The sequence below is a fragment of the Pseudomonas sp. Hz4 genome, from assembly GCF_054898165.1.
On sequence record NZ_CM142719.1, the window covers coordinates 909,548 to 966,455 of the forward strand.

The following is a 56,908-nucleotide window of genomic DNA, read 5'->3' on the forward strand; positions in this document are numbered from 1 at the left end:
CGCCTGGCTGGATCACCGCAGTGATACCGACCTTGGCCGCGTTGTCGATGCCGTCGCGGAACGGGAAGAATGCATCCGATGCCATGACTGCACCTTGCACCTGCAAGCCAGCGTGCTCAGCCTTGATCGCCGCAATACGAGCGGAGTTCACGCGGCTCATCTGGCCAGCGCCGACACCGATGGTCTGGCGATTCTTGGCATAGACAATGGCGTTGGACTTAACGTACTTGGCGACTTTCCAGGCGAAGATCAGGTCGTGGATCTCTTGCTCGGTGGGCGCGCGTTTGGTCACGACTTTCAGGTCGTCGGCGCCGATCATGCCGATGTCGCGGCTCTGCACCAGCAGGCCACCGTTGACGCGTTTGTAGTCCCAGGCAGCCGCGCGATCAGCCGACCACTCGCCGCAGGCCAGCAGGCGTACGTTGGCTTTTGCAGCCACGATGGCGCGGGCTTCTTCGCTGACGCTTGGGGCGATGATCACTTCGACGAACTGACGCTCGACGATGGCTTTGGCCGTTTCAGCATCCAGCTCGCGGTTGAAGGCGATGATGCCGCCGAAGGCAGATTCGGTGTCGGTGGCGTAGGCCAGTTCGTAGGCCTGACGGATACCGCCTTCGGCGTCCGGGCTGACGGCAACGCCGCACGGGTTGGCGTGCTTGACGATCACACAGGCCGGTTTGACGAAGCTTTTCACGCATTCCAGCGCGGCGTCGGTGTCGGCCACGTTGTTGTACGACAGCTCTTTGCCTTGCAGTTGGGTCGCGGTGGCGATACCGACTTCCGCAGGCTTGGTTTCAACGTAGAACGCCGCGCTCTGGTGCGGGTTCTCGCCGTAGCGCATTTCTTGAGCCTTGACGAACTGGCTGTTGAAGGTGCGCGGGAATTCGCTGCGACCTTCGGTGGTGAGGGTGTCTGCCGCCTGGTTCACGGTGCCCATGTAGTTGGCGATCATGCCGTCATAGGCGGCGGTGTGTTCGAAGGCCTTGAGCATCAGGTCGAAACGCTGAGCGTAGGTCAGGCCGCCGGCCTTGAGGCTTTCCAGAACGTTGGCGTAGTCGCTGGCATTGACCACGATGGCCACGTCTTTATGGTTTTTTGCAGCCGAACGGACCATGGTCGGGCCGCCGATATCGATGTTTTCGATCGCGGTCGGCAGGTCGCAGCCCGGCTTGTTGATGGTAGCTTCGAACGGATACAAGTTGACCGCGACCAGATCGATCGGCTTGATGCCGTGCTCGTTCATGATGGCGTCGTCGATACCGCGACGACCGAGGATCCCACCGTGGATTTTCGGGTGCAGGGTTTTCACCCGACCGTCCATCATTTCCGCAAAACCGGTGTAATCCGCGACTTCCACTGCGGCAACGCCGTTGTCGCGCAGCAGCTTGAACGTTCCGCCGGTGGAGAGGATCTCGACGCCCAGGGCTTCAAGCTCTTTGGCGAATTCGAGGATCCCGGTCTTGTCGGAAACGCTGATCAAGGCGCGGCGGATCGGCAGGCGGGTAGTCTGGTCGGTCATTTCAATTTCCATCAAAAGCAAAGGAGTCAGCAAAAAAGGCGACCGTTTTTACGCGGGCGCCTTTCTGGTTTGATTGAATGCTTACAGCAGATCGTACTGCTTGAGTTTCTTGCGCAGCGTGCCTCGGTTCAGTCCGAGCAGCTCGCTGGCCTTGGTCTGGTTGCCCTTGACGTAGTTCATCACGCACTCGAGCAGGGGGGCCTCGACTTCGGAGAGCACCAGGTTGTACACATCCGTGACGGCAGCGCCTTCAAGGTGGGCGAAATAATTGTGCAGCGCTTTCTCGACACTACCGCGAAGGGTCTGACCTTCTTCGCTCGGCGTGTTGAGGTGCTGTTTCAAATTCACGTTGTCGCTCACGGGTGTTGTTCCACTCACTAAAGTCTCGGTCATCATCGTCATGCGGCCACCTCGTCTCCGTCCCCTGCCAGGCTCTTGTTACGTTCGGCGAAGAAGCCCTGAACGTTGGCGCATTGTGCTTCCGTATCTTCCAAACGATTGAAGTGGGCGCGAAACTCCCTGGCGCCCGGCAAGGTTGCGAGATACCAGCCCACATGCTTTCGAGCAATGCGTACGCCCATGACGTCTCCATAGAAGACGTGCAGCGCAGCCAGATGCTCTAGCAGAATGCGTTCCACCTCGATCAGTTCCAGTGCCGGGAGTTTCTCGCCGGTGCGCAGAAAATGATCGATCTCACGAAAAATCCATGGCCGCCCCTGGGCGGCCCGGCCTACCAGCAGGCCATCGGCACCGGTCGCATCGAGCACGTACCGGGCCTTCTCTGGCGAATCGATATCGCCATTGGCAAAGACCGGAATCGACACGGCCTGCTTGATCGCGGCAATGGTGTCGTACTCGGCTTCACCGGTGTACAGATCGGCACGGGTGCGGCCATGAACCGCCAACGCCGTAATGCCTGCCTGCTCGGCGATCTTCGCCACGGTCAGGCCGTTCCTGTTGTCCCGGTCCCAGCCGGTGCGGATCTTCAGGGTGACCGGCACATCAACCGCGGCCACGACGGCCTGCAGGATCTCGGTGACCAATGCTTCATCCTTCAACAGTGCGGAACCGGCGGCCTTGTTGCAGACCTTCTTCGCCGGACAACCCATGTTGATATCAATAATCTGTGCGCCCAGTTCGACGTTGGCCCGGGCCGCATCCGCCAGCATCTGCGCATCGCCACCGGCGATCTGTACCGAGCGGGGCTCGGGATCACCTTCGTGGATCATGCGCATCCGCGATTTGCGGGTGTTCCACAAGCTCATGTCGCTGGTGACCATTTCCGAGACTACAAGCCCTGCACCCAGTCGCTTGCACAGCTGACGAAAGGGCTGATCGGTGACCCCCGCCATCGGGGCGAGAATCAAGCCGTTGTGCAATGTATATGGACCGATGCGTACCGCCGACATAGGACTTCCCTGCTGTGGGGCCGGATCATGAGAGTTCGAAAAAGGGTTGGCATGATACCCGCTCTCGATGACTGGATAAAGGCTGAATTGAACAAAATCTGAACAGTAATTCTGTTATCGCCAGCGGTTTGGTACGAGCGGTCAAAGTCAGAAATATGCCGTCAAAGCCGTAACACTGAACCGTTTCACTCGGGGGAATGAAAACTCAGACTGTAATTCACCGCTTTTGAGCCTGGATCGAGGATATCCAGTGCGATGTGGATCGGCGTTTGCGGTGGCATTTCCACCATTCCTTCGAGATCGCCGTTGAGGTACTCGCCGGGTTTGAAGCGACGGCTGGCGATCAGGTGACCGTTGAGGTCGGCGAAACGCAACTCCAGCAGCGGGAAAGGCTGGGAGAAGGGCGCGCGGTTGTAAATGATCGCGTCGACCACCAGTGCACCGCTGAAGTCCGGGTGACTGCGGACCACCAGGTTGCTGCTTTTGATTTTGGCGATGTCGACTTTGGACGGCACCGTGCAGCCGATCTGCGGGCACAGTTGCTGGAACCACGGACGGTACTGATCCTGGCGCGCCAGTTCGTCGAAATGGTAGGCGATGTACTGGCCGGCGAGCGCCGCTGCGCCGAGCAGGATCAGCAGCAGCCAGAAAAGTCGGCGACCCCAGGGTGAGCGGCGTTTTTGCCAGTCCAGTTGCAGTGGGTCATCGGTCAGGTCGTGCAGGGCTTCAGCGCGGACAGCCGGCTCACGCTTTTTGCGCAGGGGCTCGATCGAGGGCAGATCGTCGTCGATTTCATTGGTCGCTGACAGGCGTTCGTGATGCATCGGCGCGTCGAGTGGGTCGTGCAGGCGCAGCTGGGGCGGCTGATGTTCGTCGTCCAGTTCCACCGGTTCCAGGGACAGCGAAGGTTCGGTGCGCGAGTGTTTGCTCGGCTCGAGTTCCAGCTCCGGCAAATCGGCTTCAGCGGTCTGTGCGCGATCGGCGGCCGACTCGCTGAACAGGCTGTCGGGCCACGACGTCTCGTCGTGCTCGACGGTATCGCGGCTAGCGCTCAGGTTGTCTTCGCGGGGCCGGCCGAATTCCGTGGTCGGCTGGATCTCCCGTTGTTCGAGGCGGGCGAGTTCTCCGTCCAGGTCCAGGCTGTCCAGATCCAGCTCGGCGGCGGTCCATTGCTTTTGGCTGATGGCCCGCGGCTCCGGTGGTTCGACGATGGCCGGGGCAACCGGCGGGATCGCGTCCTTGCCGGCCCGTTGCTCAAGCAGCTGCTGGGCGGCGTTGAACACCTGCAAGCACGAGCCGCAGCGAACCACTCCGCGGGCCACGCTCAACTGAGTATGGCTGACGCGGAAGCTGGTCTGGCAATGCGGGCACTGGGTGACGAAGCTGTCGGTCATGCGGCGATCCGGTTTATATAGGCGCTCATTCTAGCGCCGACGGCCAGTGATGCGCACCCAGCCATCGCGATGGGCGATTGGGTCCAGATCGAAGTCCTGAGCGTAGGCTTTGGCGACGTCTTCACCTTGCTCGGCGAGGATGCCCGACAGCGCCAGGCGGCCACCCGGCTTGACCAGGCTGGACAATTGCGGCGCCAGGGAAACCAGCGGGCCGGCAAGGATGTTGGCCACCAGCACGTCGGCCTGAACCTGCGGCAGATCTTCCGGCAGGTACAGTGGGAAGAGCGCTTCGGCAATGTTGTTGCGCCCAGCGTTATCGCGGGAGGCTTCCAGGGCCTGGACGTCGATGTCGGTGCCGACGGCTTCCTTGGCGCCCAGCAGCAGGGCGGCGATGGCCAGAATCCCCGAGCCGCAGCCGAAGTCCAGCACGTTGCAGTTTTTCAGGTCCTGACCGTCGAGCCATTCCAGGCACAGCGCGGTGGTTGGATGGGTGCCGGTGCCGAACGCCAGGCCCGGATCCAACAGCAGGTTCACGGCGTCAGGCTCGGGTGCGGCGTGCCAGCTTGGGACGATCCACAGGCGCTGACCGAAACGCATCGGCTGGAAACCGTCCATCCAGCTGCGTTCCCAGTCCTGGTCTTCGATGATTTCGCTGTGATGCTCGGGCAGCGGGCTGCCGGTCAGCAATTCAAGGTGGGCGAGTACGCTGGCGGCTTCGGTGCCACCTTCGAACAGGGCCAGCAGGTGCGTGTGGGACCACAGCGGCGTGGTGTTGAGTTCTGGCTCGAAGATCGGTTGATCTTCGGCGTCCATGAAGGTCACCGAGACGGCGCCCACTTCAAGGAAAGCGTCTTCGTAGGTTTCGGCTTGTTCTGGGCTGATGGCGAGACGGACTTGCAGCCAAGGCATGGCGGGCACCTTTGAAAAATGTTGATTGCAGCCTAGCGGGCTGCGAGAAGCGCGCAAGTTTACGCGAGCGGGGAGCTTTTGTGGGGGCGAGCTTGCTCGCGTTCACAGTATGAAACCTTCAGAAACAACAAAGCCGCTCGAAAGCGGCTTTGTTGGTCTGGATCACATCTTAATGCGGGTTCTTTGCATTATTGGCTTTGAGCCATTGCAGGCCTTTGTTCGTTAGGCGATAGCGTTGCAGACGGCTGTTCGGTTGTTTGGGCAGCGTCATTTCCAAGACCTCGGCAGCGATGGCCGGCAGTATGTAAGCCTTACGGAAGTGGTCGGCGTTTTTCAGGCTCATGGCGGTTTGCAATTCTTGTCTGCTCATATCGCCAACAACGACCTTCAAAAGCGCAGCGACTTCCATGGTGACTTCCATGGTGACTTCCATGGTGACTTCCGTAGTCTTGGCGTCAGTGGTTTGCGATTGAGGATGTGCGGGCAACCGCACGACGTACGAGATCCGGTCGTCGTCGGTCTCAAAGAGCGGCGCGGGCGAACCATTGGCAGCCATGACCTTGAGGATTTTCGGGATCCCAGTCGACCGACCTTCGGTCAGGTCCAGTTCTTTCAGGAACTCCCCAATTCGCCGGTTACGGTAGCGGCGGCTCACGGCGCGACCGGCTCGCAGGTCTTTGAGGCGGATTGAGCGATCAGGTCCAGGGAAGCTCAAAATCACAAGTTCTTCCTGGCTGATGCGGACCTCAATCGGTTCGCGCTCTTCGTAGGAACGGTGATACACGGCGTTGACCAATGCCTCTTCAACTGCCGCATAGGGGAAGTTCCAGACCCTTGTAGCTTCGGCGCGATCCGTGTGTTTGATTACTGTTTGATGCAAGTAATTACGCTGGATATAGGCCAGAGCCTCACGGGTTATGGTTGCCAGAGGGCCTTTGAAGATTTTTTCGTCAAAGCGGTCGCCGCCAGCACCTTCAGGAAACCACAGCACATCAATCTGCGTGCCGGGAAAGAAAAGTTCCGGGGTGTTACTGAAGAACATCAGGCCCACGTTCTTGGGCCACGGTGATTCGGTTGGGCCGCCCACGACGTTCATTTGTCGGCCCAGTGCCTCAATAGAAAGGTTGTCAGCGTCTTCCGCGAGGGCGCTGCCAATTTCTTGCAGGAAGTTTTGCATCAACACTTTGGAAAGGTCGCGGACATGGGCTTTCTGGTGGAAGCGATCATCGAAAGGCACTTTGGCAGCAAGACCCAAGAGTTCCTGTTCGACTTCTCCCTTGGCTTCTACTGTGCTGCTGTAGCGGCGGATGTAGTAATGCAGGCTCCGATGTTTGGCTGTCACCGCTGCCGGGGCTTTGTACGGGCGATTCTGCCCGCCTGGTGCCCACAAAACGATCAGCTTGCGGCCTTCAACTTCTTCCATGCTCAGTACTGGAAAATAGGCGGGTTGAATCGATTGGCAAGCTGCCAACAGTTCAAGTTGGATCTTGTCGAGCGACTGATCGGCAAGACCTGACGGAGGAAAAACCGGCTGACCGTTGGCGTCGCAATCTTGCCCAATCACCACATACCCACCGCCCAGGTTTTCAAAGTCATTGGCGAAGGCGCAGAGCGTGCGAATGATCGGATCGGGATTCCAGCCCGTCTTGTATTCGATTCGCTCGCCCTCGACAGTCCGCTGGCGCAGCAGGTCGTTCAGGTTTATTGGCAGTTTTTCAGGCATGGGCGGGCTCTGGTTCGTCGGCGTTGCGCTGATTTGAGGGCGATTATAGCCAGCCCGGACAGGCCAGTGCCTGTCAGTTAAGCCTCGCAGGGGAGTGGATGAAACCTTCAGAAACAACAAAGCCGCTCGAAAGCGGCTTTGTTGGTCTGGATCACCTGCTAGTGCTTGTCGCCAGCCAGCTTGTGTTCCAGGTAGTGGATGTTGACTCCACCTTTGCAGAAGCCTTCATCGCGGACCAGATCGCGGTGCAGCGGGATGTTGGTCTTGATCCCGTCGACAACGATTTCGTCCAGCGCATTGCGCATGCGCGCCATGGCTTCGTCACGGGTTGCGCCGTAGGTGATCAGCTTGCCGATCAACGAATCGTAGTTCGGCGGAACGGCATAGCCACTGTACAGGTGCGAATCGACGCGAACGCCGTTGCCGCCTGGGGCGTGGAAATGCTTGACCGTGCCAGGGCTTGGCATGAAGGTTTTCGGGTCTTCGGCGTTGATCCGGCATTCCAGCGAGTGACCGCGGATAACCACGTCGTCCTGGGTGTACGACAGCTTGTTGCCAGCGGCGATGCTGAGCATCTCCTTGACGATGTCGATGCCGGTAACCATTTCAGAGACCGGGTGCTCAACCTGAACGCGGGTGTTCATTTCGATGAAATAGAACGCGCCGTTCTCGTACAGGAACTCGAAAGTACCCGCGCCACGGTAGTTGATGTCGATGCACGCCTTGACGCAGCGAGCGAGGACTTCAGCGCGTGCTTTCTCGTCGATGCCCGGTGCTGGCGCTTCTTCGAGAACCTTCTGGTGACGACGCTGCAGCGAGCAATCGCGGTCACCCAGATGGATGGCGTGGCCCTGGCCATCGGAAAGTACTTGAACTTCCACGTGACGTGGGTTGGTCAGGAATTTTTCCAGATAGACCATCGAGTTGCCGAACGCCGCGCCGGCTTCGGTGCGGGTCAGTTTTGCGAAGGAGATCAGGTCTTCTTCTTTATGCACGACGCGCATGCCGCGACCACCGCCGCCGCCAGCGGCTTTGATGATCACCGGGTAACCGACTTCGCGACCGATGCGCAGAGCGGTTTCTTCGTCTTCAGGCAACGGGCCGTCGGACCCCGGAACGGTTGGAACGCCGGCTGCGATCATGGCGTGCTTGGCCGATACCTTGTCGCCCATCAGGCGAATGGTGTCGGCTTTCGGGCCAATGAACGCGAAGCCGGAGTTCTCGACCTGTTCAGCGAAATCAGCGTTTTCCGCAAGGAAACCGTAGCCTGGGTGAATGGCGGTAGCGCCGGTCACTTCAGCCGCGGCGATGATCGCCGGAATGTGCAGGTAAGACTTTGCAGCCGATGCCGGACCGATGCAGACGGATTCGTCCGCCAGGCCCAGGTGCATCAGCTCTTTGTCGGCCGTGGAATAAACAGCGACAGTCTTGATGCCCATCTCTTTGCAGGCACGCAGAATCCGCAGGGCGATCTCGCCGCGGTTGGCGATCAGAACTTTTTCCAACTTCGCAGTCATCAAAGTCTCTCCGCGGTTCAAACGATGGTGAACAGCGGTTGGTCGTACTCAACCGGCTGGCCGTCTTCGACGAGGATGGATTCGATCACACCGCTGGTTTCAGCTTCGATGTGGTTCATCATCTTCATGGCTTCGACGATGCACAGGGTGTCGCCTTTCTTCACGGTCTGGCCGACTTCAGCGAAGGACGGCGAGCCTGGCGAAGACTTGCGATAGAAGGTGCCGACCATAGGCGAGCGGGCAACGTTGCCGTTCAGCACTGGCGCGGCCGGAGCAGCAGGAGCAGCAGCGGCAATCGGGGCAGCAGCAACAGGCGCCGGTGCCGGAGCGTGCATTGGCGCTGGAGCGTAGTACTGCTGAGCCGGGGTCTTGCTGTGACGGCTGATACGTACGGACTCTTCGCCTTCCTTGATCTCGAGCTCGTCGATGCCGGACTCTTCCAGCAATTCGATTAGTTTCTTAACTTTACGGATATCCATGAATCATCAACTCCCAAGGGTCGGTCAGGGGCGTTACGCTTGTTGTTCAAGCTGTTGCCTGTCTTTCAAGCTGTTCCAGGGCAGCCTCCAGGGCCAGTCGATAACCGCTGGCGCCAAGGCCGCAGATCACTCCCACCGCTACATCGGAGAAGTAAGAGTGATGGCGGAAAGGTTCGCGTTTGTGCACGTTAGACAAATGCACTTCGATGAATGGGATGCTCACCGCCAGCAGCGCGTCACGTAATGCGACACTTGTGTGCGTAAAAGCTGCTGGGTTGATCAGAATGAAGTCCACACCTTCGCTGCGGGCAGCGTGGATGCGGTCGATCAATTCGTACTCGGCGTTGCTTTGCAGGTGCAGCAAGTGGTGACCGGCTTCACGGGCACGGCGTTCCAGGTCCTGGTTGATCTGCGCCAGTGTCGTAGCGCCGTAGGTGCCCGGTTCACGGGTGCCGAGCATGTTCAGGTTGGGTCCGTGCAGAACCAGTAGCGTCGCCATCTGCTGTTCCTTGTGATGTGTGCAATTGTCAGAACTCGGCGACTATGCCGCAAAGCCTTTGTGACTGTCCAGTTCTATGCAATAGCCAGCACGATGGCCGATGTTTGCGCGAAATATATGACCGGGTTATTAAATCCGGTCATTAGCTTTCGCGACACGTTCGGCGAAGTCCCTGGCGTTGATCTCGCCGATTACCCGCACATCGGTGTGTTCGACCCCGTCCTTGCCGAAAAACATCAGCGCCGGCGGGCCGAACAGTTTGTAGCGGTCGAGCAGGGCGCGTTGCTCGGCGTTGCTGGCGGTGATGTCGAAGCGGATCAGTCGATAGCCTTTGAGGCGTTCGACGACCTTGGCGTCGGTGAGCACTTCACGTTCGATGACTTTGCAACTGATGCACCAGTCGGCGTACCAGTCGAGCAGCAGAGGAGTGCCTGAAGATTTGGCTTCGGCGAGGACGCGGTCCAGTTCCGCCGGGGTGCTGATGGTTTGCCAGGCGCTGGTGTTTTGCGATTGCTCGGTGCCCATGATGATGCGCGGTGGGCCAATCGGATTGAGCGGATCGGTCTGGCCGCTGAGTGCGCCGTACCAACACGCTAGCGCATAAAACAGGAAGAACATTCCCAGTAGTTGGCCCAGGCGTTTTCTTGGCGGTTTGTAGACGAACTCCAGCGCACCCATGAACAACCCGACACCAGCGGCCAGCAAGCCGATCAGCAGCAACGTGATCTGGCCCGGCAGTACTCGACTGAGCAGACCGATCGCCAGCCCCAGCAACAAAACGCCGATCGCGTTTTTCACATAGATCATCCAGGGTCCGCTTTTCGGCAGCCAGGCGGCGCCACCGGTGGCGACCAGCAACAGCGGTGCGCCCATGCCGAGACCGAGCATGAATAATTTCAGACCGCCACCCAATGCATCGCCGCTGGCGCTGATGTACAGCAGCGCGCCGGCCAGCGGCGCCGAGACGCAGGGCGAAACCAGCAGGCTGGATACCACGCCGAGCACGGCGGCGCCCCACAACGACCCGCCTTTGGTGCGACCGGCGATACGGTCCAGGCGACTGCTGATGGCGTGAGGCAGCTTGAGTTCGAAGACGCCAAACATTGCCAGGGCAAACAGCGCAAAAAACATCGCGAACGGCACCAGCACCCACGCCGATTGCAGCCGCGCCTGAAGGTTGAGCTGGGCGCCGAACATCCCCATCAACGCGCCGAGCAGAGCGAAGCAGGCGGCCATCGGCAGCACGTAGGCCAGTGACAGGTTGAAGCCGCGCAAACCACCCACTTGACCGCGCAACACTACGCCGGACAGGATCGGCAGCATCGGCAGCACACACGGTGTGAACGTCAGGCCCAGGCCTGCGAGGAAAAACAACGCCAGTTCGCGCCAGCTCCAGGTGGCTGTCGCGCCTGCGCCGCCATCAATACTCAGTCGCTCGGTTTCGGGTGGGTAACACAACCCTTTGTCGGCGCAACCCTGATAGGTCACGGCCAAGGTAAAGGCGCGTTGATCGGTGCGCGGCAGCTCTACATCGAGAATCCCGTGGTAAACCTCGACATCTCCGAAGTATTCATCGTGTTTCTGTTCGCCCTTGGGCAGTTGCGCGGCGCCCAGGCCAACATCAGCCGGATCAGCGCGAAACTGAAAGCGATGCCGGTAGAGGTAGTAACCCTCTGCAGCGATGAAACGCAGCTTGATTGATTGCGGCGTGCTTTCTACCAGGCTCAGCTGAAAGGCTTCACGCACCGGTAGGAAGTCGGCGCTGTTGTTGATCGAGCCCAGCGTCGAACTGGGCCGACTCTCCAGCAACCCGGCGGTGACCGGCAGGGCGAGCACTAAAAGCAGCAGGCAGAGCAAACGGCGCATGACAATCTCGCGTATAGAAAGTGAGGGCATCATAGCGGACAGCGGTCGGGTGTGCAGGGCGGGGAGTTTTGCGGTGATTGCAATGACGCTTTCGCGAGCAGGCTCGCTCCCACAATGGAATGCGGCCCCCTGTGGGAGCGAGCCTGCTCGCGAAGGCGATCTATCAGACGCGGAAGGCCTGAACGGCGGTATGCAACCGTCCACCCAGCACCAACAAATTCTCCCCTTGCACGCGTCCCTCGCCAATCCTCAGCAAGTTATCGCCACCCAATTGGTGAATCCGTTCGCTGTGATCGCGGATTTCGCTGACGGCACCGCTCTGCTGGGCGGTGACATCGGCGATGCGCACGGCGGTGTCGGAAATGGTCTGGATCGCCCCGACGATTTTATCCAGTGCGCCGTCGGCGGCCTGGGCCTGATTGGCGGTGGCTTCGGCGTGTTCGACTTGGGCGCGCATGCCTTCTACTGATTGTCGTGCGGCGGTTTGCAGTCCCGCGATCAACGTCTGGATCTCTGCGGTGGCGCCGGCGGTGCGTTGCGCCAGTGAGCGAACTTCTTCGGCCACCACCGCAAACCCTCGACCCATTTCCCCGGCGCGGGCCGCTTCGATGGCAGCGTTCAGCGCCAGCAGGTTGGTCTGGTCGGCGATCGAACGGATCACCGTCAGCACGCCGCCAATGGTCGCCGACTCCTTGGCCAAATGCTCGATCATCTGTGCATTGCCTTGCACTTCACCCACCAGCGCATGCAGGCCGGTGAGGCTCAAACCGATGACTTTCTGCCCATGCTCCACCGCCAGTCCGGCATGGCGGCTGGCGTCGGCAGCCTGGCTGGCATCGCCGGCAACCTGCTGAATGGTCGCTTCCAGTTCGCCGAGGGAATCGCGGATCAGCGCCGTGTCGCCGGCCTGATGTTCGGCGCCGCTGTGCAGGTCATTGCTCAACTCGGCCAGTGTTCGGCTGCTACCGGCGACCTGTTCGGCGTTGAGGCGAATGGTTCCCACCAAGTCGACCAGATAGGCGCGCAAGCGATTGAGCGAAGCTTGAATGTCATGCAATTCGCGATTGGTCGCGCCCAATTCAATGTCCTGGCTGAAGTCGCCCTCGGCCCAGGTCGAGAGGGCTGGCGCGAGGTTGGTCAGGGTTCGGGCCAAGCGTCGTTGCAGGGTGTCGATGAGCAATGCAATCAACAGAATCAGCCCGATCATCACCCCTTGCATCAGCCGCACTTCGCCCTGGATCTGTCCGTGCTGGGCGCGAACCACCGGTTCCAGCCCGGCGATGGCCTGCTGCACGGCGGCGATTTTCAGGTGAGTGGCGGCGCCGAGATCAGTGCGTTTCTGGATCTGGTCGCGTGTGCGTGCCAGTTCGGCCGGGTAGCGAGTGAGGAGGCTATTCAGTTCACGCTTGAGGCCGACGCCAGCATCTTCGGCGACGGCTTTTTCGGTGTTCTCCAGGCCCATCATCGCCGCGAAATCATCCGTGTTCGATTCACTTTTGCTCGTCACGCCCAGCAGCGGCAAGGCGTCCAGAAGCTCAGCCTGGGTGCGGATGTTGCTGACTTCGCGCTCGACATCGGCGGCCAGTTCGCTGCGGCCGCTGCTGACCAGTTTGTCCCGGGCCAGAGACAGTTTGCCCAAATGCTGGGAGGCCGCGAGCAGGGGCGCCAAATATGCCGCGTTGCCACTGGCGTATTGGCTGAGCTGATCAAGACCGGCGCCGAGCTCCCGTTCGGCTTGCAGCAACAGCGCTTGCGGGTCACCGGCCAGTTTGCCGGCCGCCAGCAGGTCGGTTTTGCTGAACTCTTCCAGGTTCGACAGGCTCGGACGCAAGGTGTCGGCCAATGCCGGCGGCAACTCGCCGAGTTCCTTTTGCAGGCCGTCGATGGCCTGGCTGGCGCTGCTCAGGCGCAGGGCATCGCCGCTGGCGAGATAGTCCCCGATGTTGCGCGCGACTTCATTTTGAAATTGCTGGGATAAGCCCAAGTAACGCTCCATCAATAAATAGGGGCGCTCCAGGGCCTTTTGCGACCACCAAAGTGTGGCGCCAAGGGCCACGCACACGGCGACTAAAAGGAGGGTATTGAGATTGGTCAGCAGCTTCAGGCGCATTGCGGGTCTACCAGCGGCAGAATGGTAAGCGCCTGAAGTTATTGCGTTTCTGTTACAGGGTTATGACTGAATGGGTCGATTCCGATGAAAAAGTGGCACTTTGCTTTGACGTCCGCGCGGCCTGAATTCGGTTGCGTCCGGCGTCTTTTGCGCGGTACAGCGCTTCGTCTGCCTGGCTGGCCATCATCAGGCTGTCGGAGTTTTCGCACAGTTCCACCACCCCGGCGCTGAACGTGCAACAGAGGTCCTGCGGTTGGGCCGGGTAGTGAATCTCGGCAAAGCGTCGACGGATCTCGTCGAGCACCTTGTGTGCCGATTCGAGATCGGTGTCCGGCATGACGATGGCAAATTCTTCACCGCCATAACGGCCGATGAAATCGGTCTTGCGCAAGCGTTGCTTGAGAAACAGCGCCAGGCTTTTGATCACCCGATCGCCCATGGGGTGGCCGTGGCTGTCGTTGACCCGTTTAAAGTGATCGATGTCGAGCATCGCAAAGCTCAACGGCTTGCACTCGCGGCGGGCGCGGAAGCTGCAGTCTTCGAGCAATTGCAGGATGTGCGTGTGGTTGTACAACCCGGTAAGGCTGTCGCGAACCATCCGCGATTTCAGATTGCGTGCCCGTGCCGCGCGGTTGCGCACCGTAGTGATCAGGTGTCGCGGCTTGATCGGTTTGGTCAGGAAATCGTCGCCGCCCTCGCTCATGGCGTCGAGCTGCTTGTCCAGATCATCTTCGGCGGACAGGTAAATGATCGGCACGCTGACGTAACGGTCGTTATGACGGATCACCTTGGCCAATTCAGTGCCCGTGCAGGCCGGCATGTACATGTCGAGGATGATCAGGTCCGGCTGAAAGTCCGCGAGCTCGGCCATGGCCTGGATCGGCTCGATCAAGGTCCGCGTGACGATCCCGGCGCTGTTGAGCAGACGCTCGGTGTGCAAGGCCTGGGCACGGGAGTCGTCGATGATCAACACTTTATAAGGTTCGTACTGGGCGACGCAGGTCAGGACTTCAATCTTCTCCAGCAGGTTCGACGCTTCGAGGGTGCCGGTCAGGAATTCCTGGCCACCGGCGCGCACGGCGGCGAGGCGGGTTGGGGTATCTGTTTCGAGCAAGCTGAAGAACAGCAGCGGCAACGGTTCATCCAGACCGACTTGGGCTTCGGCCGCCAGTTTCAGGCCGATGCCGGGACCGCTGAAATCCACGTCCATGACGATCGCTGCAGGCAAGCGCTCGACCATTGAGGAGCGAAACGCCGAAACGCTGCCGAGGGCTTGAGCGCTGAGTCCAAAAAATTCAAGCTGCTTGGCCAGACGCTCGGCACGATCGTGATCCTGTAGCATCACGTAAATCGGCTTGCGCAGGGGCGGCAGAGAGGTTTGGTCCAGCTGATCGCCATGGCGCAAGCCGGTGCGTGACAGGCGTTGCATCAAGCGATTGAGGTCAGTGATCAGTCCGCTGTTCAGGCGTCCGCGATTGGCGTCGACCGCCTCCAGCGACTGACCGATGTGGCGCGCCAGGTGGGTGTGTTCAGGTTGTTCGAAGCGCTCGGCGAAACGCAGCAGGCGCAGATTGGCCTCGCTCAGTTCCGATAAGTCGGTGGTGGACCACTCACTGCATTGCAGGCGCTGCCATATCTCAAGAATTTGACGTGCCTGATGAATTACCCGCTGGGCAAAGTGGTGCTTGAGGCGCTCACGGCTGGGGTCTTCTGGCTCGGTCATATCCTGACTACTAGTTAGGGTGCATGCTGAGATCGACTGGTGGCTCTATGCTAGCACCTCTTTTTCGATCGCATGAGTGTCGCACGTCAATAAACTGCAAAGCGACGTTATTCAGTTTATGACCGACTGGTCGAATAGGCTCAGCGCCGTGCTTCATTTATAGTGGCCCTCGATCCCGGTCATTGTGCGGTAGCCGTTTTATGCAGGATTAATGCGCGGCAAACGAGGCACGATGCGATAGGGTTGTGGTCGAACCGATGAACTCAAGTGATTGAAAGGATATCGCCATGCTGGACTGGAAGAATCGCGCGGGCAGTGCGCCTGAACGTGCCGCTGAACCGAACTCGGCCACCCGCAGTTACTTGGGCGGCCTGTTGTTCAGCCGGGCGCTGGCCACTCTGATTGCCATTTACTTGCTGGTGGCTATTGCGCTGGGCTGGTACTGGAGCCAGGAACCTGCACTGTTCCCGGTTCAGCAGAATGCCCAGATGGCCGCCGAGAAAGAAGGCAAGCAAATGGTCATCGGCTACACCACGGTCGAAACCCTCAAGACCGTCGCCGGTACTTTGCTGACCAAGCCGGGTGGCTATATTTCCAACGACCGTTTCCCGCCGGGCCTGTGGATGGACAACACGCCGAGCTGGGAATATGGCGTGTTGGTCCAGGTCCGTGACTTGACGCGTGCCTTGCGTAAAGACTTCGCCCGCTCGCAATCGCAATCTGCCGAAGACTCCGACCTGGCCAAGGCCGAGCCGCGTTTCAACTTCGACAACAGGAGCTGGGTGCTGCCGTCCAGTGAGTCCGAGTACCTGGAAGGCCTCAATTCCCTGAGCCGTTATCAGGCGCGCCTGTCCGATCCGTCGCAGAAAAACGCGCTGTTCTATGCCCGCGCCGACAACCTGAATAATTGGCTGGGCGATGTCGGCACCCGTCTGGGTTCGCTGTCGCAACGGCTGTCGGCCAGTGTTGGCCGGGTCAAGCTCAACACCGCGCTGAAAACTGAAGTCGTCGCTCCAGGTCAGGTGCCACAGGTTGACGAAGAGATCGTCGAAACCCCGTGGATGCAGATCGACAATGTGTTCTACGAAGCCCGCGGTCAGGCCTGGGCCTTGTCCCACCTGCTGCGCGCCATCGAGGTCGACTTCGCCGACGTGCTGGCCAAGAAGAACGCCACGGTCAGCGTGCGCCAGATCATTCGTGAGCTGGAAGCCTCGCAAGAACCGGTCTGGAGCCCGATGATCCTTAACGGCAGCGGCTTCGGGGTGCTGGCCAACCACTCGCTGGTCATGGCCAATTACATCTCCCGGGCCAATGCCGCAGTGATCGATTTGCGCCAACTGCTCAATCAGGGCTGAGTCATGGTTGATAGCTCCGTCGATAGCATGCGGGAGGCCGCCCATCGCGCGGCCTCGGATGCCGAACAGATCGCCTGGGTTGACGAGCAGGACAACCTGCTCGGCGCCCTGGTCCGCTCCGACCTGCGCGAGCGCGGGCTGATCGGGCGCGGCACTTACATCATGCTGTTCAATTGCGCCGGTGAACTTTGCGTGCATCGACGCACGCTGAGCAAAGCCATTTATCCAGGTTTCTGGGACGTGGCGGCGGGGGGCATGGTGCTCGCTACCGAAACCTACGCCGAATCGGCCGCCCGCGAGCTGGAAGAAGAGCTGGGCGTGAGCGGCGTGGAACTGACTGCTCATGATCACTTTTTCTTCGAAGACACCGGCAATCGGCTCTGGTGTTCGGCGTTTTCGGCGGTGTGGGACGGCCCGTTGATCCTGCAACCCGAAGAAGTCCTGGAAGCGCGCTTTATCCCCGTCGATCAGGTCCTGCTGGAAATCCAGCAAAAGCCTTATTGCCCGGACTCTCTGGCCGCGTTGAAGCGGTATCTTCGTGCCCGTGGGCCGGACGTCGCGTAAGAGGCATAAATTGGCGTCGATTGGCTCTTAGCAAGTCGGCTTTTTGCCGTTACACTGCGCGACCTTTTCAAACTGAACCGGCACTCCTTTTTGTAGGGTCGTCCGGTCAGTAGCGCTGCCCCTGCCTGAGTGGGGCTTCGCGGTCGATGGCACTTGCCTAAGTTGCCGCGACCAGTCTTTGTCCTCCAAGAGGATTGCCGGTGGCCAAAAAAGCCGCATCCTTCGCCGCCCTTGGTGGCCTGGTATTTTCCACCGACGCAGGTCGTCATTGCCCGGATTGCAGTAAACCGGCGGATGCCTGCATCTGCAAACAGACCGTTATCCCGGCCGGCGACGGCATCGCTCGTGTGCGTCGCGAAAGCAAGGGGCGTGGCGGCAAGACGGTGACCACCATCACCGGCGTGCCGTTGCCCGAAGACGCGCTCAAGGACCTGGCCACCACGTTGAAGAAACGTTGCGGGACCGGCGGGGCGTTGAAAGACGGAATCATTGAAATCCAGGGCGATCATGTCGAGCTACTCTTGGCCGAACTGATCAAACTCGGTTTCAAAGCGAAGAAGTCCGGCGGCTAGCAGCCTCTGTGAAAACCACCCTCGGCTTGATCCAGTCCTGACAGCAGGTCTGACGTCGTCTACATGGTTTTCACAGAGCCTGTTCTGACCGGTTTCTAAACTCACTGCGGTCAGCGAGGTCTATCCCCTCGTTGACGAACCGTCATTTTCATTCTTTAGACTGCGCCGGCCTGAACCCAGGCGACGCTCTATGACTTCTTTATAGGGGACTTCAATGTCCGTACGACGCACACGCAAAGACGATGGCAGCCAATGGACAGTTGCGGACAGCCGCAGTGTTTACGGGATTCGCCATTGGGGGGCCGGGTATTTCGCGATCAATGACGCCGGTCGCGTCGAAGTTCGTCCGAACGGTCCGACCAGTTCGCCTATCGACCTGTTCGAGCAAGTTGACCAGCTGCGCCAAAGCGGCCTGTCCTTGCCGTTGCTGGTGCGTTTCCCTGACATTCTGCAAGACCGCGTGCGTCAGCTGACCGGCGCGTTCGACGCCAACATCGAGCGTCTGGAATACCAGAGCAAGTACACCGCGCTGTACCCGATCAAGGTGAACCAGCAGGAAGCGGTGATTGAGAACATCATTGCGACTCAAGACGTGTCCATCGGCCTGGAAGCCGGCTCCAAGCCTGAGCTGCTGGCCGTGTTGGCCCTGGCGCCGAAGGGCGGCACCATCGTCTGCAACGGTTACAAGGACCGCGAGTTCATTCGTCTGGCGCTGATCGGCCAGAAGCTTGGCCACAACGTGTTCATCGTGATCGAGAAAGAATCCGAAGTCGCGCTGGTCATCGAGGAAGCCGCCTCGCTCAAGGTCAAGCCTCAGGTTGGCCTGCGCGTGCGTCTGTCGTCCCTGGCGTCGAGCAAGTGGGCCGACACCGGTGGCGAGAAATCCAAGTTCGGTCTGTCGGCGGCGCAACTGCTGTCGGTGGTCGAGCGTTTCCGCGCGGCGGGCCTGGATCAGGGCATTCGCCTGCTGCACTTCCACATGGGCTCGCAGATCGCCAACCTGGCGGACTACCAACACGGCTTCAAGGAAGCGATTCGCTACTACGGCGAACTGCGCAACCTCGGCTTGCCGGTTGACCACATCGACGTCGGCGGCGGTCTGGGCGTGGACTACGACGGTACGCACTCGCGCAACGCCAGCTCGATCAACTACGACATGGACGATTACGCCGGTGTCGTGGTCGGGATGCTCAAGGAGTTCTGCGACGCGCAAAGCCTGCCGCACCCGAACATCTTCTCCGAGAGCGGCCGCTCCCTGACTGCCCACCACGCCATGCTGGTGGTGCAGGTGACCGACGTCGAGAAACACAACGACGACGTGCCGCAGATCGAGAACAAGGAAGAACTGCCGGAAACCGTACAGTGGCTGGTTGACCTGCTGGGTCCGACTGACATCGAGATGGTCACCGAAACCTACTGGCGCGCCACGCACTACATGAGCGACATCGCAACCCAGTACGCCGACGGCAAGCTGACCCTGGCGGAAAAAGCCCTGGCCGAGCAATGCTACTTCGCCGTATGCCGTCGCCTGCACAACTCGTTGAAGGCCCGTCAGCGTTCCCACCGTCAGGTGCTCGACGAACTCAACGACAAGCTGGCCGACAAGTACATCTGCAACTTCTCGGTATTCCAGAGCCTGCCGGACACCTGGGCCATCGGTCAGGTGCTGCCGATCCTGCCGCTGCACCGTCTCGACGAAGAACCGCTGCGCCGTGCCGTGCTGCAAGATTTGACCTGCGACTCCGACGGTAAAATCAAGCAATACGTCGACGAGCAGAGCATCGAAACCAGCCTGCCCGTTCACGGTTTGAACGAAGGCGAAGACTACCTGCTGGGCATCTTCCTGGTCGGCGCCTACCAGGAAATCCTCGGCGACATGCACAACCTGTTCGGTGACACCGATTCGGTGAACATCTACCAGAACGCCGACGGCAGCGTGTACCACGCGGGCATCGAAACCCACGACACCATTGAAGACATGCTGCGTTACGTGCACTTGTCGCCGGAAGAGTTGATGACCCACTACCGCGACAAGTGCGCCAGTGCGCGCATCACTGCTGCCGAGCGCACCCAGTTCCTCGATGCTTTGCGTCTGGGCCTGACCCGTTCGTCTTACCTGTCTTCTTGAGGTAAGGCACCGCTCTCCTCCGGTTGTCTGAAAATGTACCGTTAATGGCGGAATTTTCAGATGACCTGGTGGGAAGCCTCTCTGATTTCAAGCGAATTGGCCCACATTCCTAGCCATCCAAGCGATGTGGTCTTCTTTTCGCGTAGGTCATTTCCTAAGTTGTACTTCGGCACTCTACTCGGCCAACTCTCTCGGAGAGAATCCCCGGCCGCCCCTCCTGTAGAGAATCGCCGATGTTCGATCCAGTCAACGAGCCGTCATTTCGTCTGGATGTAGCAGGTCTGCCCGACTCCTTTGAGGTCTTGGCGTTTACCGGTCGAGAAGCGATCAGCGAGCCTTTTGTGTTCGACGTGGATCTGCTCATCGATGACCTGACACTCGACCTTGCAAGCCTGCTGTACCGTCCGGCCTTTTTGCACGTCGGGCCTGCGGGAAACGGCTTCCACGGACAATTGCATGAACTCGTCCAGCATGACCATGACCCGGCTGTCAGGCTCTGTCGCCTACGTCTGAGGCCGAAGCTGGCTTGCCTTTCCCTGCGCTTCAGTCAGCGAATCTTCAGCGCGCGCTCCGTACCGCAAATCCTTGATCAGGTGCTCAAGGAACACGGCATTGTCGGCAAGGATCGCCGTTTCGAGCTGAGTGGCGATTACCCGGCCCGTGATTTTTGTACGCAGTACCGGGAATCGGACCTGCAGTTTCTCCAGCGCTTATGTGCCCAGGAACAGCTTCATTACCACTTCGAACACCGTGCGGACGCGAGCTGCGTGGTTTTTGGTGAAGGTCAGGTGCATTTTCGCCTCGGTGAAAATGCACGTTTCCAGGTCGAGAGCGAGCAACCGGCAGTGCGCCAGTTTGAGCTTCAGGGAGGACGACGAACCCCGCAAAGTGCCGAAGGTCGTTCGGATCTGACGTCGCTGCGCAGTGGTCAGCTGATGCCGCTGTCCGACCATCCGATCGCCGACTGGAATCATCTCTGGCTGCTGACCCATGTCGAGCATCAGGGGAGCCAGGATCCAACGGCCCCCTACAGCAACCAGATCCGCGCGGTTCACTGGGAGGTGCCTTTTGTGTCGCCTCACTCTGCAGTGAAACCAACGATGCACAGCCTGCAACGGGCTTGGGTGGTCGACATCGATGAATCGCGGCCCGATCCGTCCAGACCGGTTGCCGTGCAATTTGACTGGCTCTATCAGGGCGAGGGTGCGACGCCCAGTCACTGTTGGCTGCCGTTGGCCGCTGAACTGGGGGGCGCGGCAGTCACGCAGTTGAGTGAGGGGGTTGAGGTCGTGGTGAGCTTTATCGAGGGTGATCCGGATCAGCCGTTGATCACCGGGTTTATTCACATGCCTACGCCTGTTCAAGAGGCTGAAACCCCCGTCACGACCAATGATTGCCCGCCCATTGAAGGCCTGCAGGGATGGCTGCAGTCGGGCGAGCCCTTGATGTTGCTGTGCCTGCTGCCCGGTGGCGGCAGTTTCAGCCATTGCACGCAAACCCTTTGCACTTGCCGGGCAGCGATGCGGTTTGGCCAGAGCGGTGCGGCATGATCGCCGCGGCCCCGCAATGGTTATTGCTGGATGTACCGGGTGCGCCACAGACTCGGGCGGCGCTGCAACAGAAGTTTGCGCATGCCCGGTGGTTCTGGTTGTTCGAAGGCACTGAGTGGCATGCATTGCGTGAAGTCGGACCGGCCCTGATCGACCTTCGGACATGCCCTGCGCTGGCCGGGTTGTGCCAAAGCGAAGCGTTACTCTGGCGAGGCTTGCTGGTGGTCGCCAGTGAGGCGTCGTCGTCGCAGTTGCTGGCGCATTTGCGCCGGATGCTCACGGTCACTTTCGACTCGCATCACCGGGCCTTGTTGAGTTACTACAACCCACATACCGCCAGTTACTTTTTTGATGCCTGCGATGCACTGGAGCTGAGCCGCTGGCTGGGTCCTATCAGCCAGTTGCGCTGGTTCGGCGGGACCTGGGCCGACCGCGCAGTCGGCAGTCAGGGTTGGCAACAGTTGGTCAACCCGGGCCTTGCCGTCAGCCCTTTGGCGGTTGAAGAAAACCTCAGCCCTCGTCATCGGGAAAAACTGCAAACCTGCGTGTTGGAACAGCACACTTGGCACTGGAGCAAATCTACCGGGACCCAATACCACACGCTGTGGTCCCACGTGCAGGAAGGGCTGGCGCTGGGTTTCAGCGAACGTCGGGTGCTCGATGGCTGGTTATGGCTACGCTTGCAGTACCCCGGCGCGTTCCCTGCGCTACCGTTGCCGGGCTTCACCCAACAGGAGCGTCTCGATCACCTGCGCAATCTGTGGCAGAACGATCAGCCCTGAACACGAGGTTTGACATATGGCGAGCACACTCCGGCGGCTGTTCAGCCTGGCAATCGGCGGCGTTTTACTTGCCGCGATGACGGCATGTTCGCCACTGAAGTTGCTCAATGTGCTGACCCTCAACGCAACCTTCGACAAGACCGAGGGCATTGCCTATGGCAGTGATCCGCGGCAAAAACTCGATGTGTATGTGCCGCGCCATCCCATGGAAAACACCCCGGTAGTGGTGTTTTTCTACGGCGGCAGCTGGAACAGCGGTTCGCGCAGCGATTACGGGTTTGTCGGCGAGGCGCTGGCGTCTCGAGGGATAGTCGCGGTGCTGGCGGACTATCGGTTGTATCCGCAGGTGCGTTATCCGCTGTTCCTTGAAGATGGCGCCCGGGCTGTGGCCTGGACCCATGAACACATTCGGCAGTTTTCTGGTAATCCGCAGCGGTTGTACCTGATGGGCCATAGTTCCGGGGCCTACAACGTCGCGATGCTGGCACTGGACCCCGGATTACTGGGGGCGGTGGGCTTATCGCCACACAACCTCAGCGGCTGGATCGGCCTCGCCGGACCTTATGATTTTCTGCCAATCAAAAATCCGCAGGTGCGTCCGGTGTTTTTCTGGCCGGACTCACCGCCGCAGTCGCAGCCGATCAATCACGTCAGTCGCGGCGCGCCGCCGGCCTTGTTGATCGCCGCGAGCGACGATGAGTTGGTCAACCCGGCCCGCAACACCGGTGGTCTGGCTCTCAAATTGCGCGAGGCGGGCGTGCCGGTGCAGGATCTGTATTACTCGCGCACCAGCCACGCCACGCTGGTGGCGACGCTGTCCCGGCCCCTGCGCGGTTTGGCTCCGGTGCTGGATGAGGTCACGGCCTTCATCAAAGCCACGCCGACTCAGTGAGCGTTGCCTGCGAACCAGCCGTCGCTCTTGTGCAGATACCAGGCAAACGCGCCGAGGGTCAGGCTGCGCAGCAACATGAACAATAGAAACGTTATCCACAGCCCATGGTTGCCCAAACCTTGCAGCGCCCAGGCGAACGGCAGTAACAGAATCACCGTCAGCAGCATGCCGTTGCGCATTTCCCGGGCACGGGTGGCGCCGATAAACAGCCCGTCGAGCAGGTAACTCCCGACCGCGATCAACGGCAGCGTGGCGAGGTAAGGCAGGTAGATGAACGCTGTGTCGCGCACGCTCTGAATGTCGGTCTGCATCTCGATAAACAGATGCCCGGCGAACAGGAACAGTACGGCAAACCCCAGGCTCGCCAGCAACGACCAACCGCAGGCCACCACCAATGAGCGGCGCAGAGCCCCTCGATCGCGAGCACCGATGGCATGCCCGCAAAGGGCTTCCACGGCGTGGGCCAAGCCGTCCAGCGCGTGTGCAGTCAGCAGCAAACCATTGAGCAGCAACGCGTTGGCGGCGACGGTGGCATCACCCAGCCGCGCGCCTTGTACGGTGATCAGGAAAAACACCGATTGCAGCGCCAGGCTGCGGATGAAAATGTCGCGATTGACCGCCAATAGCGGCCGCCAGCTCTGCCACAGCGCCAGCGCGGCCCAGGCGATGTGGCCGGGATAGGCGCGCAGGGCGTTGCGGGTCATCAGAAGGCCGATCAGCGCGCCGGTCCATTCGGCGATCACCGACGCTCGGGCCGCACCGACCACGCCCCAATCCAGCCCGAGGACGAACCACAGGTTCAGCGCGATATTCACCAGGTTGGTGCTCAGCAGAATGGCCAGCGGCGCCCGGGCGTTCTGAGTGCCGAGGAACCAGCCGACCAGCGCATAACTGGCCAGCGCTGCCGGCAGACCGAACAGGCGGGTGTGGAAAAACTCGCGGGTTAGCTGATCCAGCTCCGCCGACGGCTGCATGAAGTGCAGCGCGATGCCGCTCAACGGGACACCCAGTGCTCCCAGGACAATGGCCATGCCCATGGCCAACAATAGACCCTGCAGCAAAATCTGCCGCAACGCCGCGCCGTCCCCCCGCCCGGCGGCCTGTGCGGCGAACCCGGTGGAGCCCATGCGCAGAAAACCCATTGCCCAGGCGAGAAAGGTATACAGGCTGGCCCCGACCGCGACGGCGCCCAACTGATGAGCGTGGGGCAAGTGGCCGATGACGGTACTGTCGACCAGCGCCACAAGCGGTACGGAAATGTTCGAGAGAATCATGGGGGCCGCGAGCGCCCAGACTCGACGATGGGTAGGGCGGTCGCGCCAGTCGGCGATCAGGTTGGACATGCAGGCTCCTTCGGGGAGCGGGCATTGTATCGACATGATCGCTCCCACGCTCTGCGTGGGAATGCAGCCCGGGACGCTCCGCGTACCCGTCGGAGCACTAGTGAATAATCCAGCTCAACAACCAAAGCCCCAGCAGCAACCAAATGATCCCCATGATGATCGACGCATTCATGAACGCCCGAATCGCCGACCACAACAACATCAACCCAAGAATCAACGCGATGATGCTGATGATCGACGTGTCCATGCCCAGCGCACGGGACAGCCCTTCGACAAAGTTGCTGCCAGCGTGGCTCAACAGATTGAACAAGCCACTGAGGCCGTCAACGATGAAACGGATAACCGAACCGAGTGCCTGGCCGAGCCATTCGAAAAAACTTTCTACCTGCATGTCGTGAGCGTCCTTGATGAAAGTGGTGGTGTGGTTGCCGGGTCTGAGCCTTGGGCTATCGAGCAGGGTGCCGAGTTCCCTGCAAGCATAATGGTTTTGCAGCGCTTGCTGCTTGCCTTCACTCCTCATCCCCCCGAAGCTATACGCCTTCAGGAGAGCCCGATGAACCTTGTTGAACTGACCGAACGCCTGCACGCCATCCGTGACCGCAATGATTGGCAGCCATTTCACAGCCCGAAAAACCTGGCCATGGCTGCGAGCGTGGAAATGTCCGAGCTGGTGGAGATTTTCCAGTGGCTGACCGAAGACCAGTCGCGCCAGTTACCGGCAGACAAACTGGCCCATGTCGGGCAGGAAATCGGCGACATCGTGCTCTATCTACTGCTGCTGTGCAGCGAGTTGGGGTTGGACATGAATGAAGTGGTGCGCAGCAAACTCGCGGACAGTGAACGGAGGTTCAGCTGATGAGCGACCGTCATTTCGATCAGCTGGCGACCCGCTTCGCGGAAAAAATCTATGGCGGTGCCAAAGGTGCGATCCGTCTGGCGGTGCTTCAGGCCGACCTGGCCGAAACCTTGCCGGACCGGCCCTTGCGCGTACTGGACATCGGTGCCGGTCTTGGCCACATGTCGTTGTGGCTGGCCCAGCGAGGTCATGAGGTCACGCTGGCCGAACCCGCCGAACCGATGCTCGAAGGCGCCCGCCAGCGCTTTGCCGATGCCGGGCAAACAGCGACGTTCATACAAGCGCCGTGGCAGGATCTGCTCGGCCAACTCACCGAACCCTACGACCTGGTGCTGTGCCACGCCGTGCTGGAATGGCTGGCCGAACCGTATGCGATCCTACCGGTGCTGCATCAATTGACCAAGCCAGAGGGCTGGTTGTCCCTGGCCTTCTACAATCGCGATGCGCTGATCTATCGCAATCTGCTCAAAGGCCATTTCCGCAAAATGCGCAAAAACGACATGGCCGGTGAAAAGCAAAGCCTGACGCCGCAGCAGCCCCTTGATCCACGTGAACTGGCAGCGCAACTTGAGGGCCTTTGGCAGGTCGAAACCCAGAGCGGGGTACGGGTTTTTCACGATTACATGCCGGTGGAATTCCAGGCCCGCGCCGAACGGGTGGATTTGCTGGAAATGGAACTGGCCCACCGTCGTCACCCAAGTTTTGCCGGGCTTGGGCGCTATTTGCACTGGATCTGTCGGCCGGTCTGATCGGAGCGCGAAATGAACACTCGTTCGGGTTTATTGGTGATCTGTCTCGGGTTAGCGGCCTGTCAGGGCAGCAATCCATATGTGGCGTCATCCAACCCCTTGCCACCCGCGCCGCCTCAGGCGGCCAACACCTTTGATCGTAGCGCCTACCCGGCGCCGCCGCGCGACTACGGGCGTTACCGCAGCTGGGCCTGGCTCAACGGACGCCTGCCGCCGGGCACTACCTGGGCGGATTCGGCGCAGGTCGCCGAAGCCGTCAGCAACGCCCTCGATCAACGAGGCTTGCGCCCGCTGCACGACAATCGCCCGGCGGATCTGTTTGTCAGCGCCGACCTGCGCCTGGAAACCCGCCTGCGTCAGGTTCGGGACGACTATGGTTATTACGGCGGCGGTTATGGCGGTTACAACCGCTACGGCAGCGGTTACGGCATGTACAACACCGTGCCGATCATTCGGACTTATCAGGAACAGGTCGTGGTGGTGCGGGTTGATCTGTTTGATGCCGGCACCGGTCAACCGGTGTGGAGTGCCAGCGCCGAAACCAGTCACCGAGGTAGCCAGAGCGAGCGTGTCGATGCGATACGGGAGGCTGTAGAAAAGGCGATGTCGGCGTATCCTCCTAGTTAGCTTCTGTCGTTAAGAAGCTTTGCGCAGGTTCATGTCTTCTACCGGAGAAATACCATGTTCCGCCGTCTCGCTTTACTGGCTGTGGCCGTGCTGCTCAGTGCCTGCGCCAGCCAGGTCAATCATGACTTCGATGCCAGCCGCGACTTCGCCGCCTATCGCAGCTGGAGCTGGATAGAACCCGCCCTGCAATATCGCCCCGATGACCCACGGATCAAGAGCGACCTGACTGAACAACGCATCCGCCAATCGGTGACCGATCAGCTGGATCAGCGTGGCCTGCGTCCGGCCGCCGCTGGAAAAAAGGGCGATTTGGGCGTGCAAACCTATCTGATCGTCGAACAGCGCCAGCAACAAGTGACCACCAATTACGGCGGCGGTTGGGGTGGCCCATGGAATGGCTACTGGGGTGGGCCGATGTACAACGAAACCCGTAACGTCAGCTACAAAGTGGCGATCATTCAGATCGACCTGCTGGATGGCAAGGACGGCAAGCTGGTGTGGCGCGGCAGCGATGAACAAATGTTCAGCCACACAACGAACCCGTCTGATCGCGCCAATGCGATACGCGAAACAGTCGGGCGAATCCTCGCCAACTATCCACCGAAATAAACACCACCCAACCCCAGGAGCGAGCTTGCTCGCTCCCACAGTGTTTTTTGTTGTTCGCAATAGCATGTTGCCAGCAGTCCCGCCAAGTCTTGTCTACACTGCTGTTCACCCATGGAGTAGCTCTCGGCTGTGCACCGGCAAAGGAGTGCGCGATGTCTCCCCGTTTGCAGTTTCGCAGTCCGTCCCGGCAACGGGGGGCGATCGGTTTGATGGCGGCCCTGACATTGGGCATGGCCCTGATGTTCTTGCTGCTCGTGGTCGACAGCGGTCGTTTGTACCTGGAAAAACGCGACCTGCAGCGCGTAGCGGACATGGCCGCCCTTGAGGCGTCCACCCGAGGGGGGGATTGCGTCGCTGGCAACACCGCCACCGTCTATGCCACGGCCAGCGCAAACCGCAACGACTTTACCCTTCCTGACCCCAATCGCAATCTGCTGGTCGCTTGCGGCGCCTTGACCCTGGATGCCAATAATCTTCGGGTATTTGGCGCCGACCCAAGCAAGAGCGAAGCCATTCGGGTGATCGCCAGCCATTGGGTCCAACAGAGTTTCGCCGGCGGTGTCGGCGCCCTGTTCGGTGGCGCCCCACGTGGAGCGACCATTAACCTGACGGCCACCGCTGTGGCCGCATTACCGCCACCCCTGGCTTCGCTGACCCTCCGCGGTACGGTGCTGAGCGTCGATACCAGCAAGTCCGCCACGCTCAACGCGCTGTTCGGTGGTTTGCTGGGCGGCAATGTCAACATCACTGTGGCGGGCTGGAACGGGTTGGTGAACACCAACATCAGCCTGCTCGGTTACCTTGATCGATTGAAGGTCGACCTTAACCTCAGCGCTGCCGGGTATGACCAGGTATTGGGCAATACGATTGCCGTCAGCCAACTGATCCAGACTGTCGTCAATGTGTTGGACTCTGGCGGCACGCTCGGCGCGACGGCGACAATTGGGAGTTTGCAGGCGCTCAAGGTCGCGGCTGGCACGACGACGGTGGTACTCGGTGACCTGCTGCACGTCGAGACTGGCAGCAACGTTTCGGCGCTGGCGACCCATCTGAAGGTGTTCGACCTGATCGAAGCAGTTGTGCAACTGGCCAACAAGAAAAACGGCCTGGTGGCGACGTTGCCGATCAATCTGGCGGGTCTGGCGCAAATCACCGCCCGGGTGCAGGTGCTGGAGCCTGCGCAGCTCTCCGCCATCGGCAATCCGAAAAGCGCCGCGCTGGCTCCATTGGGGCCCAACCGCATCTATGTGCGAACTGCCCAGATCAGGACATTGCTGTCGATCGACTTGCCGGTGCTCAATTCCATCGTGGCGCTGATCAATGCGGCGGCTGATCTGGCAGGCCCGCTGACCAACACACTCAACGCCTTGCTCAATCTCAACCTGGTGGGAGTGCTCAATTCACTGACTTGTGCCTTGCTCGTGCCCTGTCAGACTCCCGACATCATCGTGCTGCCGCCACCGATACGTATCGACGTGGCGCTGGACGTTGCCAGCGCCACCAGCTATGTCACTGCCTACAGTTGCGTCAGTACCACCAACAAAACCCTGACCACCAACACCAGCACTTCGCTGGTAAATCTGAAGATCGGCAAGATCGATCCAGCCACCGCTTTCGGCAGCAACACCACGCCACCGGCGGTAGTGGTGCAGCCGTTAAAGGTGATCGATATCGGGGTGAAAACCTGTCTGAGGATTCTGTTCCTGCCCATCTCCTGCGACCCACGGATTCCGGGCGTCGGCGGCGGCATCAGTATCATGGCCGACACGACCGTGGCGCAGAACGCCAACATGCTCAACGTTTATTCCGCACCGGCGGCCAGTAACCTGCCGGAAATCAACCAGCCACCGTTCTACTATTCCTATTCCACCAGCAATATCGTCAGCAGCCTTACGGACACGCTGAACAATATCAAGGTCGACATGTACGGCCCGACGGGCAGTCTGGTCGGTGGTCTGGGGGTGATCCTCAGCAGCGTCACAACGTTGTTGGTTAACGCAATCAACAGCGTGCTCAGCCCGTTACTCGACGCCTTGATCAACACGCTGCTGCTCAGTCTGGGAATCGATCTGAACAAGGTCGATGTCGGCGCCAACCTCAGTTGTCACTCGGGACGAGCGACGCTGGTGATCTGATCGTCGGCGGCAATCGGCAGTTCGATACAAAACCGTGCGCCCTCGACCGAGTTTCTGACGCTCAGTTTTCCGCCCATGTTCTCGACGATGCCGTAACTCACCGATAACCCGAGCCCAGTGCCGACACCCACGGGTTTGGTGGTGAAGAACGGCTCGAAAATCCGCTCCAGCAGTCGTGGATCGATACCGCCGCCGTTGTCCTCGACCCACAGTCGCACAGAATGTTTGTCGCGTTCGACGTACACCGAGATCCACGGTTTGAACTCGCGGTCGGCCTCGCGTTTACCGAGCAACGCATCCCGCGCGTTCACCATCAGATTGATCAACACCTGTTCGAGTTGATCAACATAACCGCGCACCTGCACGTCGAATCCGGTGTCGCTGACCCGCAGATCGACCCCTTTGCCGCGCATCCCTTCGGCCAGCAGCGACAGCGTGCCTTCGATGGCTTGCGCCGGATTAAACGGATGCTGCTCGATCTCCGAGCGGCGGCCAAATACCCGCATGTGATCCACCACCCGGGCGGCGCGCTGCACCTGGGCATCGATGCGGTTGAGCTTGTCGGTCAGGTAATCGATTTGTGCATCGCCGTTGTTCAGGCGCTTGAGCACATTGACAATGGCCATGCGCATCACGTTCAGCGGCTGGTTGATTTCATGGGCCAGCCCCGTGGCCATTTCGCCAAGGGTGGCCATTTTGGCGCTCTGGGTGAGCTGCTGCTGAGAGCGGCGCACCTCGGTGTTGTCGCGGCCCACGGCCTGAATCTCCAGCAAGCGGCCGTCCTCATCAAACACCCCGCGATCCGACCAGACCCACCAGGCATGTTCCCGTCCCGGCAGTTGCAGGTTGATTTCCGCGGTGCTGACCGGGAACTCCGGGGTCAGTTGGCCGAGCCGCTGGAGAAACGTTTCGCGCTGTTCCTGCGACATCCAGGTGCCCAGATTCACCCCTGGCAATTGCTCGGGCTGGCACTCCAGATACGTCGCCAGCGGACGGTTGCCGAAGGTCAGGGTCAGGTCGGGGTGGTAGCGGCAGATCATCGCCGGCGAGTCTTCCACCAGGATCCGGTAACGTTCTTCACTCTGTTTCACCTGCTCGGCGGCCAGGGTCGCTTCGGTGACGTCGAGCCACAGGCCGACGGCTTCCACCGGCAGGCCAAGGTCATCGCGCAGCAGTCTGGCTTCATCGAGCATCCAGTGGTAATCGCCGCGACTGTCGCGCAACCGGTAGCGGGTACGTACCGAGCCTTCTCGCAATAGGCGTCGGGTGCGCTCGAAATACTGATCGCGGTCCTCGGGGTGAACCCTTTCAACCAACGTCCCTGCCGCGCAATCAGCCAGTGTCCAGCCGAGCAGCGGCAGCAGGCTGTCACTGAAAAACGTCGGCTGCAGCGCACCTTCGACATAGCGCTGCACGTAGATTACCGCCGGTGAACTGGCGATCAGATTGTCCAGCCGTGCATGGGCCGCTGCAGCGTTTTTCTCCTGGTTTTTGATGTCGCTGATGTCGAGCATGAAGCCCACCAGTCGCCGGTTTTTGCCGACACCCAGGGCCTGTCCCTGCAGGCGATGCCAGTTCGGGGTTTGTGCCAGGCGCACGCACAGCAGCAACGGGGTGCCCTCGTCCTGTAAGGCTTGCAGGCGACTGCTCAGCTCCTCACGGTCGGCGGGATGCACCTGATCAAGCCAGTCGTGTAGCGGCAATCGAGCGCTCGCAAGGTTGAGAGTACTGGCCAGCGACGGCGCCAATTGCACCTCGCGAGTGTCGCTGAACACTTCCCACCAGCCGGTGCCGAGCAAGGCTTGCAACGACTCCAGTCTTTCCAGTTGCAGATGGTGCCGGTGCTCGCGCAAGCGCTCAAGCAGTGGGCCCGCGAGCGCGGCGGCGAGCTGCAACCAGTCGCGATCATTCATGTCGGGTGCATGTTGCTGCACCGGATAAAAGCCACACAGCAACCAGGCGACCACACCCTGAGCATCGTGATAGGGCACCGCGAACCCTTCGGCATTACCGAAGGTGCTTTGCAAACGGGGATGTTCACCGGGGAGCAGGCGTTGCGGCGCAGAGCCGTTCAGACTGTCGAGGCCGGTGCCAAGGCGCTGAGCGTCTTGCCACAATCGGGGCGCATCGAACGCTGCGTAATGCTGATGGATCTGCCAGCCTTCCTCCTGCTCATCGAGCAAGACCACCGCAACGCATGGAATACGAAAGCGCTGAGTCAGGCCTTGCAATTGTTCCACAAACACCTCGGGCAGGCGCGTCAGGCTGCACAGGCGTAACTGCTCGCCGATCTGCGCCGCGAGCAACTGGCATTGCTCGCGGCTGCGTGATTGTCGACGTTCGAGCAGCAAGTCGCCGATGTCCAGCAATTGCAACAGCCAGGCATCGGCTAACGGCTGGACCCAGCCACGCAGGTGCAGGGGTTGTCCGCTGAGGCTGTGGAAATCCAGATCCAGCATCTGTCCCAGCCAATCCGCAGGTGAGCCTTCAACAGCGAGGCTGCTGTGGGGCATGAGGAAATCGAGTAGGTGCGGTGCTTGCGCAGCGGGCGTCTGCTGGGCCAGCACATGTCGCAGCGGGCCGGTCAGGTGAATCACTCGACCTTCGGCATCCAGATGCGCCTGCAAGCCGACACTTTGCACGCTCAGGGTGTCTGGCGTGCCCAGCGGCTGAGGCGGATGGCGGTTCAGCAGGCGGCCGAAGAGTTTGTCTGCGGAACTCAAAATTGCAGGCTCGAACTGGCGGTGAGAGTCGCCGGCAGATTGGGCACTTGGCCAATCCCCGGCAGGTTCAGAAACGGGATGACCTGCTGCAGTTTGTTGGTGGGGTAGTTGATGCTGACCTTCAACACCCCGCCCACGTAGGTGGCGCTGGTGTCGGTGGCGATATTGAAATTCAGTGCGGCGGGAATCCAGGCCAGTTGCAGACTCAACTCCGTGGTGGCGACGGTTTTTACCGCGGTGTCGTACCCGGGGGTGTTCGGGTCCAGCGCCACGCTTCGGCGCACGGCTTCGGCGGTCGACTGGGTGAACGATTGCATCAGCAACAGCGGCAGACTGTACGTGACAATCCCATAAAATACGGCGAAAAAAATGAGGAACACCAAAGCGAACTCAATCGCTACAGCGCCTTTTTGCTTGCGGGGGAGGCCTGTTTTCATGACTGCGTCTACCCTGACATTCACTACGTGATATCAGCATAGAATCATTCAGCCAAAACGGACGTTTTTTACGGATGCAGAGCTTTGTCCTACTGATCTGGCTGACGCTATGCGCAGCACAGGATGCTCGAGAACGGCACATCGCCAATGGCCTGACCCTTGGCGCAGGCGTGTTGGCGCTGGCTTATCTGCTGTGGACAGGCACCACCTGGCTGGGGGCCGAGGCGGGGCAGGGCGGTTGGGCGTGTTTGCTTGCGCTGGCCTTTACCTTGCCCGGATATGCGCTCAGACGCCTGGGCGCAGGCGATGTGAAGCTCATGACCGCCCTGGGTCTGGCGACGGACGGTCTGCATCTGCTCGGCGTGTTCATCGGCGCCGGATTGGCCAGTGTGCTCTGGCTGCTGCTGGCGCCAAGAGTCTGGCTTCATCTGGGTCAGGGGCTTAGGCATCGTCTTCGATATCTGGGGCCTGGAATGTCAAAGAAACAGCCTTTTGCGCCCTTCGTGCTGGTGGGCCTGTTGCTCACACTCGCCTGGTTTCACTAGTCGCCCGTTCTATGTACAGAGTCGGAAAGTACGTCTACTTTCAAACCAGTAGTTGTACCGCCTGTGGCTGTCGGTACAGGAGCGGTCAGCAGGGAGTTGCACGTGAACAAGCCTACCTCGGCAATGAAAATCCTCGTGGTTGACGATCAGCGGCTGATCGTTGAGCAGCTTTGTGAATTTCTTGAGCGCAATGGTTATCGCTGTGTGCCTTGCGAGTCCAGCCGGCAGGCGGTCGAGCGTTTCAGTGAGGACGAGGCAATCGGCCTGGTGCTCTGTGATTTGCACATGCCCGGCCTGGACGGGATTCAATTGGTTCAGGCGTTGCAGCGGCTATCCGGCAAACATCGGGCGTTCGAGGCGATCATGCTCACCGGGCGTGCGGACAAGCAAGATGTGATCAAGGCGTTGCGGGCCGGGTTTGCCGATTATTATCAGAAGCCGATTGATCTGGATGAGTTGCTCGACGGGATTGCGCGTCAGCAAGTGGCATTGCAGGAGCGGCAGAAGAGTGTGCAACTGGGGCATTTGAATCAGAAGTTGCAGTATCTTGCCGAGTCGATCGATGATCTGTATCAGGATCTGGATAAGGTTCGGCGTGGGCCGCGATTGTCGGTTTCCCCTGATGACGATGTCAGTGCTGTGGATCGGGTTGAGGTTCCGGCGATTTTCAGTCAGCTGTCGCCAAGGCAATTGGATGTAGCGCGGTTGGTGGGGAAGGGGCAGACGAATTATCAGATTGCCTGTGAGTTGGGGATTACCGAGAACACGGTGAAGCTTTATGTGTCGCAGGTGTTGCGGTTGACGCATATGCATAATCGGACGCAGTTGGCGCTTGCTTTGATGCCCAGTCATTCCGGGTGGCGGCAGCGGGTCATCGCTCGATAAAAATGTGGGGGACCTGTATTTGGTTTTGAGTACATATCCGTTGCTGCGGTAACGGCCGCTTAGGGTTTCGCCCTTACGGCAACTCACTTTTTTTACAAACGCCTAAAAAAAGTAAGCAAAAAAACGCTCGCCCCGAGCGTCCGGCCCCTCGCTTAGGCTCGGCGTTCCTTCGTTCCGGCATTCATCTGGGGGCATCGCCTCCGGTCGGCTGCGCTTCGACCTCCTCTCGATGTGTTCGACTGCGTCGAACGGCGCTGCGCGCCTCCCCCCAGATGAACACCTCCACTCAGCCTTCCGAGGGGGCGGGTGGATCAAGGTCAAGATCAAGAGCTGCAGGCGAGCTAACGCTCGGCCTATTGAGTGGTGAGAAGCGAATGTAGTGGTCTAATTCCCCCAGACACCCCGATAGGTGGAAAATACATCTACCGAGGAGTTTTTTAATGACTGACAAACGTAGAATTTTCGACGATAGCTTTAAGCTTGAAGTCGTGAGGATGATCAAGGACAAAGGCCTGACCGTTCCGCAGGTCTGCCTGGATCTCAATCTTGGTGAGACGGCTGTGCGCCGATGGGCGCGTCAGTACGATGCGGAGATACTGGGAGAGACCGGCATCGGTAAGCCATTGACCGCCGAGCAACAACGTATTCGGCAGCTGGAGCAGGAAAACCGCCAGCTCAAGATGGACAATGACATCTTAAAAAAGGCTACAGCCTTCTTTGCCCGCGAGCTGAAGTGACTTATCGGCTGGTCAGACAGTTGCAACAGAAGGCTTACTCGGTAGCGCATGTCTGTCGTGTACTCAACGTCAGTCGATCCGGTTTCTATGAGGCCGGCAAGCGTGCTGCTGCGCCGGCATCTATTTGTCCGGTTACGGTTCAGCTCAGGGCTTCGTTTGAGGAAAGTGGAGGCTGCTTCGGCAGCCGCCCGTTACGCAATGCGTTGCGTGGCAAGGGCATGGCGGTGGGTCTTTATAAAATCCGCCGATTGATGCGTGCCAACGGTCTTCGCTCGGCCTGGAAGCGCAAGTTTGTCCATACCACCGACAGCAACCATGACCTGCCCATTGCCGAAAATGTGCTGAATCGTCAGTTTGACCCCGTGGCGCCGAACAAGGCTTGGGTGGCTGACATTACCTACATCCGGACCCGCAGCGGCTGGTTATACCTGGCGGTGGTGTTGGACTTGTACTCCCGTAAAATCGTCGGTTGGTCCATGGCGCCGAACATGCCGGCGGAGCTGGTGTGCAGCGCGATGCAACTGGCCATCGCTCAGCGTCAACCGCCACCGGGCCTGATCGCTCACTCAGACCGTGGCAGCCAATACGCCAGCGCGAGCTATCGAGCGTTGCTGGCGCGACATAACATGCAGCAAAGCATGAGCCGCAAAGGTAACTGTTGGGATAATGCGGTAATGGAACGCTTCTTCCTCAGCTTGAAAATGGAGCGAGTGTGGCGACGTGACTACGCAAACCACGGCGAAGCAATCCGCGACATTACTGAGTACATCGTTGGGTTTTACAACAACAAACGGCTGCACTCGAAACTAGGCTATTTGCCACCGACCGTTTACGAACGGGTGATGGCATCAAAACCACCTATCGAGGTGTCCGGAATTAGTTGACCACTGCACAGATCCCGGATCAAGACTACCCCCCCGTCCCTCCGTCCACCTGCCCGCTCTCATACTGATCAAAGTACTCCGGGATCTCATGCTGATAGCTTTTCAGCCAGCGCTGCATGCTCAGTTCGCGCTCGGTCGCGGTTGAGGTTTGCGGTTTCTGGGAAGCGGCCTTGTTACTGCTTTGCAGTTGCAGCCAGCCTTCGGTTTCCTGCTGTTGGGGCGAGGCGGGGCCGGCGTCGATGGCTTGGGTGGTAAGGGGTAGGGCCAGCAGGCCGAGGCAGTAGAGGGTGGTCGGTTTCATCAGGGCTTCTCCCTATTGAAGGGGCGATGTGGCGACGGCGGCAACGTGGTTCGTGGCCGTCGGGCCGGGTTTGCTTGGGGTCTTGAGTCTTTGTGCGCGGGCCTGGGCTTCGGTGACCTGAGCGGGGCTCAGGCCGAGGCGGCTGACCAGTTCGGCGGCGCGGCTCCAGTCGTCCTGGTAGATCAGCAGCGTCACCAGATTCAACGCCGCCAGCTGATCACTTTGCTTGAGCTCCATGGCCGTCAGAAATTCGAAGCGCGCATCCTCGACGCGTAATTGGTTGAGGTACACCACGCCCAGGTCGTTGCGGATTTTCTCGTCGGTAGGCGCTAGCCGTGCGGCCCGTTGCAAGTGGGCCTGGGCCAGGCCGTTGTCGCCCCTGGCGGCGGCGAGTTGGCCCAGGCCGTGTTCGGCTTCGGCGGCCAGGCAACTGCCGAGCAGGCTGCGGTATAACGGTTCGGCTTCGCTGCGGCCCAGCAGTCGATAAACCTTGGCCTTGCGCAGGCGCACATCCGCCAGGTTGTCGGGCAGGCTTTGCAGGTTAGCGAGGCTGGCGTGCAGTTTGCCGTCATTGGCCATGTCATCGGCGAGGTTCAGCGACAGCTGTTCATCGGAGGTTAGCTTGGCGCAACTGGCGGTGTTGGTCAGGGCGTTCCAGGGTGTCGCGCCGTTACTCGCGCAACCGCCTAATAACAACAGACTCAACCCGGCAATGATGGCTTTCATAACGTTCCCTCTAAGAAGCAAAGGCCCGGGACAGGGCGGTGAAGCCCGGGCCGGCCAGTACGATCAATAACGCCGGGAAGAGAAACAGCATCATCACGACGGACATTTTGGCGGACATCTTGGAGATGTATTCCTGCAGGCGTGTCAGGCGCCGGTCATCGAGCAGTTGCTTGAGGGCCAGCAGGGATTTCATCGCGCCGCCACCCTGATGGATCAACTGCTGAAGGATGACGCAGGTGTCGGTGAACTCATCGACGGCCAGCAAGCGAGTGGCCTTGTTCAGTTCTTCGCCCAGTTCCAGGCCGGAATCGACCCGGGCCAATACCAGACGCAACTCATGGGTCAGGGCCGGCAATAATTGTTTGCCTTCATTGCTCAACACTCGCAGCGACTGCTCCACCGCCATGCCCGACTCGAACAAAATGCGCAGCAGCGCAATGAAGGTGGAAATCTCGCTCGCCAACTGTTTTTGCCGGCTCTGGGCGGCTGCGGCCACAAGGCGTTTTGGGAGCAGGTAGCCGATGCCGGTGGCAAAGGCGGGGACGAGCCACTGGTTGTCCACGTGCGGGAAAAAGACCCCTTGAGCCAGCAAGCTCAGGGCCAGTGCCAACACCGGTGCGCCCACTTGGAAGGCCGCGAACAGCGAGCGTCGCCGAGCGCTGCGCCAGCCCAGGCGATTGAGCAGGGTCTGGGTTTCATTATCCAGATTGACCGAGCGTTGGCCGATCCGGCTGCTACCCAGCACCTGCAGCCAGTGACCCACACGGTCGTCATTCAGCGGTTTGCCGTCCAGCCGTCGGGCCACCTGACGAGCCCGTCGCTGCTGTTCCAGCAAACTGCCGAGCAGTAATAACGTAGCGCCCAGAAACAGCAGCGCGCTGATCAGCAGAGGCATTTTCATACGCTGCGCAACATGCGCCAGAGCGCCAGGCTGCCCACCACCTGCAGACCGAACGCAGACGCGAGCATGATTTTCCCCGAGCTGTCGTGCCACATGGAGAGCAAATAGAGGGGGTTGGTCGCCAGGAAATAGCCGGCCAGGCCAATCGGCAAACAGCCCAGGACCCACGCGGTCACCCGGGTTTCACCGGTCATGGCCCTGAGTTGGCGCGCAGCCTGCTCGCGCTCGCGGATCATCTTGATCAGGTTCTCCAACAGCTCACTGGCATTGCCGCCATAGCGGTGATTGACCCGCAACCCGAGCGCGAGCAGGCGCAGTTCATCTTTCTCATACAGTTCGGCGAGGTCCGAGGCGGCGTCCGGCAGGCTGACCCCCAGCTGCACGTTGCGCTGAACCCGGCCCATGGCATTTTTCAGCGGATCTTCGGCGGCGTCGATGGCGCCCAGCACCGCATCGGCCAGGGTCCGCCCGGACTTCAGACTGCGCACTGTGTGATCGAGCATTTGTGGCAGTTGTTCGATCATGCGTTGGAGTCGGCGCTGATAACGCCAATTGACATACAGACGCAGAATCAGCGGCGGCAGCAGCAACAGAACCAGCAAGCCGATCCAGCCACTGGTAGCAAATCCGAGCAAGATGCCAAAGGCCCAGAGCAGCAGCCACGTCCCAAGTCGTTCAGTGGGGCGCCCGAGGCCGGCGCGCAAAAAGGCCCGCTCCATACCCGACCAGGACGATTTCGCCACCACCGGCTCTGGTTGCCCCTGAGTCAGACGGCCTAGCACACGCTCGGTGCCGGTCTGGCGCAAACCGTTGTAGAACAGGCGGATCGACAGCCCGAGCAAGATCAGACAAACGAGAATGAGCAGCAGCGGTATGAGCATGCTGTGGCCTCAGTACGTAGAGGGAGAGAGTGCCGACTCACGGCGCAGTTTTTCGCTCGCGGGGTTGACTGCCTCACGCATAAAACCGAAACCGCTACGCCGGTCGAGCCGGAACAAGGTATTGGTGACGTAGACGTCATCGCGGATGCCGACTACCTCCACCACCTCGCTGACGCAGCGGCGGCCATCGGGCATGCGCGTCAGCTGGATCACTACATCCAGTGCGGCGCAGATCATTTGCCGCAGGGTGCGTTCGGCGATGGTGCGGCCCGTCAGGCCCACCAATGTCTCTAGGCGCAACAGCGCATCCTGGGCGTTGTTAGCGTGCACGGTGCTCATGGAGCCGTCGTGGCCGGTGTTCATCGCGGTGAGTACGTCCAGCACTTCGACGCCACGAATCTCGCCGAGGATGATCCGGTCCGGGCGCATCCGCAGGGCGTTGCGAATCAGGTCGCTGGCCTTCACTTCGCCGTGGCCTTCGGCATTCGGCGGTCGGGTTTCCAGGCGCACCACGTGAGGGTGGCCCAGTTGCAGTTCGGCGACATCTTCGATGGTGACGATTCGCTCGTGAGGGTTGATCAACTGGCTGAGAATGTTCAGCAGCGTGGTCTTGCCGGTGCCGGTGCCGCCGCTGATCAGGATATTGCAGCGCTTGCCCACCGCCTCCTGAATGAAGTCGAAGATGGCCTGATCGATGGTTTGCATCGCCATCAGGTCAGAGCTTTTGAGCATGTCCTTGCGAAACTTTCGAATCGACAGGCAAGGGCCGTCGAGGGCAATCGGTGGAATGATCGCGTTGACCCGGCTACCGTCGGGCAGTCGGGCATCGACCATCGGCGACGACTCATCAAGCCGTCGGCCGAGGGGCGCGAGGATCCGTTGCATAACCCGTTCGACGTGATGCGCATCGATGAAACGCAGGTCGCTTTGATGCAGTACGCCGTCGCGTTCAATGAACACCCGGTGCGGGCCGTTGACCAGAATCTCCGTCACCGCCGGGTCACGCAACAGCACTTCCAGGGGGCCGAAACCGGTGAGTTCGTCGACGATTTCTTCGGCCAGACGCTCCATTTCATACCGGGAAATCGCCAGGTGCAGCCGGGCGATGTACTCGGCAGTCTTGTCGACGACGAACTGCGAGAGCACCTGCCGCGAGCCCTCCAGCAGGTTTTTGCCGGACTCCTCGATGGCGTCGATGATGTAGCGGTGCAGCACCAGTTTCAGGCCTTCGTGGTCGGTGTTGCCGCTGGTTGTGCAGACAGGGGAGCCGAAAAGTTTTTCACCGCTCATTGCGCACCCCTCAAGCGGTTGAACCAGCCAGACTTGGGCTTGGCCAGGCCCTCGGAGCGCTTGGCCAACCGTTCGCCGAGGGCGCGCAAGCTTTGAGTCAGGCTTTCGCGGGGGGCCAGTTCAAACAGAGTCACACCTTGGTTCTTGGCGTTAAGCCGCACTTCCGGGCTGTAGATGAGGGTCGCGATGATCTCCATGCCGAAGCTTTTGCCCAGGGTCTCGGAGTCCGGTGAAACGTTGCGCAGGTAGCGGTCCACCAGCAGTTTGGCGTGATCGAGCTTCATGCCTTTTTCACGCCACAGGTTGAGTACCGCCAGGTTGCGGCGGCAGTCGAGTACGTTCTGATCGGTGTACCACAGCAACTTGTCGCAATGGCTGACGAAGGTGCGCAAGGCTTCGCTGTCCGGCTGGCCGGTGAGGTTCACCACGATGTGCTGGAAGTGTTGACGCAGGGCGCTGAGCAGCATGTACAACTCGGCGGCACTGGTGTGCTCCAGCGGCTCATCGTGACCGGCGTAGGCGAGGATCCGCAGCCCCGCGTCGCAACGGGTGAAGGCGCTGTCGATCAGCGTCGCATCGAGGCGCCGCAAATGCCTGAGCGCATCGCCGAAGTGAAACGAACTCTCCAGCCCGAGCAAGGCCAGGCTGTCGCCGCGTGGCAGGCCCAGGTCCAGCAACAATGTTTGCTGACCGCTCTTCTGCACCACTTGCGCCATGTGGGAGGCGAGCAGCGCGCCGTCGGCGTTGCTCTGCACACCGTAGAGCACGGTCAGGCCACCCAGTTGGGTGTTCGAGGCCACCGGCGGCAGCCGTTTGCTCAGCCGTCGCACCAACCCCGCAACTTCGCTGGAACGCGAACCATAGGCCACGAAATCCCGTGCACCGGCGCGCATGGCATTGAGCACGAGTTGGTTGTCCATGCCGTCACCCAACGCGACGATCGCCAGCATCGGCTTGGCTTCCAGGGCTCCTTCGATCAGTGCGCTTTGGGCTACTACGTGTTCGCGGTCCAGGCCGATGAACACCAGGCTGGCGAAGGTCACGTCCACCAGCGCCAGCAATTCGTCGAGGCTGCCGCCGCCGGCGCTGACCACCTGGCCCAACGGGGCGAGGGCGCCTTGCAGCCACTCAAGGTCGGTGCTGTTGCGCGTGATTGCGAGGAAGGTCTGGCTCAGGTTCTGGCTCATTGCGATAACCCGCTGCGTTTATCGAAGTTGCCGTTTTCGAGGAAGTACAGGCGATACCAGTTGGGGTCGTAGTTGCGCAGCTTTTCACCCGGCAACGACGGAAGTTGTGCGTTGGCAGCCAACGGTTGGACCAGGTGCGGCGTGACGATCATCAGCAGCTCACGCTCTTCGCGGTTGACCGATGAGTTGCGAAAAAACGCACCGAGAATCGGGATATCGCCCAGGCCTGGAAACTTGCTGACTTGCGAACTGTTGTGAGTGCTGATCAAACCGCTGATGACGAAACTCTCGCCATCGGCCAGGGAAATACTGGTGTCGGTGCGGCGTATGGTGAACGCCGGAACGGTGGTGCCGCCGATGGTCACGCCGTTGTTGTAATCCAGTTCGCTGACCTCCGGCGCCACTTTGAGGACAATGCGGTCGTGACTGACCACGGTCGGCGTCAGCGTCAAGCGGATGCCGAATTCCTTGTATTCGATGGAGTAACTGTTGCTGTTGGCGCTGGGCACCGGAATCGGGATTTCACCACCGGCCAGGAAACTGGCGCTTTGCCCACTGAGGGCCACCAGGCTCGGCCGCGCCAGGGTGTAGGCAAAGCCGCTGCCCTCCAGCGCATTGACGATGCCGAGAAATTTACTGCTGCCACCGCCCCAGACAATGTTGAAACTGTCGTTGAGCAACGGGATGCTGGGCACCGCGATCCGCGGATCAATGTTGAACAGTGGCACCACGCCCGGCGTCACGCCGGTATTGGGTACCGTGCCGGGCGCCCCGAAGAGGAAATTGTTGGAGCCCTTGCCGAAAATCGACGTGCCGGCCTCTTTCAGTTTGGTCCGGCTGACTTCGACAAAACGAATGTCGGTCTGTACTTGGGACGGTAGCAGTGGGTCATCAGAGGGCAACCGTGTCGCGGTGGTCATCGCCGCGGTGGCCTTGCCCTGAACGAACACCATGCTCTGGCGCGGAGCACTGGCGCAGGCGGTCCAGACCATCAGGCTGGTGGCGCCTGGGGCCACTCCGGTGAGTAAAAACGCCTGATTACCGTTGACTCGCACGTCGGCGATTTTCGGGTCACCCACCGCCACTCGAGTGATCGCCACTGGCGATTGCACCTCCTGTTGCAACCCTTCACTGACTTCCAGCACCGCAGGCAACGAACCCAGCGCGGCGCAGTTGCCGACGGCTGCGAACGTCACGCTGAGCGGCACACCGCTCAGCAAAGAGACCCAGAGCAGGCCTTGGAATATGGGCATGGAACGACTGCGCATAAAGATGCGTCCTTGCTCGACTCAGGGATTGTGTTGGGTGATTTCATTGCCGCGGATGACTTCCACGCTCGACTTGCGTGGTGCTGTGCCGCCGTTGGTGGCGACTGGTTTGGGTGGGGGCGTCATGGCCAATTGACTGAACTGGATCAACTCGCGGTTGGCACTGGCGAGGTGGGACGATGAATCGCTTTCGCCGGCCCAGTAACGGGACAGGCGTTTTTCATCGGCGCTGCGTACGGCCAGGCGCAACACGCCAGCCTGGGCCGCCAACATCAGGCGACTCAATAGGTGTTCGGGGACGGCAAGCAAGACGGTGCGGGCGCTGGCGCGCAATTGTTCCTGCCTGAGTTTTTCTTCGGTGCTGCGCGCCGGGCTTGCGGGTTGACCGTCGTTGGTCAACCCCATCTGTTCGCCCACCCCGAGCACCCGCAAGGCCGGCACCACCAGTTGAGCCGACGGCTGAAGGTTGTTGTTGTCCATGCGCAAAAACAGCAGCACATCGACATAGTCCCCCGGTGTCAGTTGCCCACCGGCATTGATCACTTCATCCACCGCGACGGCGAGGGCGCGTTCATCGGGACGAATCATCCGTGCCAGTCTGCCGCCGGCTTCGAAGCTTTCGTCATTGAGCCAGCTGCCGGCAGTGAGGGCGCGCCAGGGCGTACGGCCAATCGCTTGATCGAGACGGGTCAAGCTGCCGGCGGGGGCGGTGCGGAGTTTTTCCAGGGCAACGTCGGCGGCAGTAATCGGCGCGAATGGCGGCAGGTCATGAAGGAGTACCACCACCGTTTGGCGGGTGGTGTCTTCCATCGGCGCAGGTGTCGGGGCCGCGGGCGCGGGCGCGACAACGCTGGATTGCACGACAGGCTCGGGAGGCGGTTGACGGCTGAGTGTGAGGCCCCAGTAACCGGCAATAATGGCGCCCACCAGAAACACACCGGCCAGGCCCAGAGTGATACGGCTGTTCATGACGGCTCTCCCTTTCCTGCTGCTTAAGACTTCGTCGCATCCAACGAGACATCGCAATCAGGCAGCTATGAACATGGAACTATTTCGCTATTGGAAGGTAGCTCAGCTAGAGCAAAACGCCATTACTGGTCTGAAAATAACTAACGAAAGTAAGTATCTAGGGCGAAAACGTGACTTTTTTGGCGTCAATGAAACACCTAATACTTTAGTGATAATTCGTTCTTACAGTTGTGGGTATGGGGAATGCCGACAATGCTGGTGCTGGCGAAGGGGAATCATGTTGCGGCCGTGCAACACCCGTCGTCGTCCAGGAGAAACGCCATGTCCTTTTCCAAGCTTGCGCAGAAGATCAGATCCGGAGCTGCTTTTTACAAAGGTCTGGCCAAAGATACCGAGGGTGCTTCGGGTATTGAGTACGCCATTGTTGCGGGCATGGTGGCAGTCGCTTTAACGACGTTTGTGGGGCCGATCTCCACGGCTATTAAAACCATGTTTACCACTATCCAAGGCGCGCTTTGACCTGCCTGCTGTCAATGGTCAGCTACTTGCCAATCCCGCAAAGGGCTTCTAACGTCAGCGCTTAGTCCATTGCAGGTGTTGCCCATGAACTCTCCCACACTCCCACGCCAACAGCTTCTGCTGGTCGATGATGAGGAGGACGCGTTGTTGGAGCTGGCGGAGTTGCTGGAGGGCGAGGGCTTCAATTGCTTTACCGCCACCTCGGTCAAACTCGCGTTGCAACATCTGACGCGCCATCCCGATATTGCATTGGTGATTACGGATCTGCGGATGCCGGAGGAGAGTGGCATGTCGTTGATCAAGCGGTTGCGTGAACATACCTCCCGGCAGCATTTGCCGGTGATTGTGACGTCGGGGCATGCGGATATGGAGGATGTCAGTGACATGTTGCGGTTGCAGGTGCTGGACCTGTTTCGCAAGCCGATTTATCACGTGCGGTTGTTGGAGACGCTTAATACTCTGTTTCCGCAGCCTCAAGTGAGATTCGTTGGGACCTGACTTTTTGAGGGTGTACATCCACTGCCGAGCGATCAGGCAACAGGCCGCCAATGCCCCACCATATGCTCCAGATCCCCCGCACCCACCAACCGTAAATCCCCACTGGACCCCGCCGCACTGGCCAGCAATGTCACTTCACTGGGCAACCGCACCGGTTTGCGAAACTGCACCGCAATCTCGACATTCGCCGCCGGCAGGTGATCGGCGAGCGCCGCAAGGGTTCGGGCCTTGTTCCACAATCCATGGGCGATGGCCGTAGGAAAACCGAAGAGTTTGGCGCTGGCGGCACTCAGGTGAATCGGGTTGTAGTCGCCGGACACTTTGGCGTACTGCCGTCCAATGTCCGAAGGTGCTTTCCAGTGGGCCACTTGCGATATCTCCAGTGTCGATGCCAACACTTCCTCGACGGGCTCGCCTTCGAGTTTGACCCCGCGGCACAACATCTGGCTTTGCGCTTCCCACAGCGGCCCCAATTGATCGTCAAGCGTTGTCACCAGATCGAACGTCGCGCCCTTTTCATGTGGCTGAAGGTTTTGCACCTGCACGCTGACCCGCACGCGGTTCACGCCGCCCATTGGACGCAAGAGGCGAATGCAGTTGCTCAGGTGAATCAACCCCAGCAGCGGGAACGGGAATTCCTTGGCCGTCAGCAGTTGCATCTGCAACGCGAACGCCAGGAGGTGTGGATACGTCGGCGGCAGCAGGCCGTTGTCGGCAAAACCGCAGACGTTGCGATAGGCCGCCAGACGCTTCGCATCGACATCGATCCAACAGCGTAAGCCCGAATCGGGCAGGGTGGTGCCGGTGATGTTGCGTCGCGTCGCTGCCCGTACGTACAACGCCGGCAGGCTTGGTTCGCGGTTGAGTGTGTGCCAATCGATGATCATGCCTAAGCCCCCAAAACACTTTGTCCGCACACGCGCAGCGCTTGCCCGGTAAACGCGCCGGTGCCCGGTTGTGCCAGCCACGCCACCGCCTCGGCGACGTCTTGCGGCAGGCCGCCCTGGCCCAGCGAACTCATGCGCCGCCCGGCTTCACGCAGGCCGAACGGAAGGTGCGCGGTCATCTGGGTTTCGATGAAACCGGGTGCGACTGCGTTGATGCTGATGCCACGCTCATTGAGCAATGGCGCCCAAGCCTGGGCCAGGCCGATCAGCCCGGCCTTGCTCGCTGCGTAATTGGTTTGCCCGCGATTGCCGGCGATGCCGCTGATGGACGCCAGCAGGATCACCCGGCCGTTGTCGTGCAGGGTGCCGCTGTCGAGCAGCGCCTTGGTCAGCACTTGCGGTGCATTGAGGTTGACCGCCAGCACCGCGTCCCAGAATTCCGGGGTCATGTTGGCCAGGGTTTTATCCCGCGTGATGCCGGCGTTGTGCACGACGATGTCGAGGCCGTCGGGCAGTTGTTCGATCAACCGCGCGGCGGCGTCTTCGGCGCAAATGTCCAGGGTGATGCTGCGCCCGCCGAGGCGTGCGGCGAGGGCTTCGAGGTCGGTTTTAACCGGTGGTACGTCGAGCAGGATCACGTCGGCACCGTCGCGGGCCAGGGTTTCGGCGATGGAGGCGCCGATGCCGCGTGCCGCGCCGGTGACCAGCGCCTTGCGGCCGGACAGTGGGCGAGTCCAGTCCGTCACCGGCGTGTCGCAGGCGTTCAAGCGAATCACTTGCCCGGAAACGAACGCACTTTTGGGCGAGAGGAAAAACCTTAGCGGGCCTTCCAGTTGATCCTCCGCACCGTCGCCGACATAAATCAGCTGCAAGGTGCCGCCGTTGCGCAGTTCCTTGGCCAGCGACCGGCTGAAGCCTTCCATTGCACGCTGGGCGCTGGCGGCGAATGGATCGCTCAAGGTCTGCGGCGCGCGCCCCAGAATCACCAGGTGCGCGTTGTGATCGAGGTTTTTAATCAACGGCTGGAAGAACTCGCGCAGCTGTTTGAGCTGATCGGTCTGCACCAGGTCACTGGCGTCGAACACCACGGCTTTGAGTTTGGGGCCGTGGCCGGGAATCCACTCAGTGGCCAGTGAAGGCTCGGTGCCGTAGCTGTAAATCGCGTCGGTCAGGCGGTTGGCGAAGGCACTGACTTTTTCCGCCAGCGGGCCACCGCCTATCAACAGCGCCCCTTCAACAGGACGCAGCCGGCCAGCTTGCCAGCGCTCCAGCCGAACCGGCGACGGCAGACCCAGGGCCCCGACCAAACGATGGCCGATGGACGAATTGGCGAAGTCGATATAGCGGTCAGACATGGAACGCGCTCCAGCAGCTGAGGTTCAAAGTGTGGACCACGAATGGCGTTCAGTCGTTCGATCCACGAGATAAGGCCTACGCTTGTGGGTTATTGCCCTCACAGAATAGGAAGCTTTTCATGACTCAGCTGCGCCGCGTTGCGATTATGGGTGGTAACCGTATTCCCTTTGCCCGTTCCAACGGGCCGTACGCCACCGCCAGTAACCAGGCGATGCTCACCGCAGCGCTCGAAGGCTTGATCGAACGCTACAACCTGCACGGTTTGCGCATGGGCGAAGTGGTCGCCGGTGCCGTCCTCAAGTTGCCGCGGGACATGAACCTGACACGCGAGTGCGTGCTCGGTTCGCGGTTGTCTCCCGTTACGCCGGCCTATGACATCCAACAGGCCTGCGGCACGGGTCTTGAAGCGGCTTTGCTGGTCGCGAACAAGATTGCCCTGGGTCAGATCGATTGCGGTATCGCCGGCGGCGTCGATACCACCTCGGACGCGCCGATCAGCGTCAGTGAAGGCTTGCGCAAGGTGTTGCTGCAAGCCAATAGCGCCAAGACCACCGGCGACAAACTGAAAACCTTTCTGCAGTTGCGTCTCCGGGATTTGATTCCGGAGTTCCCCCGTAACGGCGAATCGCGCACGGGTTTGTCCATGGGCGAGCACTGCGAGTTGATGGCCCAGACCTGGAATGTTCCGCGCGCCGAACAGGACCAGCTGACGCTGGAGAGCCACCAGAAAATGGCCGCGTCCTACACCGAAGGCTGGCACAACGATTTGATGACGCCGTTCCTCGGCCTGACCCGCGACAACAACCTGCGCCCAGACCTGACCCTGGAAAAACTCGCGTCGCTGAAACCGGCGTTCGAAAAAAGCGCCAAAGGCACGTTGACGGCGGGAAACTCGACGCCGCTCACCGATGGCGCGTCGCTGGTGCTGCTGGGCAGTGAAGAATGGGCCAAGGAACGTGGCTTGCCGATCCTCGCGTATTTGCGCGATGGCGAGGCGGCGGCGGTGGATTTCGTCAACGGTGCCGAAGGGCTGTTGATGGCGCCCGTGTATGCGGTGCCGCGTTTGCTGGCGCGCAATGGCCTGACGTTACAGGACTTCGATTACTACGAAATCCACGAGGCCTTCGCCGCGCAGGTGCTCTGCACGCTGAAGGCCTGGGAAGATCCGGAATATTGCAAAACCCGTCTCGGCCTCGATGCGCCGCTGGGTTCCATCGACCGCAGCCGCCTCAACGTCAAAGGCAGTTCACTGGCGGCCGGGCATCCGTTTGCCGCTACCGGCGGGCGCATCGTCGCGAGCCTGGCGAAGTTGCTGGAGGCAGCGGGGCAGGGCCGAGGGTTGATCTCGATCTGCGCCGCCGGTGGCCAGGGTGTAACGGCGATTATTGAGCGATGAGGATCACGCTGTTGCCCTGTTGCTGCCACATCCCCGAGACCGTCGAATCAAATTTCCCTCGAACGGACGATTCCGACGCTGACGGCGCTGCCGCGTCCGCTGTATGCCCGTGGGTGGGGTTGTTTGGATTGACGCCTGGAGAATTGTTTCGGCAGTAATACCGCCGAATGGCCGCGAAGCGGCCACCGGGATCTTGGATCAGGTTCTAAACCGCCGAACCAACCCATCCAACTCATTCGACAACCCCGCCAAACTCTGCGAATCCAGCCGCGCCGAGTTCGCCAGTTCCGCCACCAACTGCGCATCACCATGAATCTGGCTGATGTGCCGATTGATGTCTTCAGCCACCTGATGCTGTTCTTCCGCCGCAGTAGCGATCTGCGTGTTCATGTCGCGGATCACGTCGACCGATTCGCGAATCAGCCCGAAGCTGCTGCGTGCTTCACCGATTCGCGTCACCGATTGCTGGGACACTTCCAGGCTGGCGTGCATTTGCTGAGTCACCTGACTGGTGCGCTTGGCGAGGTTGCCCAGCAAACCGTCGATTTCAGCCGTGGAATCGGCGGTGCGTTTGGCCAGTGCCCGAACTTCATCGGCGACCACCGCAAAACCACGACCCTGTTCACCGGCCCGTGCCGCTTCGATGGCCGCGTTCAGCGCCAGCAGGTTGGTCTGTTCGGCAATCGAGCGAATGGTCCCGAGGATTGACTGAATGTCGTTGCTGTCGCGTTCAAGCTGCTGCATCGACTGGGCCGACTGTTCAATTTCCTGGCTCAAGCGATCGACGCTGGTCACTGCTGCATCAATCTGCTGCTGACCCTCGCGCGCCTGGCGCTGGCCGCTGTCGGCGGATTGCGCAGCCTGGCTGCAAGAGCGCGCGACTTCGTTGGCGGTGGCGACCATTTCGTGGAACGCCGTGGAGACCATGTCCACCGCTTCACGCTGACGCCCGGCCGCTTCGGCCATGTCGCTGGAGACCTGGGTCGAACTCTTGGAGGTGGCGAGGATCTTGTTCGCGGCGCCGCCAATGCTCTGAATCAGGTTGCGAATCGCCGCCAAAAACTGGTTGAACCAGTTGGCCAGTTGCGCGGTTTCGTCACTGCCACGGATTTGCAGGTTCTTGGTCAGGTCGCCTTCACCTTGGGCGATGCCTTCCAGACCACTGGCCACGCTGCGGATCGGCCGCACGATGAGGCTGGCGAAACTGGCGCCGACGATGGCGAAGAACACGGCCAGTACGGCGGCGATGATCGCGATCAGCCAGGTCAGTTGAGTGGCCGAACTCATCACGTCGGTTTGCTTGATCAGGCCGATAAAGGTCCAGCCCAGCTGCTCCGACGGCCAGACGTTGGCCATGTAGCGTTCGCCGTTCAGCTCGACTTCCACCAGCCCTTTACCGGCCTTGGCGAGTTGCGCGTAGCCGTCGCCGAGGCTGCTCAGCGCTTTAAAGTTGTGTTCCGGTTGCTTCGGATCGACCAGCACGGTGCCGGTGTTTTCCAAAAGCATCAGGTAGCCGGTTTCACCGAGCTTGATCTGTTTGACGATTTCGGTGAGCTGCTTGAGCGTCACGTCGATGCTGACCACGCCGCCATGGGTGCCCAACTTGTTGTCGATGGTGCGCACGGTGCTGACGTAGGTCACGTCGTCCTGGGCCCAGTAATAGGCCTCAGTACGGAACGGCTTGCCCGGTTTGGCCTGGGCAGCCTTGTACCACGGGCGCTGGCGCGGATCGTAATTGCTCAGCTTCGCATCGTCCGGCCAGGACACATATCCGCCCGCCGCGGTGCCGAGGATGGCATAGGCGTAGGACGGGTGACTGTTACCCAGGTCCTAAAGCAGGGCGAAGACTTTTTTATCCATCTCGCCTTGCGGAATGCTCTCGGCGTTGGCACTCATATAGGTCTTGAGGCTGTCGTCGGAATTCTTGATCAGCGGTTGGGTCGCCAGGTAATCCACGTTCTGGCTGATGCCGTCAAAGAACAGTTGCATGGCGTTGCTGACCTGACGAATTTCACGACCACTGCCGTCGACGAAATTGTCCTTGGCATCACTGCGCAAGTTCATCACAACGAGGGTAGCGACCAGCACCACCGGCAAGCAGGCGATGATTGCAAACGCCCAGGTCAACTTCTGTTTGATGTTCATCCGCGCTCCAGATTTTTCTTGTAGGCCCACGCAGTGCAGATGACTCGCGGATTATTGGCAGAACGATTGTCGGACAAATCACTTTGTCACTGATGAATTCGGCTGATGGAGGCGGAAATTGAGGCCTATTAAGAAAAATCCTACGAAGGGTATGAATCGAGGTGTCAACTTCTGTCGCAAATACCCCCCAGCCCTACAGCAACACGTGACGCTGGTTCAGCTATGATCTGGGGCGGCCGATGACGAGGGTCGGGTTTGCCTGATTAATCCGGCACAGTGTGGGCTTCTTGATGTCGATGGGAACGTTCATAGGTCGGCAACCCCTCCCCCGAATGAGCGGATTGCCGTATAACGAATGACTTTCGCGTGTTTGGTAATAAAGGACCCCCAATAAAAGCTGATGAAGACTCCAAAACGCATTGAACCCCTGATCGAGGACGGTCTGGTCGACGAGGTGCTGCGCCCACTCATGAGTGGTAAAGAAGCAGCTGTTTATGTGGTGCGCTGCGGCAACGAGTTACGTTGCGCGAAGGTCTACAAGGAGGCGAATAAACGCAGTTTCCGTCAGGCGGCCGAGTATCAGGAAGGCCGCAAGGTGCGCAACAGCCGTCAGGCTCGAGCGATGGCCAAGGGCTCCAAGTTCGGCAAGAAAGAAACCGAAGACGCCTGGCAGAATGCCGAAGTGGCGGCGTTGTTCCGTCTGGCCGGTGCTGGCGTTCGGGTCCCTCAGCCTTACGACTTCCTTGAAGGCGTGCTGCTGATGGAACTGGTGGCTGACGAGTATGGCGATGCCGCGCCGCGTCTGAACGACGTGGTGCTGGAGCCGGATCAGGCGCGCGAGTATCACGCGTTCCTGATTTCACAGATCGTGCTGATGTTGTGCACCGGTCTGGTGCACGGCGACCTGTCGGAGTTCAACGTACTGCTGACCCCGACTGGCCCGGTAATCATCGACCTGCCGCAAGCGGTGGACGCGGCGGGCAATAACCACGCGTTCAGCATGCTGGAGCGGGATGTTGGCAACATGGCGTCGTACTTCGGGCGGTTTGCGCCGGAGTTGAAAAAGACCAAGTACGCCAAGGAAATGTGGGCTTTGTTTGAAGCCGGCACTTTGCACCCGGCCAGTGTCTTGACCGGCGAGTTCGACGAGCCGGAAGAGCTGGCCGACGTTGGCGGGATCATGCGTGAGATCGAGGCGGCACGCCTGGATGAAGAGCGTAAGCAAGCGGTGCGTGCGGCAGATGATGCACCACCGGGCAAAACCGAGGAGCCGCCTCCGCCCTGGATGCAGTGATCGGTTAACGAAAAACCCGGCTTCGGCCGGGTTTTTTGTCGAACGCGTAACCCTTGCAGGCCCCCCCACACTCAAGGATTGATTGTGAACTCCACACGCAACGCCCAACTGATCATCACCGCCCGTCTGATCTCTGATTTCGGTGCCTTCCTCAACATGGTCGCCCTGGCCACCTACGTCTACCTGCTCAGCAACAGCGCCATGAGCGTCGGTATCTTCCTCGCCTGCCGGGTGGGTGGAGGGATTTTCGCCAGCCTGATCGGCACGGCTTTCTATCGCTGCTGGGTCGGGCGCACGCCGCTGATTGCCTTCGACCTGTTGCGCGCCGGGCTGCTGGGCCTGCTGCTGGTACTGCCGGTCGACCAACACGTACTGCTTTTACCGTTAATTGCGTGCGGTCTGGGATTCGGCAACTCGATGTTCGCCATCGGCCTCAACAGCCAGTTGCCACATTTGATCGAAAACGAGCACCTGCTCAAGACCAACGCCTGGATCACCTCGGCATCGTCGGCAGCAATGGTCGGTGGAAGTCTGGTGTCGGGGCTTTTAGTGGCGGCATTCGGCTTTGAAACGGTGTTTGTATTGAACGTCGTCACTTATCTGCTGGCCGCGTTGTTCATCTTGCCGCTGCGCTTTTCACAACCTGCGCCCAACGCCGAACCCACCCACGAACGGGGCGAATGGTCGACCCTGCTCCAGGGCCTGCGCAGTACACCGGTGGTGGCGGCGATGCTCGCGGTGGCCATGGCCGACACCCTTGGCAGTGCTGCGCACAACGTGGGTTTTCCGATCATTTCCAAATTGCTGACACCCGAGTCGGCCAGCACCACGCTGGGCCTGATGCTGGCCGTCTGGGCCTGCGGAAAACTCATCGGCGCGCGCATCGCCAGCCGGCTGAAAGGCTCGGAAAACGTAAACCTCGAGCGACGATTTTTCTTGGGTGTGTTGCTGATGTCCTGCGGCTTCATCCTGATGTTTCAGCAGCAGACCCTCTACGGTTTGCTGCTGTTCTCGTTACCGGCGGGGCTCGGCGACGGGTTCTCGGAAGTCGGCCTGATGTCGCGTCTGCAGCGTGAACCGGACAGCCTGCGCCTGCCGATTTTCAGCTTTCTGACCCTGCTGCAAATGACCGGGTTCGGCGTTGGCATGCTGATTGCTGCGCCGTTTTATTCGTGGTGGACGCCGGGCGCCGTGGTGCTGGTGTTCCACGGGATTCCCCTCACCACTTTGTGGGTGGTGAAGGGGCTGGCGATCAGGGGCGAGCGGGTTGGGCGCAACAGCCCGACTCCAGGTTCTTGAGGATCGGGCAGTCGGGACGGTGATCACCGTGGCAGTGTTCGACCAGGTCCTGCAGGGTGTCGCGCAGTTGGCCGAGTTCGCGGATTTTCTGGTTCAGCGTTTCGATGTGCTGGCGGGCCAGGGCCTTCACGTCGGCGCTGGCTCTTTGGCGGTCCTGCCAGAGGGTCAGCAGTTTGCCGACTTCTTCCAGTGAGAACCCCAGGTCCCGGGAACGCTTGATGAACGCCAGGGTATGCAGGTCGTCGTCGCCGTATACCCGGTAACCGCTGTCGGTACGATGGGCGGCTTTGAGCAAGCCGATGGACTCGTAATAACGAATCATCTTCGCGCTCAGGCCGCTCTGGCGGGCCGCTTGGCCGATGTTCATTGAGTGTCCTCCAGATCCTTGGGTTTCCAGGTTTTCAACAGTAACGCATTGCTCACCACGCTGACGCTCGACAACGCCATGGCCGCGCCGGCCAGCACCGGGTTGAGAAAGCCGAACGCTGCCAGCGGAATACCGATCAGGTTGTAGACGAAGGCCCAGAACAGGTTCTGACGAATCTTCGCGTAGGTCTTGCGACTGATCTCCAGCGCCGCCGGCACCAGCCGTGGGTCGCCGCGCATCAGGGTGATCCCGGCCGCGTGCATCGCAACGTCGGTGCCACCGCCCATGGCGATGCCGATGTCTGCGGCGGCCAAGGCCGGTGCGTCGTTGATGCCGTCGCCGACCATCGCGACCACGCCGGTTTTCTTAAGTGTGGCGACGGTGGCCGCTTTGTCGGCGGGCAGCACTTCGGCGTGGACATCCTTGATGCCCAGCGCCTCGGCAACTACGTTGGCACTGCCGCGATTGTCGCCGGTCAGCAAGTGGCTGCTGATGTTCCGTGCGCTGAGTTGTTGCACGGCTTGCAGCGCGCCGGGTTTGAGCGTGTCACCGAAGGCAAACAGGCCCAATACCCTTGGTTCGGTACTTTGCTCGATCAACCAGGACAGGGTCCGGCCTTCGGTTTCCCACGCGGTGGCGGAGTCAGTCCATTCACCTGCGCTCAAGCCGCTCTCTTCCAACAGACGACGATTGCCCAGCGCCAATCGACGACCGGCCAGAGTGCCCGCGATGCCACGGCCGGTCAGGGACTGGCTGTCGCTGACATCGGCGACGATCAAACCGCGTTCGGCGCAAGCGTCCAGAACCGCCTTGGCCAGCGGGTGTTCACTGCCGCGTTGCAGGGCGCCGGCCATTTGTAGCAGGGCCGCTTCGTCACTGTTGATTGCGCTCATATGAGCGATGCGTGGGGCACCCGATGTCAGCGTGCCAGTTTTGTCGAAGACCACTGCACTGACTTCATGGGCACGCTCCAGTGCTTCGGCGTCCTTGATCAGAATTCCGTAACGCGCCGCCACACCGGTGCCGGCCATGATGGCCGTTGGCGTGGCCAACCCCAGGGCGCATGGGCAAGCGATTACCAAGACCGCCACGGCATTGATCAGCGCCGTTTCCATCGGTGCGCCGTACAACCACCAACCGATTAAGGTGGCCAACGCAATCAGCAGAACCGTAGGGACAAACACCTGACTGACTTTATCCACCAGTTTCTGGATCGGCGCTTTCGCAGCCTGAGCGTCTTCGACCAGACGAATGATGCGCGCCAGCACGGTTTCCGCGCCCAAGGCCAGGGTGCGAACGAGCAACCGGCCTTCGCCATTGATCGCACCGCCGGTGACCTTGTCGCCGGGATGTTTGGGCACCGGCAGACTTTCGCCGCTGATCAGCGCTTCGTCGGCGTGGCTCTGGCCTTCGACCACTTCGCCGTCCACCGGGAAGCGTTCACCGGGTTTGACCATCACCAGATCATTGAGGCGCAAGGCGCTGATGGCGACGTCCTGCTCGCGACCATCGACCACCTGAATCGCCCGTTCCGGGCGCAAGGCTTCGAGGGCGCGAATCGCACTGGCGGTCTGGCGTTTAGCGCGGCTTTCCAGGTACTTGCCCAGCAGCACCAAGGCAATCACCACCGCCGAAGCTTCGAAATACAGGTGCGGCATGCGCCCGGCGGCGGTGGCCCATTCATAGAGACTCAAACCATAACCGGCGCTGGTGCCCAACGCGACCAGCAAATCCATGTTGCCGGCACCGGCGCGTACAGCTTTCCAGGCGGCCACATAAAACCGCGCACCGAAGATGAATTGCACCGGCGTGGCCAATGCGAATTGCACCCAGGCAGGAAGCATCCAATGCACACCGAACGGTTGCAGCAGCATGGGCAGCACCAGCGGCGAGGCGAGGGCGATCGCCATGATCAAGGCCCAGCGCTCGCGGTGCAGGCGCTGTTGCTGATGGTCGGTTTGTGGCTGTTCAACCTCCCAGACACTGGCGCTGTAGCCAGCCTTGGTCACGGCAGCGATCAAGGTTTGCGCATCGATCTGACCGAGCAGTTCGAGGTGGGCGCGTTCGTTGGCCAAGTTGACACTGACGCTCTTGACCCCCGGCACTTTGGCCAGCGCTCGTTCGACCCGGCCGACGCAGGAGGCGCAGGTCATGCCGTCGATGCTCAGTTCAAGGCTCTGCTGCGGCACGCTGTAACCGGCCTGCCGAACCGCATCCATCAACGCCGGCAAGCTGTCACTGGGCGCTTGAATCCGAGCCTGTTCGGTGGCCAAGTTGACGCTGACGGCAGAGGCGCCGATGACTTTGCTCAAGGCACGCTCGACACGCCCGGCGCAACTGGCGCAGGTCATGCCGGCAATCGGTAGATCGAAAGTGGTGGATTCGGACATCGGTCACGCTCCCTATAGAAGATGTCTACAGGATCAACCTTGCCATGCAGGCAAGGTCAAGCAACTATTTGATCGTTCCCACGCTCCGCGTGGGAATGCCTCAATGGACGCTCTGCGTCCGCTCTTGGGACGCGGAGCGTCCCGGGCTGCATTCCCACGCAGAGCGTGGGAACGATCAGCGGAAAAGAATCAGTAATCGAGGGCTGTGGGTTTCAGGTACATCCCTTCCTGCGTCATCGCAATCCGGAACTTCAGCACGTCACCGGCCTTGAGCGTGATGGTCTGCGAACCCGGAGCGAGCATGCCCGGTTTGCAACCCGGCGCCTGGCCCGGCAGCAGTTTCAGGCGCAGAGATACATCGCCCGGCGGCAGGTTGAACGAGGTGCTTTGTTCCTGGAATAACCGCGCCGACAATTGATCCTGGATATACACGCCGATTTCGCAGTTGGTCGACACTTCCAGGCGCTCGCGGGAAATGATCAGCACGCCGTAATCCTCCCCGGCCGCATTGACCGAGGGTGCAACGGCGAAAAGGCTGAGGAAGCCAAACAGGCTGAGAGCTGACCAGCGCATGGCTGAATCTCCTGATGTCGAGTCATTGATGGACGCAGCTTGGCCGAGCGCGACGCCGATTGCCAGCCCGGCAGCTCACTTCAGAACTTGACCTTGCCATGGTGACAAGCTCGAGACTGCACGCAACCTCACTCAAGGAGTCATCCCATGCAAGTGTTCAACGTTCAAGGCATGTCCTGCGGTCACTGCGTCAAAACCATCACTCAGGCGCTGCAAGCCAAGGACCCGGCCGCGAGTGTGCGGGTCGATTTGGCCGCTAAAGAAGTCGGTGTTGAAAGCGCATTGACGACGGAGCAAGTAATCGCCGCCATCACCGAAGAAGGCTACGAGGTAAATGTTGCTTGAGACCAAGCGCAATCCCTGTGGGAGCGAGCCTGCTCGCGAAAGCGATGTGTCATTCAGCAGTGATGTCGACTGACACTCCGTCTTCGCGAGCAGGCTCGCTCCCACACAGGTTTTGTATTCATCCAGGGTTTTTAATAGTTAGCTGCCTAACGGAATGTTCAAGGCGTCCATGCGCGGCTAGACTGTGGGGCTGCCGACCCCTGTCCAACTGGATGCCTGATGAATTTGCGTTCCATTTTGATTCTTGGCGCCTTGAGCGCCTTTGGTCCGCTGGCGATCGACTTCTATCTGCCGGCCTTCCCGGCGATGGCGCTCGCCTTCGGCACCGATGAAAAACACGTTCAGTTGACCCTGGCGGCGTATTTCCTGGGCTTGTCCATCGGTCAGCTGGCTTACGGCCCGGTGGCGGATCGCTTCGGGCGACGCATTCCCTTGCTGACCGGCGTCGGCCTGTTCACCGCAGCCTCCCTGGCGTGTGCCTATGCGCCGAATCTCGAATGGCTGATTGGCGCACGTTTCATTCAGGCGCTGGGTGGGTGCGCGGGGATGGTGATCGCCCGCGCGGTGGTCAGCGATAAATGCGATGCGGTGGGTTCGGCGAAGGTCTTTTCGCAGCTGATGCTGGTAATGGGCCTGGCGCCGATTCTTGCGCCAATGCTGGGTGGGCTGTTGGTCAACACCACGGGCTGGCAGTCGATCTTTCTGGTGTTGAGCGGTTTCAGTGCGCTGGCAGGGGTGGCCGTGGCGCTCGGGCTGCCGGAAAGTCTGCCGGCCCATGTGCCGCGTCAACCGTTG

General features: G+C 60.3%; 52 protein-coding genes and 1 pseudogene (2 of these 53 cut by a window edge). 22 read left to right on the top strand and 31 right to left on the bottom strand.

Translation table 11 applies throughout. The features are described 5' to 3' along the window. The 12 genes and pseudogenes from purH to gcbA form a co-directional block, all read right to left on the bottom strand. A protein-coding gene (gene purH / locus ACYZTR_RS04025) for a bifunctional phosphoribosylaminoimidazolecarboxamide formyltransferase/IMP cyclohydrolase (RefSeq protein WP_461976644.1) crosses the window boundary here: on the bottom strand, nt 1-1,519 show its 5' portion. 89 nt of this gene lie to the left of the window's left edge; the window shows 1,519 of its 1,608 coding nt (coding positions 1-1,519); the start codon lies at nt 1,517-1,519; the stop codon falls past the left edge of the window. Nucleotides 1,520-1,600: 81 nt separating this feature from the next. Next, nucleotides 1,601-1,921 carry a DNA-binding transcriptional regulator Fis gene (gene fis / locus ACYZTR_RS04030; protein WP_007907419.1) on the bottom strand — a complete coding sequence of 107 codons (321 nt, stop codon included), beginning with the start codon at nt 1,919-1,921 and terminating at the stop codon, nt 1,601-1,603. After that, nucleotides 1,918-2,928 carry a tRNA dihydrouridine synthase DusB gene (gene dusB, locus ACYZTR_RS04035; RefSeq protein WP_461976646.1) on the bottom strand — a complete coding sequence of 337 codons (1,011 nt, stop codon included), beginning with the start codon at nt 2,926-2,928 and terminating at the stop codon, nt 1,918-1,920. The genes fis and dusB overlap by 4 nt, the downstream gene beginning before the upstream one ends. A gap of 185 nt (nt 2,929-3,113) precedes the next feature. Continuing rightward, complete coding sequence (locus tag ACYZTR_RS04040; protein ID WP_461976648.1) at nt 3,114-4,322, bottom strand: DUF3426 domain-containing protein; 1,209 nt, start codon at nt 4,320-4,322, stop codon at nt 3,114-3,116. Nucleotides 4,323-4,352: 30 nt separating this feature from the next. Beyond that, entirely contained in the window at nt 4,353-5,231 is an 879-nt protein-coding gene (prmA, locus tag ACYZTR_RS04045; protein WP_461976650.1) for a 50S ribosomal protein L11 methyltransferase, read from the bottom strand. A gap of 169 nt (nt 5,232-5,400) precedes the next feature. Then, a complete protein-coding gene (locus ACYZTR_RS04050) occupies nt 5,401-7,074 on the bottom strand; it encodes a Fic family protein (protein WP_461976652.1) in 1,674 nt (557 codons plus the stop codon). A 38-nt stretch (nt 7,075-7,112) separates the two neighbouring features. Continuing rightward, entirely contained in the window at nt 7,113-8,471 is a 1,359-nt protein-coding gene (accC, locus tag ACYZTR_RS04055) for an acetyl-CoA carboxylase biotin carboxylase subunit (RefSeq protein WP_461976653.1), read from the bottom strand. 17 nt (nt 8,472-8,488) lie between these two features. Beyond that, nucleotides 8,489-8,950: an acetyl-CoA carboxylase biotin carboxyl carrier protein gene (gene accB / locus ACYZTR_RS04060; protein ID WP_461976655.1), complete on the bottom strand. Its 462-nt coding sequence runs from the start codon at nt 8,948-8,950 to the stop codon at nt 8,489-8,491. A gap of 46 nt (nt 8,951-8,996) precedes the next feature. Further along, nucleotides 8,997-9,449 (bottom strand): type II 3-dehydroquinate dehydratase, encoded by a 453-nt coding sequence (aroQ, locus tag ACYZTR_RS04065; protein WP_017336343.1) that lies wholly within the window; start codon nt 9,447-9,449, stop codon nt 8,997-8,999. Nucleotides 9,450-9,578: 129 nt separating this feature from the next. Continuing rightward, nucleotides 9,579-11,315 carry a protein-disulfide reductase DsbD gene (locus ACYZTR_RS04070; RefSeq protein ID WP_461976657.1) on the bottom strand — a complete coding sequence of 579 codons (1,737 nt, stop codon included), beginning with the start codon at nt 11,313-11,315 and terminating at the stop codon, nt 9,579-9,581. A 163-nt stretch (nt 11,316-11,478) separates the two neighbouring features. Next, nucleotides 11,479-11,985 (bottom strand): annotated as a pseudogene (locus tag ACYZTR_RS04075) (methyl-accepting chemotaxis protein); the annotation flags it as partial. A 1,492-nt stretch (nt 11,986-13,477) separates the two neighbouring features. Continuing rightward, on the bottom strand, nt 13,478-15,148 hold the full coding sequence (gene gcbA / locus ACYZTR_RS04080) for a diguanylate cyclase GcbA (RefSeq protein WP_461976659.1): 1,671 nt from the start codon (nt 15,146-15,148) through the stop codon (nt 13,478-13,480). 287 nt (nt 15,149-15,435) lie between these two features. Here gcbA and ACYZTR_RS04085 point away from each other — a divergent pair, with 287 nt between their 5' ends. From ACYZTR_RS04085 to ACYZTR_RS04115, 7 genes are all read left to right on the top strand, one after another. After that, nucleotides 15,436-16,503, top strand: coding sequence for a DUF2333 family protein (locus tag ACYZTR_RS04085; protein ID WP_461976661.1), 1,068 nt, complete (start codon nt 15,436-15,438; stop codon nt 16,501-16,503). Between the two features lie 3 nt (nt 16,504-16,506). After that, nucleotides 16,507-17,067, top strand: coding sequence for an NUDIX hydrolase (locus ACYZTR_RS04090; RefSeq protein WP_461976663.1), 561 nt, complete (start codon nt 16,507-16,509; stop codon nt 17,065-17,067). 200 nt (nt 17,068-17,267) lie between these two features. Continuing rightward, nucleotides 17,268-17,639 (top strand): translation initiation factor Sui1, encoded by a 372-nt coding sequence (locus tag ACYZTR_RS04095; RefSeq protein WP_461976665.1) that lies wholly within the window; start codon nt 17,268-17,270, stop codon nt 17,637-17,639. A gap of 214 nt (nt 17,640-17,853) precedes the next feature. Then, the gene (gene speA, locus ACYZTR_RS04100; RefSeq protein WP_461976666.1) at nt 17,854-19,767 is read left to right on the top strand and encodes an arginine decarboxylase; all 1,914 of its coding nucleotides are present in this window, start codon (nt 17,854-17,856) and stop codon (nt 19,765-19,767) included. Nucleotides 19,768-20,000: 233 nt separating this feature from the next. Continuing rightward, entirely contained in the window at nt 20,001-21,317 is a 1,317-nt protein-coding gene (locus tag ACYZTR_RS04105; RefSeq protein ID WP_461976668.1) for a contractile injection system protein, VgrG/Pvc8 family, read from the top strand. Next, a complete protein-coding gene (locus ACYZTR_RS04110; protein WP_461976670.1) occupies nt 21,314-22,099 on the top strand; it encodes a DUF4123 domain-containing protein in 786 nt (261 codons plus the stop codon). Before ACYZTR_RS04105 ends, ACYZTR_RS04110 begins: the two co-directional genes overlap by 4 nt. A gap of 16 nt (nt 22,100-22,115) precedes the next feature. Beyond that, nucleotides 22,116-22,991 carry an alpha/beta hydrolase gene (locus ACYZTR_RS04115; protein WP_461976672.1) on the top strand — a complete coding sequence of 292 codons (876 nt, stop codon included), beginning with the start codon at nt 22,116-22,118 and terminating at the stop codon, nt 22,989-22,991. Here ACYZTR_RS04115 and ACYZTR_RS04120 read toward each other — a convergent pair. Continuing rightward, nucleotides 22,985-24,334 carry an MATE family efflux transporter gene (locus tag ACYZTR_RS04120; protein ID WP_461976674.1) on the bottom strand — a complete coding sequence of 450 codons (1,350 nt, stop codon included), beginning with the start codon at nt 24,332-24,334 and terminating at the stop codon, nt 22,985-22,987. The genes ACYZTR_RS04115 and ACYZTR_RS04120 overlap by 7 nt on opposite strands. A 97-nt stretch (nt 24,335-24,431) precedes the next feature. Further along, a complete protein-coding gene (locus ACYZTR_RS04125) occupies nt 24,432-24,725 on the bottom strand; it encodes a hypothetical protein (RefSeq protein WP_109627794.1) in 294 nt (97 codons plus the stop codon). Between the two features lie 162 nt (nt 24,726-24,887). On the opposite strand from ACYZTR_RS04125, the gene ACYZTR_RS04130 reads away from it, so the two are divergent. From ACYZTR_RS04130 to ACYZTR_RS04150, 5 genes are all read left to right on the top strand, one after another. Next, entirely contained in the window at nt 24,888-25,190 is a 303-nt protein-coding gene (locus ACYZTR_RS04130) for a MazG-like family protein (protein ID WP_461968315.1), read from the top strand. Further along, nucleotides 25,190-25,939, top strand: coding sequence for a methyltransferase domain-containing protein (locus ACYZTR_RS04135; RefSeq protein ID WP_461976676.1), 750 nt, complete (start codon nt 25,190-25,192; stop codon nt 25,937-25,939). Before ACYZTR_RS04130 ends, ACYZTR_RS04135 begins: the two co-directional genes overlap by 1 nt. 12 nt (nt 25,940-25,951) lie before the next feature. Continuing rightward, a complete protein-coding gene (locus tag ACYZTR_RS04140; protein WP_461976678.1) occupies nt 25,952-26,566 on the top strand; it encodes a DUF4136 domain-containing protein in 615 nt (204 codons plus the stop codon). A 54-nt stretch (nt 26,567-26,620) separates the two neighbouring features. Continuing rightward, nucleotides 26,621-27,175, top strand: coding sequence for a DUF4136 domain-containing protein (locus ACYZTR_RS04145; RefSeq protein ID WP_461976680.1), 555 nt, complete (start codon nt 26,621-26,623; stop codon nt 27,173-27,175). Nucleotides 27,176-27,327: 152 nt separating this feature from the next. Next, the gene (locus ACYZTR_RS04150) at nt 27,328-29,310 is read left to right on the top strand and encodes a pilus assembly protein TadG-related protein (RefSeq protein WP_461976682.1); all 1,983 of its coding nucleotides are present in this window, start codon (nt 27,328-27,330) and stop codon (nt 29,308-29,310) included. Here the strand turns inward: ACYZTR_RS04150 and ACYZTR_RS04155 are convergent. After that, the gene (locus tag ACYZTR_RS04155) at nt 29,280-32,033 is read right to left on the bottom strand and encodes a PAS domain-containing sensor histidine kinase (RefSeq protein WP_461976684.1); all 2,754 of its coding nucleotides are present in this window, start codon (nt 32,031-32,033) and stop codon (nt 29,280-29,282) included. The genes ACYZTR_RS04150 and ACYZTR_RS04155 overlap by 31 nt on opposite strands. Continuing rightward, a complete protein-coding gene (locus ACYZTR_RS04160; RefSeq protein ID WP_461976686.1) occupies nt 32,030-32,470 on the bottom strand; it encodes a TadE/TadG family type IV pilus assembly protein in 441 nt (146 codons plus the stop codon). Before ACYZTR_RS04160 ends, ACYZTR_RS04155 begins: the two co-directional genes overlap by 4 nt. A 74-nt stretch (nt 32,471-32,544) precedes the next feature. Here ACYZTR_RS04160 and ACYZTR_RS04165 point away from each other — a divergent pair, with 74 nt between their 5' ends. The 3 genes from ACYZTR_RS04165 to ACYZTR_RS04175 all read left to right on the top strand — a co-directional run bounded on the left by ACYZTR_RS04165 (nt 32,545) and on the right by ACYZTR_RS04175 (nt 35,521). Continuing rightward, complete coding sequence (locus ACYZTR_RS04165) at nt 32,545-33,015, top strand: A24 family peptidase (RefSeq protein ID WP_461976688.1); 471 nt, start codon at nt 32,545-32,547, stop codon at nt 33,013-33,015. A 102-nt stretch (nt 33,016-33,117) separates the two neighbouring features. Then, complete coding sequence (locus tag ACYZTR_RS04170; protein ID WP_461976690.1) at nt 33,118-33,900, top strand: response regulator transcription factor; 783 nt, start codon at nt 33,118-33,120, stop codon at nt 33,898-33,900. 440 nt (nt 33,901-34,340) lie between these two features. Continuing rightward, a protein-coding gene (locus ACYZTR_RS04175; protein ID WP_461976692.1) for an IS3 family transposase occupies nt 34,341-35,521 on the top strand; the annotation gives its coding sequence in 2 pieces (ribosomal slippage) (nt 34,341-34,605 and nt 34,605-35,521; 1,182 coding nt in all). A gap of 25 nt (nt 35,522-35,546) precedes the next feature. Here ACYZTR_RS04175 and ACYZTR_RS04180 read toward each other — a convergent pair. Genes ACYZTR_RS04180 through cpaB form a run of 8 tightly spaced genes read right to left on the bottom strand, consistent with a single transcriptional unit; the run spans nt 35,547 to nt 43,044 of the window. Further along, the gene (locus tag ACYZTR_RS04180; protein WP_461976694.1) at nt 35,547-35,822 is read right to left on the bottom strand and encodes a DUF3613 domain-containing protein; all 276 of its coding nucleotides are present in this window, start codon (nt 35,820-35,822) and stop codon (nt 35,547-35,549) included. 12 nt (nt 35,823-35,834) lie between these two features. Then, complete coding sequence (locus ACYZTR_RS04185; protein WP_461976696.1) at nt 35,835-36,548, bottom strand: hypothetical protein; 714 nt, start codon at nt 36,546-36,548, stop codon at nt 35,835-35,837. 10 nt (nt 36,549-36,558) lie between these two features. Then, complete coding sequence (locus ACYZTR_RS04190; RefSeq protein WP_461976697.1) at nt 36,559-37,449, bottom strand: type II secretion system F family protein; 891 nt, start codon at nt 37,447-37,449, stop codon at nt 36,559-36,561. Next, the gene (locus tag ACYZTR_RS04195) at nt 37,446-38,330 is read right to left on the bottom strand and encodes a type II secretion system F family protein (RefSeq protein WP_461976699.1); all 885 of its coding nucleotides are present in this window, start codon (nt 38,328-38,330) and stop codon (nt 37,446-37,448) included. The genes ACYZTR_RS04190 and ACYZTR_RS04195 overlap by 4 nt, the downstream gene beginning before the upstream one ends. Before the next feature lie 9 nt (nt 38,331-38,339). Then, nucleotides 38,340-39,620: a CpaF family protein gene (locus tag ACYZTR_RS04200; protein ID WP_461976701.1), complete on the bottom strand. Its 1,281-nt coding sequence runs from the start codon at nt 39,618-39,620 to the stop codon at nt 38,340-38,342. Then, nucleotides 39,617-40,807, bottom strand: coding sequence for an AAA family ATPase (locus ACYZTR_RS04205; protein WP_461976703.1), 1,191 nt, complete (start codon nt 40,805-40,807; stop codon nt 39,617-39,619). The genes ACYZTR_RS04200 and ACYZTR_RS04205 overlap by 4 nt, the downstream gene beginning before the upstream one ends. After that, nucleotides 40,804-42,075 carry a type II and III secretion system protein family protein gene (locus ACYZTR_RS04210; protein ID WP_461976705.1) on the bottom strand — a complete coding sequence of 424 codons (1,272 nt, stop codon included), beginning with the start codon at nt 42,073-42,075 and terminating at the stop codon, nt 40,804-40,806. Before ACYZTR_RS04210 ends, ACYZTR_RS04205 begins: the two co-directional genes overlap by 4 nt. Nucleotides 42,076-42,096: 21 nt before the next feature. Continuing rightward, nucleotides 42,097-43,044, bottom strand: coding sequence for a Flp pilus assembly protein CpaB (cpaB, locus tag ACYZTR_RS04215; RefSeq protein WP_461976707.1), 948 nt, complete (start codon nt 43,042-43,044; stop codon nt 42,097-42,099). Between the two features lie 321 nt (nt 43,045-43,365). Between cpaB and ACYZTR_RS04220 the strand changes: the two genes are divergently transcribed. Next, the gene (locus ACYZTR_RS04220; RefSeq protein WP_461976709.1) at nt 43,366-43,563 is read left to right on the top strand and encodes a Flp family type IVb pilin; all 198 of its coding nucleotides are present in this window, start codon (nt 43,366-43,368) and stop codon (nt 43,561-43,563) included. Nucleotides 43,564-43,647: 84 nt separating this feature from the next. Continuing rightward, the gene (locus ACYZTR_RS04225) at nt 43,648-44,061 is read left to right on the top strand and encodes a response regulator (protein WP_461976711.1); all 414 of its coding nucleotides are present in this window, start codon (nt 43,648-43,650) and stop codon (nt 44,059-44,061) included. Between the two features lie 32 nt (nt 44,062-44,093). On the opposite strand, the gene ACYZTR_RS04230 is transcribed toward ACYZTR_RS04225, so the two are convergent. Together ACYZTR_RS04230 and ACYZTR_RS04235 are read right to left on the bottom strand one after the other, a co-directional pair. Continuing rightward, nucleotides 44,094-44,948, bottom strand: coding sequence for a MaoC family dehydratase (locus ACYZTR_RS04230; protein WP_461976713.1), 855 nt, complete (start codon nt 44,946-44,948; stop codon nt 44,094-44,096). Between the two features lie 2 nt (nt 44,949-44,950). Next, nucleotides 44,951-46,303 (bottom strand): 3-oxoacyl-ACP reductase, encoded by a 1,353-nt coding sequence (locus ACYZTR_RS04235; RefSeq protein ID WP_461976715.1) that lies wholly within the window; start codon nt 46,301-46,303, stop codon nt 44,951-44,953. Between the two features lie 119 nt (nt 46,304-46,422). Here ACYZTR_RS04235 and ACYZTR_RS04240 point away from each other — a divergent pair, with 119 nt between their 5' ends. After that, a complete protein-coding gene (locus ACYZTR_RS04240) occupies nt 46,423-47,700 on the top strand; it encodes an acetyl-CoA C-acetyltransferase (protein WP_461976717.1) in 1,278 nt (425 codons plus the stop codon). Between the two features lie 198 nt (nt 47,701-47,898). Here the strand turns inward: ACYZTR_RS04240 and ACYZTR_RS04245 are convergent, their stop codons facing one another. Together ACYZTR_RS04245 and ACYZTR_RS04250 are read right to left on the bottom strand one after the other, a co-directional pair. After that, the gene (locus tag ACYZTR_RS04245) at nt 47,899-49,527 is read right to left on the bottom strand and encodes a methyl-accepting chemotaxis protein (RefSeq protein ID WP_461979574.1); all 1,629 of its coding nucleotides are present in this window, start codon (nt 49,525-49,527) and stop codon (nt 47,899-47,901) included. 3 nt (nt 49,528-49,530) lie between these two features. Further along, complete coding sequence (locus ACYZTR_RS04250) at nt 49,531-49,845, bottom strand: hypothetical protein (RefSeq protein WP_461976719.1); 315 nt, start codon at nt 49,843-49,845, stop codon at nt 49,531-49,533. A 400-nt stretch (nt 49,846-50,245) separates the two neighbouring features. Here ACYZTR_RS04250 and ACYZTR_RS04255 point away from each other — a divergent pair, with 400 nt between their 5' ends. After that, on the top strand, nt 50,246-51,139 hold the full coding sequence (locus ACYZTR_RS04255) for a PA4780 family RIO1-like protein kinase (RefSeq protein WP_123369234.1): 894 nt from the start codon (nt 50,246-50,248) through the stop codon (nt 51,137-51,139). Nucleotides 51,140-51,223: 84 nt separating this feature from the next. Continuing rightward, on the top strand, nt 51,224-52,438 hold the full coding sequence (locus ACYZTR_RS04260) for an MFS transporter (RefSeq protein ID WP_461976721.1): 1,215 nt from the start codon (nt 51,224-51,226) through the stop codon (nt 52,436-52,438). On the opposite strand, the gene cueR is transcribed toward ACYZTR_RS04260, so the two are convergent. The 3 genes from cueR to ACYZTR_RS04275 all read right to left on the bottom strand — a co-directional run bounded on the left by cueR (nt 52,392) and on the right by ACYZTR_RS04275 (nt 55,768). Beyond that, the gene (gene cueR / locus ACYZTR_RS04265; protein ID WP_461976723.1) at nt 52,392-52,805 is read right to left on the bottom strand and encodes a Cu(I)-responsive transcriptional regulator; all 414 of its coding nucleotides are present in this window, start codon (nt 52,803-52,805) and stop codon (nt 52,392-52,394) included. The two genes, ACYZTR_RS04260 and cueR, sit on opposite strands and share 47 nt — an antisense overlap. Next, nucleotides 52,802-55,195 (bottom strand): heavy metal translocating P-type ATPase, encoded by a 2,394-nt coding sequence (locus ACYZTR_RS04270; protein ID WP_461976725.1) that lies wholly within the window; start codon nt 55,193-55,195, stop codon nt 52,802-52,804. Before ACYZTR_RS04270 ends, cueR begins: the two co-directional genes overlap by 4 nt. Before the next feature lie 189 nt (nt 55,196-55,384). After that, nucleotides 55,385-55,768: a hypothetical protein gene (locus tag ACYZTR_RS04275; RefSeq protein ID WP_461976727.1), complete on the bottom strand. Its 384-nt coding sequence runs from the start codon at nt 55,766-55,768 to the stop codon at nt 55,385-55,387. A gap of 147 nt (nt 55,769-55,915) precedes the next feature. Between ACYZTR_RS04275 and ACYZTR_RS04280 the strand changes: the two genes are divergently transcribed. Then, nucleotides 55,916-56,113: a heavy-metal-associated domain-containing protein gene (locus ACYZTR_RS04280; RefSeq protein ID WP_461976729.1), complete on the top strand. Its 198-nt coding sequence runs from the start codon at nt 55,916-55,918 to the stop codon at nt 56,111-56,113. Between the two features lie 219 nt (nt 56,114-56,332). Then, a protein-coding gene (locus ACYZTR_RS04285; protein WP_461976731.1) for a multidrug effflux MFS transporter crosses the window boundary here: on the top strand, nt 56,333-56,908 show its 5' portion. 621 nt of this gene lie beyond the right edge of the window; only the first 576 of its 1,197 coding nucleotides appear in the window; the start codon lies at nt 56,333-56,335; its stop codon lies off the right edge, out of view.

Bases quoted from the DNA above. Each gene is read 5' to 3' on its own strand.
- ACYZTR_RS04145 (WP_461976680.1), top strand. From the start codon at position 26,621: ATGTTCCGCCGTCTCGCTTTACTGGCTGTGGCCGTGCTGCTCAGTGCC.
- ACYZTR_RS04240 (WP_461976717.1), top strand. From the start codon at position 46,423: ATGACTCAGCTGCGCCGCGTTGCGATTATGGGTGGTAACCGTATTCCC.
- ACYZTR_RS04275 (WP_461976727.1), bottom strand. From the start codon at position 55,768: ATGCGCTGGTCAGCTCTCAGCCTGTTTGGCTTCCTCAGCCTTTTCGCC.
- ACYZTR_RS04070 (WP_461976657.1), bottom strand. From the start codon at position 11,315: ATGCGCCGTTTGCTCTGCCTGCTGCTTTTAGTGCTCGCCCTGCCGGTC.
- speA (WP_461976666.1), top strand. From the start codon at position 17,854: ATGTCCGTACGACGCACACGCAAAGACGATGGCAGCCAATGGACAGTT.
- ACYZTR_RS04160 (WP_461976686.1), bottom strand. From the start codon at position 32,470: ATGAAAACAGGCCTCCCCCGCAAGCAAAAAGGCGCTGTAGCGATTGAG.
- gcbA (WP_461976659.1), bottom strand. From the start codon at position 15,148: ATGACCGAGCCAGAAGACCCCAGCCGTGAGCGCCTCAAGCACCACTTT.
- ACYZTR_RS04205 (WP_461976703.1), bottom strand. From the start codon at position 40,807: ATGAGCCAGAACCTGAGCCAGACCTTCCTCGCAATCACGCGCAACAGC.
- ACYZTR_RS04255 (WP_123369234.1), top strand. From the start codon at position 50,246: ATGAAGACTCCAAAACGCATTGAACCCCTGATCGAGGACGGTCTGGTC.
- ACYZTR_RS04230 (WP_461976713.1), bottom strand. From the start codon at position 44,948: ATGATCATCGATTGGCACACACTCAACCGCGAACCAAGCCTGCCGGCG.
- ACYZTR_RS04085 (WP_461976661.1), top strand. From the start codon at position 15,436: ATGCTGGACTGGAAGAATCGCGCGGGCAGTGCGCCTGAACGTGCCGCT.
- ACYZTR_RS04040 (WP_461976648.1), bottom strand. From the start codon at position 4,322: ATGACCGACAGCTTCGTCACCCAGTGCCCGCATTGCCAGACCAGCTTC.
- accB (WP_461976655.1), bottom strand. From the start codon at position 8,950: ATGGATATCCGTAAAGTTAAGAAACTAATCGAATTGCTGGAAGAGTCC.
- ACYZTR_RS04130 (WP_461968315.1), top strand. From the start codon at position 24,888: ATGAACCTTGTTGAACTGACCGAACGCCTGCACGCCATCCGTGACCGC.
- ACYZTR_RS04105 (WP_461976668.1), top strand. From the start codon at position 20,001: ATGTTCGATCCAGTCAACGAGCCGTCATTTCGTCTGGATGTAGCAGGT.
- ACYZTR_RS04250 (WP_461976719.1), bottom strand. From the start codon at position 49,845: ATGAACATCAAACAGAAGTTGACCTGGGCGTTTGCAATCATCGCCTGC.
- ACYZTR_RS04150 (WP_461976682.1), top strand. From the start codon at position 27,328: ATGTCTCCCCGTTTGCAGTTTCGCAGTCCGTCCCGGCAACGGGGGGCG.
- ACYZTR_RS04110 (WP_461976670.1), top strand. From the start codon at position 21,314: ATGATCGCCGCGGCCCCGCAATGGTTATTGCTGGATGTACCGGGTGCG.
- cueR (WP_461976723.1), bottom strand. From the start codon at position 52,805: ATGAACATCGGCCAAGCGGCCCGCCAGAGCGGCCTGAGCGCGAAGATG.
- ACYZTR_RS04235 (WP_461976715.1), bottom strand. From the start codon at position 46,303: ATGTCTGACCGCTATATCGACTTCGCCAATTCGTCCATCGGCCATCGT.
- ACYZTR_RS04125 (WP_109627794.1), bottom strand. From the start codon at position 24,725: ATGCAGGTAGAAAGTTTTTTCGAATGGCTCGGCCAGGCACTCGGTTCG.
- cpaB (WP_461976707.1), bottom strand. From the start codon at position 43,044: ATGAACAGCCGTATCACTCTGGGCCTGGCCGGTGTGTTTCTGGTGGGC.
- ACYZTR_RS04185 (WP_461976696.1), bottom strand. From the start codon at position 36,548: ATGAAAGCCATCATTGCCGGGTTGAGTCTGTTGTTATTAGGCGGTTGC.
- dusB (WP_461976646.1), bottom strand. From the start codon at position 2,928: ATGTCGGCGGTACGCATCGGTCCATATACATTGCACAACGGCTTGATT.
- ACYZTR_RS04135 (WP_461976676.1), top strand. From the start codon at position 25,190: ATGAGCGACCGTCATTTCGATCAGCTGGCGACCCGCTTCGCGGAAAAA.
- ACYZTR_RS04220 (WP_461976709.1), top strand. From the start codon at position 43,366: ATGTCCTTTTCCAAGCTTGCGCAGAAGATCAGATCCGGAGCTGCTTTT.
- accC (WP_461976653.1), bottom strand. From the start codon at position 8,471: ATGACTGCGAAGTTGGAAAAAGTTCTGATCGCCAACCGCGGCGAGATC.
- ACYZTR_RS04190 (WP_461976697.1), bottom strand. From the start codon at position 37,449: ATGAAAATGCCTCTGCTGATCAGCGCGCTGCTGTTTCTGGGCGCTACG.
- ACYZTR_RS04165 (WP_461976688.1), top strand. From the start codon at position 32,545: ATGCAGAGCTTTGTCCTACTGATCTGGCTGACGCTATGCGCAGCACAG.
- ACYZTR_RS04115 (WP_461976672.1), top strand. From the start codon at position 22,116: ATGGCGAGCACACTCCGGCGGCTGTTCAGCCTGGCAATCGGCGGCGTT.
- ACYZTR_RS04225 (WP_461976711.1), top strand. From the start codon at position 43,648: ATGAACTCTCCCACACTCCCACGCCAACAGCTTCTGCTGGTCGATGAT.
- ACYZTR_RS04180 (WP_461976694.1), bottom strand. From the start codon at position 35,822: ATGAAACCGACCACCCTCTACTGCCTCGGCCTGCTGGCCCTACCCCTT.
- ACYZTR_RS04120 (WP_461976674.1), bottom strand. From the start codon at position 24,334: ATGTCCAACCTGATCGCCGACTGGCGCGACCGCCCTACCCATCGTCGA.
- ACYZTR_RS04090 (WP_461976663.1), top strand. From the start codon at position 16,507: ATGGTTGATAGCTCCGTCGATAGCATGCGGGAGGCCGCCCATCGCGCG.
- ACYZTR_RS04200 (WP_461976701.1), bottom strand. From the start codon at position 39,620: ATGAGCGGTGAAAAACTTTTCGGCTCCCCTGTCTGCACAACCAGCGGC.
- ACYZTR_RS04210 (WP_461976705.1), bottom strand. From the start codon at position 42,075: ATGCGCAGTCGTTCCATGCCCATATTCCAAGGCCTGCTCTGGGTCTCT.
- prmA (WP_461976650.1), bottom strand. From the start codon at position 5,231: ATGCCTTGGCTGCAAGTCCGTCTCGCCATCAGCCCAGAACAAGCCGAA.
- ACYZTR_RS04270 (WP_461976725.1), bottom strand. From the start codon at position 55,195: ATGTCCGAATCCACCACTTTCGATCTACCGATTGCCGGCATGACCTGC.
- fis (WP_007907419.1), bottom strand. From the start codon at position 1,921: ATGACGATGATGACCGAGACTTTAGTGAGTGGAACAACACCCGTGAGC.
- ACYZTR_RS04280 (WP_461976729.1), top strand. From the start codon at position 55,916: ATGCAAGTGTTCAACGTTCAAGGCATGTCCTGCGGTCACTGCGTCAAA.
- aroQ (WP_017336343.1), bottom strand. From the start codon at position 9,449: ATGGCGACGCTACTGGTTCTGCACGGACCCAACCTGAACATGCTCGGC.
- ACYZTR_RS04140 (WP_461976678.1), top strand. From the start codon at position 25,952: ATGAACACTCGTTCGGGTTTATTGGTGATCTGTCTCGGGTTAGCGGCC.
- ACYZTR_RS04195 (WP_461976699.1), bottom strand. From the start codon at position 38,330: ATGCTCATACCGCTGCTGCTCATTCTCGTTTGTCTGATCTTGCTCGGG.